The following is a 53,861-nucleotide window of genomic DNA, read 5'->3' as shown; positions in this document are numbered from 1 at the left end:
ACTCGGCCCCCGAGTCCCTCGACTCCACTGTGGAGGCGGTCCGCGAGTTCCACGGCCTCGGCGGGGACCTCCCCTCCATCTACCGCTGTCTCGCTCAGTGGCCGGCGTTCTTCGAGACGCTGTGGGCCGACGTCGAACCGACACTCGAGGGCGCCGGGTTCGACCGCGCCTGCGAGCGCACGTCGGACCTCGTCGACGAGTTCGTCGCCGGCGCGCCCTACCGCCCCCGCCTCGCACCCGAGGACCTCCGAGGAATCGGGATGGAAGACGACGCCATCGGCGACGTACAGGGCCTCTTCCACCAGTTCAACACGGGTGCGGTCGAGACGGTCCTCCCGGCGCTCCCGGTGTTCGCGGCGTCGGTCGACGCGGCCGGCGAGCGGTCGCTCGGCTGACGGCTCTAGTAAACGGCTTGCACGCGCAGCCAGCGGGCTGAGTGCCGACCATCCGCGAGTACGGTCGATGCTCATCGTCGAATTCCGACTCCACCACCCGGTCCTCGAGAGGACGCTGACGAGCGTCCCGGGGGTCCGACTGGACTGGGAGCAGTCCAACCAGACGCCGGACCGCGGCGTCAGGACGCTCCTCTGGGCCGAGGCCGACGACTTCGAGGCGCTGGAGCGGGCGCTCGACGAGGACACGACGGTCACGAACGTGGCTCCCGTGGCCGACACCGGCACCCGCCGGCTCTACCGGATGGACTGGCACGGCGATGGCCTCGAACGCAGCACGTGGCCCGTGCTCGTCGAGGAGGCGACCATCGTCCAGCGAATCACGGGTACGAAGGACGGCTGGGTGTTCCGCGTGGCGTTCCCGGACCGCGCCGCCTTCGGGCGGTATCGCGAGTTCTGCGACGACCACGACATCGACTACGAGGTGTTCCGCATCTACGAGGAGCGCTACGGCCCGGACGCCACCCCCGACTTCGGGTTGAGCGAGAAGCAACACCACATACTGTCGCTGGCGACCGAGCGCGGCTACTTCGACGTCCCCCGCAAGGTCGAACTCGCGACGCTCGCAGACGAGGTCGGCATCTCCCACCAGGCGGCCTCCGAGCGCATCCGGCGGGCGCAGGCGACGCTCAACCGGAACGCGCTCCGACCGTCGGCGGGCGACGGGTAGGCCCGAGGCCGCTCAGTCGTCCGCCGTCGCCGCCCGCTCGCTCGGCGCGCCGTCGAGTCTGAGGTGGAGCCACGCGGCACAGCAGACGGCGACGCACCCCGCAGCGGTGGCGATGCCGAAGGCGACCCGGTAGCCCGTCGCGGTGTACACCCGCGCGCCGTCGATGGTCGTGCCGGTCCAGTACGTGTCGAGGGCAACGCCCATCAGCGCCGGGAACACCGCCGCCCCGAAGTAGCCGATGCTGTTGATGGTGCCCGTGACGGTGCCCGAGGCGCTGTTCGCGTGGCGCTCCTTGGCGACGGTGTACGCCAGCAGGGTCCCGCCGTTGGTGAACAGCGCGAGGAAGAGCAGCGCGCCGAACACCGGCAACGGCGGGGTGACGACAGCGAAGACGGTGCCGTAGGCGAGCGTGAACGCCACCGTCGAGGCGAGGATGATGTCCGTCCGCCGTCCGAGGCGGTCGGAGAGGGTGCCCATCACGGGCGGGCCGACGAGCAACCCGACGTTTCCCAGCAGGACGTACGTCGAGGCGCGCGCCACCGACACGTCGTAGACGTGGGCGATGTAGGGCACCCCCCAGAGGCCGAGGACGGTGAAGTTCGTCCCGATGACGAAAAAGAGCATGACGCCGAGCAGCCACGTCTCGCGCTCCCGGAGGACGCGCCGAGTGTTGGCCGCGACGGTGGCGAGGTCGGCCCGTCGTTCCGGCGGGTCCGCCCCCTCGACGGGGTCGAACCCGCCGTCGCGGGGCCGGTCGCGGACGAGGAGGTAGATGACGCCCGCGAGCGACCCGCCGCCGACGGCCGTGGCGAGGAGCGTCCCCCGCCACCCCACCGCGACGACGGCGAGTGCGAGCGGCGTCGTCGCGAGCACCCCACCCAATCCCGCCGCGGCGACGGTCCACCCCGTCATGGTGGCGAACTCGTCGCGGCGGAACCAGTTCGCACAGAAGCGGAGCGTGGCGATGTAGAGGACGCTCCCGCCGAGTCCGACGAGCGCCCGGGCGAGGAAGCCCGCGAGCAGGGAGTCCGCCAGCGCGAACCCGACGACGCCAACGCTCATGATGGCGAGGCCGGCGGCGGCCACCCGGCGGACGCCCGCCCGGTCGACGAGCAGGCCCGCGGGCAACTGGAGGGCGGCGTAGATGTAGAAGAAGGAGGAGTGGAGCAAGCCGAGTTCGGTGCCCGTCGTGTCGAACGCGCGGGTCAGGTCGTCCGCGAGGACGGCCGAGGAGACGCGGTGGAAGTTGACCAGCAGGAACCCGCCCGCGAGTGCGGCCCACAGGACCCACCGCCAGCGCGACCGAGACCGAATCCACCGGGAGGGCGACATACGAACGTGGTTCGGCGGGCGGGGTAAATAGGTGCGTGTTGACACACACCGCGTCCGGTACTAGCCGTAGAGGAACCGCTCTGCGGTCTCTCGAAAGAGGTCGTCGTACACCGACTCGGGGAGGTCGCGCCCCAGCAGGTTCTCGCGCTCCGAGCGGTAGGAGTGGGGGATGTTCGGGTAGTCCGACCCGTACATGATGGAGTGAGAGAGGTCCTCGAAGACGCTGTCGGGCACGTCGTCGGGGTCGAAGTCCATCGACTCGCCGACCGCGCTCGACATGGTGAAGCAGGTGTCGAGGAAGGCGTTGTCGTGGTCGCGGGCGAGCGCACAGAACGCCTCGACCTCGTAGGCCCCGAGGTGGGCCGAGGCGGCCCGGACGTCGGGGTACGACTGGAGGAACTGCTCGAACTGGTCGGCCCCGACGTGGGGGCTGTCCCGGAACATCGGCGCGGTGCCGGCGTGAAAGAGAATCGGACGGTCGTACTCGGCGGCGAGTTCGAAGGCGGGGTCGAGGCGGGGGTCCGCCGGGCCACAGCGCTGGACGGGACACTGGAACTTCAGGCCGCGAGCGCCCGCCTCGAAGGCCTCCCGCACGACCTCGCCCACGTCGTCGTCGCCGTGGACGGTGGCGAACGGGACGGCCATCTCCGACGTCTCCGCCCGCTCTACGACCCACTCGTTCAACTCGCGGGCCATCCCCGGCTTGTGGGCGTACGGGAGCGCGACGTAGCGTTCGACGCCGTGCGCCCGGAGCGCACGCTCCATCTCGGCCTGCGCCGTCGGATGGGGGAACGCCCACCCGCCCTCGTCGGTTAGCGCCTCGCGGATGGCCGCCATGAGGCGGTCGGGCATCAGGTGGACGTGGCAGTCCGTCGCGGCGGCGAAGCGCGGGTCCGGTTCGGCGTCCTCGCCGGTCTCCATCCCGAGGTCCTCGCTCGGAGCGTCCTCGGCGCTCACTGGACCACCCCGTCGAGCGTGGTCTGCGCGCTCCCGTCCGTCCCCGCCACCGCCGACTCGTGGTCCAGCAGATGGCGTTTCACGCTGAGACCGCCCGGCGCGGAGTACCCCCGCAGGCTCCCGTCGCTGGCGACGACGCGGTGACACGGGACGACGACGGGGACCGGGTTTCGCCCGCATCCGCCCCCGACGGCGACGGGCGCGGTGTCCAGTTCGCGCGCGAGGTCGCCGTAGGTGCGCGTCTCGCCGTAGGGAATGGCCGCCATGGCTTCCATCACTCGCCCGGTGAACGACTCGGGGTACGCGACGTCGAGGTCGAACCTCCGGCGCTCGCCGGCCTCGTACTCGCGCAACTGGCGTTCGACCGTCGCCGGGTCGTCCCCCAGTACCGACTCGTCGAGGTCGAACGGCGACCCGAACAGGGTGACTCTCATCGCCCGCCTCCACGGTGTGAGTGCTCGTCCATGTGCGAGGCCTTACCACCCGAGGGGTTTAGCGCTACCCCCGGCTTCCCCTCGCAATCAGAACTGCTCTCGCGCCTCCGCCGCGTACGTCTCGGGAGCCACGTCAACCACGCCCTCGTCGTGCAGGACGGTGAAAAAGGGCGAGTCGCTCCAGTAGTACTCGTCGAACACCGACCGGGCGACGATATCGAGAACCGGCGGCATCGTGGGGTCGTCGGCGAGGTAGAGTGCGACGTTGAAGCTGTTCAGCCCGGCGGCGGCGTAGCTCTGCAGGACGGGCACCAGTCCCGCCCCGAGGTCCGCGGGCAGGTCCCCCTCCGGGTCGGGGAACCCGTGCTCGCCCGCCACGCCGACGAGGTGGCGGTGGTGCTTGGGCGCGAACGGGGCCAGCCACCGCACGTCGCCCGTGTCCGCGACGTGTCGCTCGCCGTCTTCTTCCCTCCCCCGGAGGTCCGCCCAGTAGGAACTGTCGTGTTCGTCGTGGTACTCGCGGCTCGCTTCGAGGAGCGTCCGCTGGTGGTTCGTCGCCCGGTCGTCCACGAGCGTCTGGAGGTGGGGGTGGACGATGCTGCTGCCCGCCGGCCGGAGGAAGTTCATGTTCACCGAGGCGAATCGCGCACGCTCGTCGTGGTCCCGGACCGCCGCGACGTACCGCAGGGCGAGGCGGATGCCGTCCTCGAATATCGCGGGCTCGAACTCGTCGATGGGCCGGAAGTGGTCCTCCGTGAGAGCGACGACGTTCGAGTACGCGCCGTAGGGGTTGAGGTTCGGGAACGAGGTGGCCTCGCCCTCCGACCCCCGGTCCTCGCCGACGAAGTCGTCGTACGTCGGCGTCACCTCCTCGACCGAGTCGGGACAGAAGAAACAGCCCTCGCTGTCGCCGACCACCTCCTCGATGTCGTAGGAGTCGGGCGCGAGGAAGCTCCCGGGGGCGATTCGCGACTGGCGGCCCGTCAGGGGGTCCTCGCGCACCTCCACCTCCGCGTCGACGTGCTCGAAGTCCTCCAGTGGGCTGTAGAACGACGCGCGCTGGACCTCGCGGGTGAACTCGATAGCCATGGTGTGGTGACACGTACCGTTCGTCGGGCGAAAAGTCTGTCTGCGACTCCCCCGACCTCCAGCACGCTTTTGCGCCGCCCGCGAGTTCACCCGCCCATGACCGACTGCGTGTTCTGTCGCATCGCCGACGGCGACCTGCCGAGTCGGACCGTGTACGAAGACGACCGAGTGCTCGCCTTCCTCGACGCGAACCCCCTCGCCGAGGGCCACACCCTCGTCGTCCCGAGAGAGCACCACGAGGTAGTCGGGGAGATGCCCGACGAGACGCGCGACGCGGTGTTCGCGACGGCGGGTCGCCTCACGTCCGTCGTGGAGTCCGCCGTCGACGCCGACGCCACCTCCCTCGGGATGAACAACGGGCGGGCGGCGGGACAGGAGGTGCCCCACGCGCACCTCCACGTCGTCCCCCGGTTCGACGGCGACGGCGTCGGCCCCCTCCACGCCCTCGAGTGGCCCCGCCCCGACCTGAGCGACGACGAACTGGACGCCATCGCCGAGCGAATCTCTGACGACGTCTGAGTTCTCACAGACCCTTTTGTCGCCCGGAGCGAACCCGGGGGCATGAGCGACCCGGCGGCCCGGCGCGCCCTCCTCGCGGCCCTCGGCGACCGGCGGCGGAACCTCGCCGCCCTCCTCCTCGTGGCGGTGGCCCTCGCCATCGCCCTCTCGGTGGAGTCGCCCCTCGTCCGCTACGGGGCGGCGCTGGCGGTGTTCACCGTCTGGATGGGGTGGTTCGTCCTCGCTGCCATCGATTGGCTCCGGTACGCCGACTTCTGAGGCGCAATCAGTGTACCCGACACCTTTTATCCGGAAACGACACGACTTTCGATATGTCCAGTTGCGCACTCGTCGGTGCGGTCGGCGGCGCGGGGACGACCCGCCTGACGCTCGAACTCGCCGCCCTCCTCGTCCGTGACGGGCGTGACGTGGCGGTGCTCGACGCCGCCTACGCCACGCAGGGCCTCGCCGACTACGTTCCCCGACGCATCGACCCCGATATCACCGCACTCGCCCTCTCCGAGGACCCGCTGGCCGACGGCCTCGTCGACCTCGACGCCGGTCCTGGCCGCCTCGCGGTCTGCCCGGCCCGCGCGCCCTTCGAGCGACTCGCCCGCGCAAAGGGCCCCGACGCCGCCCGGCGGTTCGAACGATTGGTAGCGGAAGCCGAGAAGACGTTCGACCGCGTCCTCGTGGACACGCCGCCCGTCGCCGCCAACCAGTCGGTCGCGGCGGTGACCGCCGCCGACCGCGTCGTCCTCGTCGTTCCGGACAGTCAGCGCGGGTGCGACGCCCTCCCCCGACAGCGTGACAGACTCGCGGACCTCGGCGTGTCGGACCCGCGCACACTCTTCAACTGGTCGAGCGATCCGCCAGCGGACGCGACGGCAGCCGTCCCGACGAGCGACACGACCGACCCCGCGTCGGCCCCGGTCTGTGCGACGGGCGGCGGCACGTTCCCGGCGGCAGTGGCGCTCGCGGCCGAGGAACTGCTCGACGTGACGCCGGACATCGAGTTCGAGGACGCGACCCTCCGGGAGCGCCTCGCGGGCTTCGGGTCGAGCTAGAAGAAGTCGCTGGCGTCGTCGAGCGTGTCGCCGAGCTGGTCGCGCTTAGCGACGGCCGCGTCGCCCGACGGCGAGAGCGCACCCTCCAGTGCGTCCCGCGCGCCCGGAACTGGGTCGTGTGTCTCCACGTAGGCCGCAAGCGCGAACGCCGTCTCGCTCGCGCCCGAGAGCGCGAGCGCGTCCGCCCGCGAGAGGTCAGCGGAGAGCCAGTCTCGAACGATATTGCGACCCGTCGGCCCGAGCGGGGAGACGGACTCCCCGAGGAGGTGGAGGGCCTTCGCGCCCGTCATCGGTGGGAGGCCGGCGGCGTCGGCGCTCGCACCGACGCTCGCGCCGCCCGCGTACGTCTCGACCACCGTCGCGGCCGCCTCGGGCGAACAGGGCAGGTCGGCGGCGAACGCGGCGAGACGCTCCGCGAGCGGCGTGTCGGTCGCGTCCACCGCCGCGACTCCACGCTCGCGCTGTTCGGTCGTGACCTCCAGCCCGGCCGCGATGTCTGACAGTCCCATATCCGAACATATCGAGATACCGCACATAAAATTTCGGATGGGTGGTGATAGCGTATCGGCTACCGATACGTTCGAGCGGCGCCGAGCGGCCAGAATCGGCGCTGACCGCACCTTTCTTAAAGGGGTGTCGGGACCGAGTTCGACATGTGATGAGTTCCGCACCTGCCCGCTGCTGCCCCGAATGTGACGGCCGCCTCCGAACCGACCAGTGCGAGACCGTCTGTGCCAGTTGCGGCCTCGTCGTCGGCGAGGACGCCATCGACCGCGGCCCCGAGTGGCGCTCCTTTGCGGACGACGACACGAACCCGAAGCGCACCGGCGCGCCGCTCACCCGGTCGCGCCACGACCGCGGCCTCTCGACCGAAATCGGCCGGTCGACCCGCCTGAAGGGTCGCAAGCGCCGGCAGATGGCCCGCCTCCGCCGTCAGCACAACCGCGCCCGCATCGCGAGCAAGGCCGAGCGCAACCAGGTGTACGCGTTCACCGAGATTCGCCGGCTCACCGGGCAACTGGACCTGCCCGACACCATCCGCGACCGCGCGTGTGTCCTCTTCGAGTCCGCACAGGACGCGGACCTGCTTCGCGGGCGCTCGCTGGAGGGGTTCGCGGCCGCCGCGGTGTACGCCACCTGCCGGGCCGACAGCATCGCTCGCACGGTGGGGGAGGTGGTCGCCGACGCGAAGGCGACCCAGTCCGAACTGCAGGTCGCCTACGACGCCCTCAACCGCGAACTGGGCCTGCCGACCGGCCCCGTCGACCCGCGCGAGTACCTCCCGCGGTTCGCCTCCGCCCTCGACCTTCCCCGAGACGTCGAACGGCGCGCCCGCGAACTGGCCGACGAGGCCCACGACCGGAACCTCGTCGTCGGGCGGAACCCCGGCGGCGTGGCCGCCGCCTGCCTCTACACCGCCGCGCGCGAGGCGAGCCACGGTCTCACGCAACGCGCGGCCGCCGACGCGGCGGACGTGACGCCGGTGACCCTCCGGACGACCTACGTCGAACTGCGCGAGGACGACGACTGAACCCGCGCCGCGAGCGCCCCCACCGCTTCTCGTACCTGTCCACTCCGCGTCCCCGCCGGGAGCCCCGCCGCCGTCGACCGGGGGACCGACGCCGCGGCCGGAATCGCCACCACGGGCGCGCCGAACAGCCGTTCGACCCGTTCCGTGGGCGATTCCTCTCGGACCCTGTTGAGCGCCACCGCCGCCAGCCCCGCGTCCAGTTCGCGCGCCAGCGCTCGCGTCCTGACGGCGTCGACGAGTGCCACCTCGTCGGGCGTCGTCACAACCACGCAGGCGTCGGCTGCGAGGAGGGGCAGGCCCACGTCGCTCCCCAGACCCGCCGCGCAGTCCACGACGACGCGGCCGTACTCGCGCTCGACGGCTCCGAGAGCGTCGACGAGTCGGCGCGGGTCGGCCGCACGCGCCCCCCGGAGCGACCGCCCGCAGGGGAGCAAGTCGACGGGCCCGTCCTCGCGGACCGCCTCCGGTGCCGTCGCCCGCCCCGCCAGCACGTCGTGGAGGTCCGGGCCGCGGGCGCTCGGCAGGTCGGCCATCCCGAGGTCGGCGTCCACGACCACCGCGTCGAGGTGGTGGCCGAGCGCGTACGCGACGGTGGACTTCCCGACGCCGCCCTTCCCGCCGGTGACGGCGAGGATCACGCGATGCGCTCCAGCGTCCCGACGGGGACGCTCACCGCCCGAACGCGGTCCGCGAGGGCGTCGTGTCCCGCCCGTTCGAGGCGTTCCCCGTCGACGTCGAGCGCCCGGGAGAGCGCGTGGACGCCCGCCAGTCCGCCCGCCCGTTCGACAGCCTCGGTCGCCTCGGCGAGCGACCCGGCCGCTGCCAGCGCCTCCGCCAGTTCGACCCGTCGCTCGACCGCCGCGAGGTCGATCTCCTCGGGCGCCGGGTCTCCGACCGTCCGGGTCGTCTCTCCGGTCGCGCCGTCGGGTGCGTCTCTCGCGTTCGGTACCGCGTCCCGCGGGGGGGCCGGGTCGCCCAACGCCTGGACCACGCCCGCGGGCGTCGCCGCCACGGGCGGCACGTCGGGGTGGCGCTCGAACGCCGGCGTCGGGTCCGCCGGGCCGAGCCACGTCACGTCGACGGGGCCCGCCGTCGTCCCGTCCCTCGCGGGCGTGGCGAACCCGAGCGCGCGCCGCCCGTCGACCACGCCCTCGAACGTCCCGTCGTCCCACCCCTCGACCGGCACGCCGTCGCTCCGGGGGGGCCACACCGGTCCCCCGCGGGTCGGCCGGACCCGAACTCGTCGGGGGCGCTCGCTCCGCAGGACGACAGACACGAGGGTCACGTCCCCCTCGTCGGTCGTCGTCCACTCCACGTCGGTCGGCGTCTCCATGCGCGCTCTGGTCGCGCTCTCCGGGATAAAGTTGGACTACAGGCGGACGACGGGTGCGGAGAGCCACGTCGCGGCGGCGCGCGCACTCGGGAAGCGGTCGCAGTCGAGGACCACCGGCGCGCGTGGTTCGCCGACCCGTGCGATGGCCAGCGCCCGCGTCACCGGGTCCGACTCGAAGGGGTCGGCGGGGTCGGCCTCGCCTCCCGGGACGGCGTCGACCGCCGCGCGGAACTCGTCGTCGACGCGCTCCACGAGGTGACGGCGGGCCGCCCGCGCGAGGTTCGCCGCCCGGTCGGCCAGTCGTCGGCGCTCCTCGCGGGCATCGCGGGCCGCCCGCCGTCTGGTGCGGGCGCGGTCGAGCGCCTGTCTGGCCGCCGCCCGCTCCGTCTCGCGTTCGGAGAGGCGACGGACCGCGCCGGCCAGTTCGTCCTCGTCGTCCGTCGCCCGGTCCGCCTCCCGGGTCGCCTGCACGCGCCCCTGCAGGCGGGCGACCGTCTCCCGGAGGCGGTCGGTGTCCGCGCTGGCCGCGGCGAGGCGGCGGCGGAGCGGTGCGGTCTCGACCGACTCGACCTCGATCCCGTCCCGCCGGGTCAGCACGGCCCGACGCTCGTCGTCCTGTGGGGCCGTCAGCCCCCGGGATCGCGCCGCCGCGGCGAGTGCCGTCCGCGTCGGGACGGGTTCCCCGGGCGCGACGGGGGCGACGTGGTCCCAGAGTGGCCCCGGAGCGGGACACTCCAGCCACCCCGCGTCGCCCGCGACGGCCTCGCAGACCGCCTCGCGGCCTCGATCGCCCTCCCGGAGGTCGAGGGCGTCCGTCTCGCGCCACGTCCCCTCGGCCCGGACGCGCATCTCAGAGGTCGCGCCCGGCCATCGCGTCGGCGCTCGGGTGGTCGGTCCCCGCCGCGAACTTGCTGTAGGGGGTACTCGGCGTCTCGCGGGCCTCGTACGCGCGGGCGGCCTCCCGGACGGGGTCGGGGACGCTCTCGAACTCGTTGAACGGTCGCACCCGGTCGACCTGTACCTCCCCGGGGTGTTTCTCGCGCAGGCGAAGCGCGAGGAACGCGCCCAGTTCCGTTGCCTCGAACAGCGCGACCCGCCCGAAGCGCCGGACGACGGACGCCTCGTGGGCCGCGTGGACGTTCCGGAGGGTGGCTCGCGCAGCACGCGAGTAGGCGACGACCAGTAGCACGAGCTACGTTCATGAATACGTGAACTAAAATCAATCGGAGAAGAACTACTCCACGCGGGTCACGTCGAAGTCACCCGGGTCATCCGCGAGGTCCCGGACCCGGCGTCGGGCCTCGGTCGGCGAGTCGGCGACGACGACCATCCCGTCCGCGCTCCCGCCGGTCGCGCGGTAGGCGTCGAGGTCGGCGAACTCCGTCGCGTAGGTGCGGAGGACCCCCCGGATGCGGCGCTCCATCGTCGCGAGGTCGCACTCGCCGGCCTCGAAGTCGCTCAGGGCCTCCTCGACGTTCCGGAGCGCGGAGATGCGGTCCATCCGGTCGACTCTCTGCGTGGGCCGACAAAAAACGCCCGCTCCTCGGGGTCGGGGTTCCCGGGACGGGGGCTACGGCCCTGCCTTGCTCTGGACGCGCCACCCGCCCGCGAAGTCACAGCCCTCTCGCTCCGTGTACGCGATGTCCGTCTCGCGGGTCACCTCGCCTTCCCCTTCCACCGCCTCGACGACGAACGGGATGTGGAGGGCGTCGCCACAACAGCCCACGTCGGCGAACTCCTCGAACTCGTCGCCTACCTCGAAGGTGTCGTGCGTGCGCCTGAGCCACGCCCTGAAGTGCTTCGTGTCGATCTGCATCCGGCCCCACGCGCTCAGTTCGGCGGGGTGCGAGAGGACGACGCGGGTTATCATGCCCGTGCGTAGGGGTGACGCGCACGTCAGCGTTGCGCCCGACGCCCGAACCACCCGCCGTGACCGACACCGGTTTGGCCCCCGTCGGTGAGTGACGGGTATGACCGACGCGTTCGCCCTCCGCCTCGCCACGGCGGACGACGCCGCGGCCGTCCGCCGCATCTACGCCCCCTTCGTCGCGGACACTGCCATCACCTTCGAGCAGGACGACCCCTCGAGGGACGAGATTCGCGGCCGCATCGAGGAGACGCTCCCCGCCTCCCCGTGGCTGGTGTGCGAGCGGTCGGGAGAGTCGGACGAGGCAGACGAGTCGGACGAGTTAGGCGGCGAGGTCGTGGGCTACGCTTACGCCGGGCCGGTCCGGAAGCGGGCGGCCTACCAGTGGTCCGTCGAGTCGTCGGTGTACGTCGACCCCGCCGCACAGCGCCGGGGGGTCGCACGGGCGCTCTACACGGCGCTCATCGCCCTCCTCGCCGACCAGGGTTACCGGAACATCTTCGCGGTGATGACGCTCCCGAACGAGGCGAGCGCCGCGTTTCACGAGGCACTCGGCTTCGAGTCCGTCGGCGTCCTCGCGGACGCGGGGTACAAACTCGGCGACTGGCACGACGTGGCGTGGTTGCAGAAGCGCATCGGGAGCGAGGGTGACGCCGCCGCCGACGCGCCCGCCCCCCCGCGTTCGCTGGACGACCTCCCCCCCGAAGCCCTCGCGGCGGCGCTCCGGGCCGGCGAGGCCCACCTCGGGACCGCCTGACCCCGCTCGCGGCGGCTTCTCGACGACCTCCCGTCGGCGTGCGGGTTTTGCTCCATGGGCACGTATCTCACGCAGTCATGAGCGACGGTCGCGGACGGAAGGCGGACCCGAATCGAGGGGAGAGGACGGACGTGACGACCGACACGTCTCCCGTCATCGACCTCCGGGACGACCGGGCGACCGACCGCTCGCTCGCGGGCGGGAAGGGGGCGGCGCTCGCGCGCCTCCTCGGTGCGGACCTCCCCGTCCCGGAGGGGTTCTGCGTGACGACCGCCGTGTACCGCGCGGTGGTCGACGACCCCGACGTCGAGGCGGCCGTCGACCGCCTCGCCGCCCTCGGCCCGGACGACTCCCGACTCCCCGACGCCTCGCGGGAGGTGCGGGCGCTCGTCCGGGCGCGCCCCCTCCCCGAACCGGCGCTGACGGCCATCGGGGAGGCCCTGTCCGGGGTCGACGGTCCCGTCGCGGTCCGGTCGTCCGCGACCGCAGAGGACCTCCCCGAGGCGAGTTTCGCGGGACAACACGAGACGTTCCTGAACGTCCCGCACGGGGAGGTCCCTGACCGGGTCCGCGACTGCCTCGCGGGGACGTTCACCGACCGAGCGGTCGCCTACCGCGCCCGGAACGGCCTCCCGCACACCGCCGACACGGTGGCGATGGCCGTCGTCGTCCAGCCGATGGTCGACGCCAAGAGCGCGGGGGTGCTGTTCACCGCCGACCCGTCGACCGGGAGCCGCCACGTCGCGAGCGTGGACGCCGGTTTCGGCCTCGGCGAGGCGCTCGTCGGCGGCGAGACGACGCCCGACACCGTCCGGGTGGACCGACGGACTGGCGAGGTGCTCGACTACGCGGTGGGCGAGAAGCGCGTCGTCAGCCGTCCCCGCGAGGGCGGCGGCACCGAGCGCGTCGACCTCTCCGCGGACCGCCGAGTCGCGCGTGTCCTCTCGGACGAACAGGTCCGCGAACTCGTCGCCCTCGGCGACCGCGTCGAGTCGCTGCTCGGGTCGCCACAGGACGTGGAGTGGGCGCTCGTGGGTGGGCGGTTCGTCCTCCTCCAGTCACGGCCCATCACGTCGCTGTTCCCCCTGCCCGACCCGCTCCCCGCAGACGACCGCCTGCACGTCTACCTTAGCGTCGGCCACATGCAGGCGCTCCCGGAGGCGCTGCCGCCACTCGTGCGGGACGTGTGGACGAACTACGTCGAACGGGAACCGGAGGCGTTCGGCATCGAGCGCGCCTGGACGCGGCCCGCCGTCGAGGCCGGGGGTCGCGTGTACGTCGACCTGACCCCGCTCCTCCGGGTGGGGTTCCTCCGCCGGCGCCTCCCCGACCTGCTGGCCAACGTCAACGAACCGGCCTCGCGGGGCCTCACGGACCTAATCGAGCGGCGGGAGGAGGCGTTCCGGCGCGAGCGCCGCTCGCTCGCCGCCCTCCCCGCGTTCGCCGCCACCGCCCTGACGCTCGGTCTGCTGGCCCTGCGCGTCCTCCCCCGGACGCTCCTCGGCGTCCTCGGCACGCTCGTCGGTCGCCCGCGAGACGCCGAGACGGTCGGCGTCTGGTTCGAGGTGTGGGCCCGCCGGGCCTCGAACGACGTCGCCGCCCCCGCGACGACCGACGGTCGCGTCCGCAGGGCCTTCGACTCGCTCGACATCCCGGAGATACTCGCGGAACTGTACCCTCGAATCGCCCCGCTGTTCACCGCCCTCGCCATCGGCGGCTGGCTGAAACGTCGGTTCCCGGACGCACCCGACGAGGTGAACGCCGTCGGCAGGGGGTTCGAGCGCGAACTCGTCACCCGCCTCAACCTCGGCCTCGGTGACCTCGCGGACGTCGCCCGCGAGCATCCGGCCGTCGCCGACGCCCTTCGGGAGGGTGCGTCGCTGGAGGACGTCGAGCGCGTCCCGGGGGGTCGGTCCTTCCGCCTCGCGTTCGAGCGCTACCTCGCGGAGTTCGGACACCGCGCGACGGGCGAGATAGACCTCAGTCGCCCCCGGTGGCGCGAGGACCCCGCGCCCCTCCTCGGAGCGATTCGGGCCAACCTCGCGGAGGGCGGGGAGGCGGGGACGCCGTCGCCCGGTGAACACCACAAACGGGTCCGTCGACTCGCCCGCGAGGCCGAGACGGCCGCCGCACGACTCGAAGCGCGAGCAGACCGCGGCCCCTTCGGACCGCTCCGCCGCCGTCTCGTCCGCCACCTCGTCCGCGTCTACCGGCGGTTCGTCATGCTCCGCGAGTACCCGAAACACGGCACTGCACACCTGTTCACCGCGTGGCGGACGGTGTTCCTCGAAGCGGGTGCGCGCCTCGCCGACGAGGGCGTCCTCGCCGCCCCGGGCGACGTCTGGTTCCTCCGGCGCGACGAACTGCTGGCCGCCCTCGACGGCGAACCCATCGACGTGGACGTCGAGGCCCGCCGCCGGGAGTTCGAGCGACACGTCGCCCTCGACGCCCCACCCCTCCTGACCAGCGAGGGCGAAGCACCGGTCGGGCACGTCGACCACGGGGACCTGCCGCCCGGCACCCTCGTCGGGACGGGCGTCTCGGCGGGCGTCGTCGAGGGCGTCGCGCGCGTCGTCCGCGACCCGCGCACCGCGACGGTCGAACGCGGCGAGATACTCGTCGCCCCCTCCTCGGACCCCGGGTGGACGCCCCTGTTCCTCAACGCCGCCGGGATGGTCGTCGAGGTGGGTGGCCCGGTCAGTCACGGCGCACTGGTCGCCCGCGAGTACGGCCTCCCCGCCGTCGTCTCCGTACCGGGCGCGACCCGCGCGATTCGGACCGGACAACGGGTCAGAATCGACGGGGCGCGCGGGACGGTCGAATTACTGGAGGACGTGGACGGCGGCGAGGAAGACAGGTCGGACAGCGAGGCGGGGCGGTCCGGTCAGACCGTCCGCAGGTAGTCGGTCTGCGGTTCGTACACGTCGCCCTGCCGGCGGAGCTTCTCGATCTCGTGTTCGGCCTTCGAGCGCTCGATGCCCGCCGCCTCGGCCCGGTCGAGGACCTCCTCGACGGGCGCGCCCTCGTCGTACTCCTCTTCGACCTCGCTGATGATGCCCTTCACGTTCTTGATGCGGTCGCGCTGGGTCTTCGAGGTGCCCGTCTCGACGATGTCGGCGTCGAACTCGCCCGTCTCGGGGTCCATCCCGATGTCCTCCAGACAGGACCGGACGAGGGTCGTCACCCGCTCGGCGTCCTCGGCCTCGACGGTGTCCGAGAGGCGGACCCGTGCCGACGCTTCGGCGAGGCGGACCAGCGCCTCCAGTTTCCGCGCGGTGACGGGGATGGGCGAGTCCTCGTCGGAGCCGCGGGCACGCAGGTCGACGTAGAAGTCACGGATGGTCTCTTTGGCCTCCTCGGTCATCGTCGGGTAGACGTTGCGCTTGGCGTACGCGATGTACTTGCGCAGGAGTTCGGGTTCGATGGTCGGGGCCACCTCCTCGGTGACCGTGTCGACTTCCTCCTGGCTGAACTGCGAGGTGGCGTTGTTCGTCCGGTGGGTGTGGAGTTCGCCCGCGTAGTTCGTGTTGATGATGTGTTCGGCGAGGTCGCGGTCCTTCTCGGCGTCGGGCTTGTCCGTCACCGTGAAGATGAGGTCGAACCGCGAGATGAGCGCCGGTTCGAGGTTGATCTGCTCGCCGATGGGTTCGTACTGGTCGAACCGGCCGTACTTCGGGTTCGCCGCACCCAGCAGCGAACACCGCGACTTCAGCGTGGCGTTGATGCCCGCCTTCGACACCGATATCTTCTGTTGTTCCAGCGCCTCGTGCATCGCCGAACGGTCCTCCGGGCGCATCTTGTCCAGTTCGTCCACCGCCGCGATGCCCTGGTCGGCGAGGACGAGCGCCCCCGCCTCCAGCGACCACTGCTGGCCCTCGCCGAAGTCGTCGCGTACGGCTGCCGCAGTTAAACCCGCCGAGGACGAACCTTTCCCGGACGTGTACACTGACCGCGGCGCGATATTCTGGATATACGATAGCATCTGGGAGTTGTGCGAGACGACGTTGTTCGTGAGGTAGTTGTGCGTCCCCTCGATTTCGAGGTCGTACACCCACTCCTCGTCGGGTTCGATACGCTCGATGGACTCGATGCGGTCCCACGCGACGGATTTGTCAGGCTGTTGTCTGCGGGACACGTCAGATGCGTCACTGGCAACAGCGCCGCCATCCGTAGCGACATCGGAGTCTGTGTGCGCTGTCGAGTCCCTTAATGGGGACACAGCGACGAACTCGCCCTTCGAGAGGTCCTCCGCTCTGACAGCGACGTGTCGACCCCCTTGCTGGACGAACAGTGGATGCGACGGCGTGACCTCCAGTTCGTGACCCGTCGCGGTCCGCACGCGGAGCATCGTCTCGGGGGCCTCTCGCTTCCATACCTTGGTAGCCCGCTGGCGGCCGATGGTCCCGTCGTCTCGCAGTGACGGCACCTCGAAGTCCACCTCCTGATACACGCCATCGTCGATGGGCTTCGGGTCGGTCAGGTTCGACTCCACGAGGTCACGGATGGGTACCTCGCTCCCGTCGGCGAGCGTCACCCGGGTGTCGCCGCGGACACACTTCCCCGTCCCGGGGTCCCCTATCAGCAGCATGTGGAGGTCCCCCCGGATGCGGGAGCCGTCGGGGAGGTGTTTGGTGACGCCCGAAAAGAGCTGGAAGATCATGGCCATCTTCTCCTGGTCGTAGCCGTAGATGGAGGGGGCGACGGCCCCGACCATCTTCTCGTAGATGTCGGGCGAGGAGGAGAGTTCGACGATCTCGCGTTTGTCCTCGTCGGTGATGTCCATCTCCTCGAACTGCTCGTCCTCGATCTCGACCGCGACGCCGTCCATGTAGATGTCGAACATCGCAGACTTCTGCTGGCCCGACTCCTGCTGGTCGAGGTGGAGGACGCCCGTGACGGCGACGTGGTCCCCGGCGGTCACCTCGCCCGTGATGTCGTCCTCGATGTGGATGTCGATGTTCTGGGGGGTCTCCCCGCCGCGTAGCCCCTCGGGGGACTCCTGGACCCGTATCTTCTGGGCGTCGATGAACTCCGACTGGTCGAAGTTGATTCGGAAGGGTCCCTGTCGCTCACAGCCCTGACACTCGTGGGGTTCCTGGAAGTCGCCGCCGGTCTGGGGGATGCGCGTCAGGGTGCCACAGCGCTGGCACTCGAAGGCGGCCTCCTGTATCTTCGGACGGACGTCGGTGGCCTTCCGGACGATGCCCCGGACGGCGAGCAGTTGCCCGCGGTGGCGAGCGCGGATGTCGCGGATGTCCGTCGGGTCGGGGAGTTCGTGGACGCGGACGTGTGCCTGTCCGAGCGAGACGTCGACGGGGAGGTCGTAGAGGCGGAGGGCCTCCTCGGCGTACTCCTGTAGCTGGTCGGGCTGGTTGCGGTACTGTTCCGCGAGGTCCTGGTCGAAGCGGTAGAGGTCGCCCCACGAGACGTACAGCGAGCGCTGGTCGTTGGGGTACTTCCGGGCGAGTTCACCGATCGCGTTCCGGTAGTAGTTGCGGTAGAACTCCTCGAAGGCGTCGATGATGTCGGTGTCCTCCGCGAGAGCCATTTGGCGAGGCTACCGCCCGTTCGGATAAGAACCTTCGCGTAGCGCGCGGCGAAAGTGAATCGACGGACCGCGGGGCCGTCGCCGGACTCGCCCGGGGGTCGCCAGGCGCCCGTTCGACGGGGACGCGGCCGTCGAGGGGACTGGGCAATCGCCGTGGTGGAAGGCGAGGGCGTTCGGGTGGAGTCGGCCTGAGGCCCGCCTCCGCGCTACTCCCGCGTCACGAACGCGGCGCGCTCGTCGAGAAATTCGAGGACGCACTCGTTGAACGCCGCCGGTTTCTCGAAGAACACGTCGTGGCCAGCCCCCGCCACGGTGGCAGTCTCGGCTCCCAGCGGTCCTGCCAGTTCCTCGGCCATCCCCTCGGTCATGAACCCGTCCGCCTCGCCCGAGACGAGCAACGTCGGGACGTCGGCACGGGCGATTCGCTCCCGGTCCAGCGGCAGACCGTCCAGCGTCGGACGGACGTCGGTCCACTCCGGCGGCGCGTCGCGGTTCAGGTCGGCGATGGCGTCCGCGAGGAACGCCCGCTCGTCGTCCAGCGGGTCCGGGTCGGGGACGGTCGCCCGCTCCCTGAGTTCCCGGTGGCGTTCGGGCGAGAGGAGTCCACCCGGCGTCGCCGACAGGACGAGCGCCGCGACCCGGTCGGGGTGCCGGGTCGCCAGTGACGCCACCGACCACCCGCCCATCGAGTGCCCGACGAGGGCCGCCCGCTCGATTCCGAGTGCGTCCAGCAGTGCGAGGAGATCGTCGGCGAACGCCGCGACCCCCCGACCGCCCTCGTCGGCCGACAGGCCGAAGCGTCGCTGGTCGACCGCGAGACACCGATACCGGCGGGCGATGGTCGGTATCTGCTGCCACCACGAGAGGTGGTTCGTGCTGAAGCCGTGGACGAGGACGACCGGCGGCCCCTCCCCGACGTCCTGATAGTAGAGGTCGGTACCGTCACCGACCGTGACGTGTGCGAGCATGGTCCTTCCCGTCGAAGGTGGCGTCGCGGTGCCTTCATCCTGTGCCCCGTCGCCGGGGTGCTGTGACCTGCCCGCTCACTCCACGTCGGGCCTCGTGACGACCTCGTGGCCGGCGACATCGTAGACGCGTCCCGGCGGGCGTCCGTCGTTGGGTCGGGAGGACAGCTCTCCCGCGAGAATCGCCCGGAGGCCGGCGTGGTAGTCGTCCAGCAGCGAGAGGTCCTCGCCCGACACCGGGCGGTTGTGTGCGGTGTAGAGGGTGTCGAACGCGCCCTCGTCGCGCAGGGCGCGCAGTCGGGCGAACGTGTCGGCGTACGCCCCGAGGTCACCGCCACCGAAGTGGGCGTACAGGTCCCGCCGGAGGTGGAGGACGTCGCCGCCGTAGAGGTCGCCCCGCTCCCGGTCGAGCACCCCGAGTTGTCCCGGCGAGTGGCCAGGCAGGTGGAGCAGTTCGAGTTTGCGTCCCCCGAGGTCGACCGTCTCGCCGTCCGCGGCGACCGACACGTCGGGGACGGGCCGAATCTCGTGAGAGGTGGGGTCGAACCCGTCGGGGAACTGCCCGCCGCCCTCCCGGAAGGCGTCGAGCCACTCGTCGAGGTGGACGTGGAACGTGTCGGCGACGTAGTCCCAGCGGACCGTCCCATTGGGGGGCAGTTCGGCCTCGTGGATGCGGACGTCGTCGAACTGGGTCGCCCCGCCGACGTGGTCCCAGTGGGAGTGGGTGAGCAGGAGCGTCACGGGCACGTCGACCAGTTCGTCGGCCATCGCGCGCAGGTCGCCGACGCCGACGGAGGCGTCGACGAGGAGCGCCCGGTCCTCGCCGGCGACGAGGTAGTCGTTGAAGTACGTCGCCTCCGAGACGCGCCAGGTCCGGTCGGAGAGTTCCCGGACGTCGAACCAGTCGTCGGTGTCGTTCATGCCCTCCCGAACTGTGGCAGGGAGTTAGCGGTTCCGCCGGGGAGAGCGTCCGGTGTCGGGGTCCCCCGTCCGACGGCGGCACCGGGCGGCGACGTTCGAGACCCTGAGACGCTCGACTCCCGTGCGGACTCGCCTCAGCGGGTGCCGAGAACGGGTCGCAGGAGGCGGTCGGCGACGACGACACCGCCGCAGACGACGACCCAGAGGCCGAGGACGCTCCCGAGCAGGACGGCCCAGCCGGGAACTCCGACCCCTGCCGTCCCACCGTGCGCCGCCGCCGGCGCGGCCAGCACAGAGAGCGCCGTCGCGGCCACCCCCACCGTCGTCAGGTCGCGCATCCGGCTCATTCGGTCCGGTCGTTCGCTGTCTCCGCGGTGTCTCGCGTCACGTCCTCCGCGTCCCGTCCCGAGCGGTAGAGGAGCCACCCGGCGGCGACGAACAGGAGGCTCACGGCGGCCCAGTGGGGGTTGTAGACGCCCCCCTGCATCGTCGGCTGGTGGAGGCCCAACAGGACGTGGTCCACGAGGACGTCGAACAGGTCGAACGCGCCCAGTCCGACGAGGGCGGCACCGGCGACCGGACGGAGGGCGAGGGGGGCCTCCGTCCGGCGCTCGGACTGCCAGAGCAGGCCCGCCCCGACGCCCGCGATGCCGACCATCGCGAGTGAGAACAGGCCGTCCGCACGGATGTTCGTCCGAAGGCCGGAGAGCGTATCCATCGGGTAGAGCCCCGAGACGAGGTGGTGCAACTGGAGGACGTGGTGCAACACGAGCACGTCGATGAGGCCGCTGAACCCGAAGCCAAACACTCCGGCGGCGACCAGTGCGCGGCGGGTCGTCGTTCGTGCCATCGTGTCCGGGGGTGCTCACCCGAGGCGGGTAAGCAGGTCCCCGGCAGTCGACAGGTGGACCGATGTTCGTACCGGGTCGACCCTGCCGGACGACCGCCAGCAGCGGTTGCAAGTCTCCCTGTTATTGCCTCAGAAGTATAATGATAGTCCATTATGGTAGGGCCGTCCACGGAGATATCGAGCGACACCCGACGGATGATGAAGACGCGCGCGAGCCACCGACGCCCGCAGCGCGAGGCGACTACCCCGTACAGCCGACTGCTCGGCGCGTCCGCCCTCGTCGCCGCGGGGTACGTGCTCCGGGAGCGCCTCGGGCCGCTCGGTACGGACGTCGGCCGGGCCGCGACCCGCCTCTGGGGTGAGCGGGCCCCGGGGTCGGGGGCCAACCGCATCGAGGTACGGGGCGACGGGGCCGACGAGCAACTGGCGCGACGGGTGAGCGCCCTCGAACGGCGGATGGACGCCGGCAGCGGGACGTCGGGCCGCGGCTGGCTGGTGGGCGTGCCCGCCTTCGTCGCCGGGTACGCGTTCCGGGACCGGTTCGGACCGCTGGGCGAACGCCTCGACCGCGCCCCGCGACAGGTCCGCCGGGGGACCGGCGAGATGACCCGCGGACTCGCGGGACGGACCGAGGAAGTGAGCCACCGGGTCGCGAAGCGAACCGACGAGATGGCCGGTCGCGTCGCCGCCCGCGTCCGTCGGGGCGGTCGGACGGTGGCCGAACGGACCGAGGAAGCGACGGAGGAGACGGCAGACCGCATCGAGGAGACGAGCGCGGAGGTCAGCGACCGTATCGAAGACCGTGACGAGGACACCGGCGACCGGAAGACCGGCGCGACGCGGGCGACGTGACACCGGCCGCCCTGACGCGCCCGATGCCGTCGGCTGGTAGGCCGGTCGAAAACGAGTGGGACCGTCCGGATTTGAACGCCACTCGCTCCCTTCGGTCGCTCGTTCGTTCAAACCGGTCGTTGTTCACGTCTGCTTCCTCACGTCCGTTCGTCGGACAGAAGTGGGACCGCCCGGATTTGAACCGGGGTCACGGGCACCCAAGGCCCGAAGTATACCAGGCTAACCCACGGTCCCGCATCCCGACAGACGCGAATCCCACGGGAAAGCGTTTCGTTCTGCTCACGGCATCACGGGGCCGTACAGCACGGCGATGCCGAGCGTCGTCACCACCGCGAACAGCAGTTGCAGGGGCGTCCCCACCCGCAGGTAGTCCGTGAAGCGGTAGCCGCCCGGACCGTAGACGAAGAGGTTGGTCTGGTAGCCGACGGGGGTCATGAACGCCGTCGAGGCGGCGAAGGTGACAGCCAGCACGAACGCGAACTCGCTGGCCCCGATGCGGGCGGCCGACTCGGCGGCGACGGGAATCATCAGGACGACGGCGGCGTTGTTGCTGATGACGTTCGTGAGCGTGGCCGTCACGAGATAGAGAAGGCCGAGGACCGCGAGCGGGGGGAGCGCTCCTGCCGAGTCGACGAGCAGGCGGGCGATGAGGTCTGCGCCACCGGTCTTCTGCATGGCGATGCCGAGGGGGATGACGCCAGCGAGGAGGAAGATGACGTCCCACTGGACGGCGTCGTACACCTCGGTGGGTTTGAGACACCCCGTGGCGACCATCGCCAGCGCGCCCCCGAGGGCGGCGACGACGATGGGGAGGACGTCGATGGCCGCGAGGCCGACGACGACGAGAACGATGCCGACGGCGACGGGAATCTTCGACTTGCGGAAGTCGGGGCGGTAGACCTCCTGTGCGACGATGAAATTGCGGTTGTTGTTCAGGCGCTCGATGCTCTCGCCGCTCGCCTGCACGAGGAGGGTGTCGCCGACCCGGAGTCGGGTGCGGTCCATCCGCTGGCGGATGAGTTCCGGGCCGCGTCGGAAGGCGAGGACGGTCGCGTTGTAGCGCTGGCGGAAACTGGCGGAGGCGAGCGTCTCGCCGACGAGTGTCGACCCGGGGGCGATGACCACCTCGACGAGGTTCTGGACTTCTTCCTCCGCGGCTTCGAGGTCGTCTTCCTCGATGCGGGCGGGCAGGAGGTCGAACCCCTCGGCGTCGAGGAGGTCCAGCAGGGTGTCCCGGTCGGTACGGACCGCGAAGACGTCGCCGGGCTGGATGGACTTCGGGCCGAGCGGTTCGAGGAACACCTCCTCGCCGCGGACCAACTGGACGAGGTCCACGTCGAAGTTCTGTGTCTCCAGTGCCTCGCGGACGGTCTGGCCGACGACGGGCGAGTCGTCGCGGACGATCACCTCGGTGAGGTACTCGCCCATCTCGAACTCCTCGGTGAGGTCCTCGCGCGGGCGGATGCGTTCCGGCGTGAGGTAGCGCCCGACGGTCAACAGGTAGGCCGCACCGAAGACGGTCACCACCGCGCCGAGGGCGGTGAACTCGAACATGCCGAAGGGGGCGCCGGCCACCCCGAGGTCGGCCGCGACCGACGAGGCGAGGATGTTCGTGGACGTGCCGATGAGGGTGAGCATCCCGCCGAACATCGAGGCATAGGAGAGGGGAATCAGCAGCTTCGAGGGGGAGGTGCCCCCCTCGTGGGCGAGGTCGGTCACCATCGGGAGGAGGATGGCGACGGCGGCAGTGTTGTTGATGAACCCCGAGATGGGGCCGACGACGCCGATGGTCGCGCCCAGTTGCTTGGTCTCGGAGTCGCGCGTGTAGCTGCCGATCTTCGCGCCGAGCAACTGCACCACGCCCGTGCGCTGGACGCCCTCGCTCAGGATGAACATCGCGAGGACGGTGATGGTCGCCGTCGAGGCGAACCCGGAGAGCCCCTCCGTCGGCGTCGGCGCTATCTGCGTCCACGGTTCGAGGACCATCAGCGCCACCATCACCCCGATGGCGGTGATGTCGATGGGGACCGGCTCCGTGGCGAACAGGACGAGGGCGGCGACGATGATGGCGAAGACGACGAGCATCCCCGTGTCCGGCAACGCGAGCACGACTCCGGCAACGCTTCCCCCCGAGAAAAAACCACCCTCCACGCCCGCGGTCCCCCGCTCTCCCGCGCTCAGCGGGCGAGGAACGCCCCTAGCGCCACGAGACTGGCGGCGACGCCGACGCCCGCGACGGCCTGCTCGGCGAGGACGCTCACGACGGCCACCAGCGCCGCCCCGCCGAGACAGCCCCCCACGAGCGCCCGTTCGGTCCGCCGGTCCAGCCTGCCCCCTCGCTGGTCGTGGTAGTCGGCGGCGGTCAGCGCGACCACCCCCCCGCCGCCGCCCGCCCCGAGGAGGTCGCCCGTCGCGAACCCGACGACGAGGGCGAGGACGGCGAGGCCCACCCCCGCGGCCAGCGTCCGGTCGGGGGAGAGCGGGTTCACCGAGTCGCCGTACCGGGCGTGGTAGGCGACGGGCGGGGCGGCGGCGAGTGCGCCCACCGCGAGGCCGGTCCCCGGTGTGCCCGCGATGGCCCCCGCGAGGACGAGGAGCGCGCCGAGGCCGAGACCGGCGTAGAGGACGGGGTCGGGGACGAGCACCGTCGTCGGGTCCTCCGAGCGACTGACGGCGTAGCCCGCGAAGGGGTAGAACACGAGGAGGGCGAGGGCGGCGGCCCCGACGGTCGCCCCGGCGAGCAGGGCGAAGACCCCGAGGGGGACGGCCAGCACCACCCCGACGACGAGGGCCATCTCGGGGACGTGACGGTCCATACCGGCGGGAGGGCTGCGGCGGGGCAAAGGGTTCCGGTCGGCCGGTACGGGCGTTCCCTCATCCGCCCGCTCGCGGGCCGCGAACACGTCGCTGTGGAACCAACAAGCGTTTTATCCGCCTACCCTGTAGCCCACTGCATGCCAGACTGTCCGCTCGCGGACCAGTGCCCCAGTTACTCGGAGCGAATCAACGGGATGGGGTGTCAGCACTACGGCGACCGCGGAGGGGCCGAGTGGTGTAACCACTACAACCAGCCCATCCGCGACCTGAAGTCCCAGCCAGTCAAACCGGGCGAGGAGGTCGTCGTGGACGTGACGGACATGCACGAGAGCGGTGCCGGCGTCGGGCGGACCGAGGACGGCTTCATCGTCTTCGTCGACGGTATCCTCCCGGACGCCCGCGCCCGCGTGAAGATCACGAAGGTCAGGTCGAACCACGCCCGCGCCGAAGAGATAGAGCGCCTCCCCATGGAAGACGAGGAGGCAGACGGCGAGGAGACGGACGAGGCCGACGCCGACGCGAGCGAGGACGACGAGGACGGGTCGCGCAAGCCGCGCCGCGAGCGACTGGGCAGTCGCGACAACTTCTGGGGCGGGTAGGCGCCGAGGGCGGAGGTTCAAGTACGTCGCGTGCCAACTCACGGCATGAGAATCGTCCGCGGTGCCGACTCACAGCCCTGTTTTAGCTGTGGCACCCGCGCGGACGTGGTGGTCGCCCGCGGCCACCGGACGTGGTACGCCTGCTGGGAGCACGCGCCCGAACTTCTGCAGGCGGGCGGCGTCCTCATCGGACAGGGGCTGGAGGGGCGGCGAGGCTAAGTGGCTCGCACGCGTAGTTGCTTGCGAGACCAGGGGCCCCCGACCCTCACTGCGACTGGAACTGGCAGGCGGCCGCTCCCGGTCTCTCTTTCTGTCGGACCGGAACCGTCGGCTACAAGCGCCCGCGCCGGATACTGTGTGACGACGACCCACGACCGGGGGATCGCCCCCCACGACACACCATGACCGTCCCCGAAGACGCCCCAGACCTGCTCGACCGCGTCGGCTTCGACCCCGAGACGAGCGTGCTGACCCGCCGGCAGGCGGAGGTGCTCTGCCTTCGCGAGCGGGGCATCGCGCAGGCCGACATCGCCGCGTGGCTCGGCACCTCCCGCGCCAACGTCTCCTCTATCGAGGCCAGTGCCCGCGAGAACGTCAGCAAGGCCCGCGAGACGGTGGCGTTCGCCGAGGCCCTCCGCGCGCCCGTACAGGTGCCAGTCGAGACGGGCACCGACCTCTACGACGTGCCCGAGATGGTGTACTCCGCCTGCGACGACGCCGGCGTGAAGGTGGGCTACGCCGCCCCGGAACTGATGAAACTCGTCGGCGACGCCGCCGGCGACGCCGTCCGTGGGCGCGAGGTGCGCCGGGACATCCTCGTCGGCGTGACCAGCGACGGACGCGTCCGGGTCCGGACCCCCTGAGTCCCGCCCCCACCCCCGCCCGCCCCGACGTCCCCCGCGCCTCCGTCTCGGGACGCGGAGACCGCAGCCGACCCGTGACCCTGCAGTTAGCTCCTTCTCTCGAACAGTCTCACCTGCGAACCGGTTCGTGCAGTCGAACCAGGGACTGCCACGGCTTTTACGAACGAATCGGGCAGAAACGAACGCGAATACAACACGAACCGTTAACAGCGTGCACCGAGCAGACACGGCCATCCGTGTATGTTGCCCGCTGAGCGAAAACGGACCATCGTCGAACTGGTGTCTGAGAACGGGGACCGGTCGGTGAACGGTCTCGCCGAGTCCCTCGGGTACTCCGAGGCGACCATCCGCCGCGACCTGCGCGACCTCGAGTCCGAGGGGCGCATCGAGGAGGCCGAGGCCGCCGCCACGGGTAGCGGGACCAGGAGTCCCGACCGGTCGGGGGACGGTTCGGACGACACCGTCTCGTCGGACGTGGAACTCGAGCGGGGGGGTGCGACGCCCCCGACCCCGAACGCATCGGCGGGGACCCCCGGAAGCGCCTGTTCGACCGCCTGAAGCGCCTGTTCTCCTGATTCGCCTACTCGTCCTCATCCTCGTCTTCGTCCTCTCGCAACCGCTCGACGACTTCCCGGACCCGCTGGGCCTCCCGCGTCGGGACGACCAGCACGCGCCCGTCGTAGGCCGCGACGGTGAGGTTCGAGACGCCGACGGCGCTGACGTGGCTCGTCTCGTCGGTGGCGACGAGGCAGTTCTCCGTGTCCAGCAGGAGGCCGTTCCCGCGGACGACGTTGCCGTCGCGGTCCGCCTCCTCGTCGAAGACGCGGGCGAGGGCGTCCCACGCGCCGAGGTCGTCCCACTCGAAGGTGGCAGGCACCATCGCAACCTCGTCCGAGTGTTCGAGGACCGCGTTGTCGATGCTCACCGAGGGGGCGAGCGCGAACGCCCGTTCGGCGGTGCCCGATTCGAGGCCCGTCACCAGCGAGTCGAGGTCCGTCCCCCGCGCCTCGCGGAGGAGGGCGTCGGGCGTCCACGCGAACATCCCCGCGTTCCAGTAGAAGCCGTTGTAGCGGTAGCGTTCGGCCGCGCCGGGGTCGGGTTTCTCGAAGAACCCGGCCGCCTCGTAGTAGTCGCCGCGGTCCTCGCCGGGTTTGATGTAGCCGTAGCCGACGGCGGGACGGGTCGGTTCGACACCGAGGGTCACGAGTTTGTCCGTCTCACCCGCCACCTCGCAGGCCCGGCGCGCGACGGAGGCGAAGTCGCCCTCGACGTGGTGGTCGCTCGGGAGACAGAGGAGGACGCACTCTGCCTCTCGCTCGCGGATTCGGTGGGCGGCGTACACCAGGGCGGGACCGGTGTCGCGCCCGGCGGGTTCGACCAGCACCTCCGCGTCGGGGGCGTGGTCGGGCACCGTCTCGGCGTAGTCCGGGCGGGTGAGGACGTACACCGTCTCGGCCACCTCGCTCGCCCGGTCGACGGTGCGCGTCAGGAGGGAGGGCCCGTCGCCGAACGAGAGGAACTGCTTCGGGCGGGACTCGGAACTCGCGGGGTAGAGGCGCGTGCCGACGCCGCCCGCGAGGACGACTGCGATGGTCTGCATGGCGGGGGTTCGTCGGGGGCCGACTAATCCGTGTCCCCGTCTCGGCCGTCCCTCGCGCTCACCCGCGCCGCCTCACCACGTCTCGACGCGCCCGTCGCGGATGTCCTCGACGCAGCCCTGACAGTCCACGTGGTCGGCGTCGAAACAGTCCGGCCGGAACCCCGAGTCGAGGTCGACGGCCCGCCGTTCGGCGTAGCGCCGACAGACGATTTTGGCCCGCCCCTCCTCGTCGACGGGGAGGTCCGAGGCGGCGACGTTCCGGGCCGCCTCGTAGGCGTGGCGCGCCTCGGCGTACTGGCGACCCGCGGACCGGAGCTTCGTCCGGAGGATGCGTTCGAAGCGCCGCCGGTTGCTCATGGTCGGGGTTCGGGACGCGGCGACAAAAACCCCGCCGCAACCCCCTCGTCGCTCCCCCTGTCGGGGTCGTCCCGACCGGCCGTCTTCTCGGGTGGAACTGCGTCGAATCGACCGCTCGTGACCGTCTGCGGCCCTCTCCGACCGCAACCGGGTTCACTTTCACCCCGGTTACGACACTTTAAATACCGGCAAGAACCAACCGGCGTACGTCTCCCACCGAAAACACGCGGAGACGGAAATTCGACAATGGCAGACCTGCAACAGCACGCCGAAGCGATACACGCGCAGTTCTCAGACCACCTGGACATCACCGTCGACGAGGTACGGGAGCGTCTCGACACCCTCGTCACCGAGTACAAGGTCCCCGCCGACGAGGCGCGGCGCAGTCTCGTCAACAACTACCTCGACGAGGCCGGTCTCGACCGGGACGAACTCGGCGGCGGTGGCGGCGGCAACGAACTCGTCCCCGTCGGCGAGGTCGACGCCGACGAGGAGTGGATCGACGTCCGCGCGGTGGTCGTCGAACTGTGGGAACCCCGCAGCGACTCCATCTCGCAGGTGGGCCTGCTCGGCGACGAGTCGGGCACCATCAAGTTCGTCTCGTTCAAGACCAGCGAACTCCCCAAGCTGGAGGAGGGCGCGGCCTACCGCCTCGGGAACGTCGTCACCGACGAGTACGAGGGCCGGTTCTCGGTCAAGCTCAACCGCACGACGAGCATCGAGAAACTGGACGAGGACATCGAGGTCGGCGACGATTCGACCGAGGTGGAGGGCGCGCTGGTGGACATCCAGCGCGGCTCCGGGCTCATCAAGCGCTGTCCCGAGGAGGACTGCACGCGCGTCCTCCAGAACGGGCGATGTTCGGAACACGGCGAGGTCGAAGGCGAGTTCGACCTCCGCATCAAGGGCGTGCTGGACGACGGCACGCAGGTCCACGAGGTCATCTTCGACGAGGAGATGACCGAGGAACTGACGGGCATCACCCTCGCGGAGGCGAAGGAGATGGCCATGGACGCCCTCGACACGTCGGTCGTCGCCGACGAGATGAAGGCGGGCGTCCTCGGAACGTACTACCGCGTGCGCGGCCCGACGTTCGGCCGCTACGTGCTGGCCGACGAGTTCGAGCGCCTCGGGCCGGTGGATGCAGAGGCTGCGCTCATCAAAGCGAGGTCGATGTAAATGTCCGGAGCACCTACCCGCGAGGTCGCACGCCGCGTCTTCGCCACCGAGTTCAACGATTCGACGTACACCTTCAAGGAGAGCGACGAGGAGCGCGCACCCGTCTACGCGCTGCTCCCGACCGGCGAGCGCGCCAACCGCGTGTTCGCCGTCGGCACCCTCACCGAGACCGAGGACGTCGGCTCCGACTCGGAGTACTGGCAGGGCCGCGTCGTCGACCCGACGGGCACGTTCTTCATGTACGCCGGGCAGTACCAGCCCGACGCCGCGAGCTTCCTCCGCGAGGCCGAACCGCCGACGTACGTCTCCGTCGTGGGCAAACCCCGCACGTTCGAGACGGACGACGGCGACGTGAACGTCTCGCTGCGCCCCGAGTCCATCACCGCGGTGGACGCCGACACGCGCGACCGCTGGGTCGTCGAGACGGCCACCCGGACCATCGAGCGCTGTGACGCCGTGGAGGAGGGCGGCGAGTACGCTCGCATGGCCGAGGAGCACTACCCCGAGACCGACTTCGAGCAGTACCGCCGGGCCGCGCTCAGTGCCCTGGAGGACCTGGACGAGGAGTCCGCCGAGGCGGAGTCCGAAGCCTCCGCGTAAGGTCCGACGTTCCCCGTTACTCGATTTCTTCGGCCATCGCCGCCCGGAGCGCCTGCTCCAGCGCCCCCGTCTCCACGAGGGCGTCCGCGGCGTCGATGTCGGCGTGGACGGGCCGGTCCGCCTCCAGTCGGGGGACCACCTCCCGCACCGCCTCGTAGGTCGCACCCGTCCCGACGCCGTGTTCCAACCGACCCCCCTCGCCCTCGGGGACGAACTCGGCGGCCTGTGCGCCACAGACGAGTTCGACGGCGAGGACGGTCCGCGCGTTGGCGAGCGTCCGCCGCGCCGCGAACGCCGAGGTGGCACTCATGCTGACGTGGTCCTCCTGATTGCCGCTGACGGGCGTGTTGTCCGTCGAGGGCCGCCCGGTCGACCGGCACTCGCTGACCAGCGCGGCGGCGGTGTACTGGGCTATCATGTAGCCCGACCGGACGCCGCTCTCGGGCGTGAGGAACGGCGGGAGGTACTCCTCCTGGACGTGGGGGTTCAGCAGGCGGTCGGCCCGGCGCTCGGAGATGGCCGCGAGTTCGGTCAGCGCGCTCGTGAGGTAGTCTAGACGGAGCGCGAGCGGTTCGCCGTGGAAGTTCCCGCCCGACACCACGTCGGCGGCGTCCGTCCCCGACGTGCGGCGGTCGACCGACTCCGCCGGAAAGACGAGGGGGTTGTCCGTCGCGCTGTTGAGTTCCACTTCGACGGCCTCCCGGAGGTGGGCGACGGCGTCCCGGACCGCGCCGTGGACCTGCGGGACGCACCTGAGGGAGTAGGCGTCCTGCACCCGGTCGCAGTTGCGGTGCGACTCGACGATCTCCGATCCCTCGCACAGGCGCTTGACGTTCCGGGCGGCGACGGTCTGGCCGGCGTGCGGACGCACCCGCTGGACGGCTGCCTCCATCGCCGCCGTCGTCCCCATCGTCACCTCGACGGTGAGCGCCCCCGCCGCGTCCGCCGCCCGGCAGAGGCGTTCGGCGTCCACGACGGCGAGTGCGGCCAGTCCGACGGTCAACTGGGTGCCGTTGATGAGCGCCAGTCCCTCCTTCGCCCGGAGGGTGAGCGGGTCGCAGTCGATTCGGGCGAGGGCCTCGGCCCCCGACAGTCGACCGTCGGGCGTGTCGGCCTCCCCCTCCCTGAGGAGGACGAGCGACATGTGCGCCAGCGGGGCGAGGTCACCGCTGGCTCCGAGGCTCCCTCGCGACTTCACGACGGGGTGGACCGACCCGTTCAGCAGGGCGAGCAGGTGGTCGACTACCACCTCGCGGACGCCGGAGTAGCCCTTCACGAGGGCATTGATTCGCGTGAGCATCAGCGCCCGTACCTCTTCGACTTCGAGTTCCCGACCTGCACCGGCGGCGTGGCTCCGGACGAGGTTCGTCTGGAGTTCATCGACCCTGTCCGGCGGGATGCGGGTGTCCACGAGGTCGCCGAACCCCGTGTTGATGCCGTACACCGGTTCGCCGCTCTCGACGATGCCCTCCACGCGCTCGCGGGCCTCGCGGACCCGCTCGCGCGCGTCCTCTGCCACCTCGACCCGCGTGCCCTCGCGGGCGACCCGCGCGACGTCCTCGGGGGTGAGCGACTCGCCGTCGAGTTCGACCGGCTCAGTCATCGAGGACCACCTCTCCGGCCTTCACCACGCACTCCACGCGGTTGGTGTCGAAGTCGTAGGGGACGTGGACGTGCGAGGTGGCGTCGAGGACCTGCAAGTCGGCGGGCGACCCCTCCCGCAGGGTGCCGGTCCCGTCGCCCTCGCGGTCCAGAGCGCACGCGCCGCCGTGGGTGGCCGCCGCGATGGCGTCGGCGGGGGCCATCCGCATCCCGACGCAGGCGACGGTAGTGGCGAACCCCATCGACCGCGAGAAGCAGTTCGGGTTGAAGTCCGTGGCGATGGCCGGCGTCGCGCCCGCCTCGACGAACGGCGCGGGGTCGGCGTACTCCGCGCCGAGGCCGAAGGCGGTTCCGGGGAGGAAGACGGGCGTCACGCCCGCCTCGGCCAGCGCTTCGGCGTCCTCGCGGGTCGCGTGGAGGAGGTGGTCGGCGCTGGCCGCGCCCACCTCGGCGGCGAGTTGCGCTCCACCCAGACGGGAGAGTTCCTCGGCGTGGACCTTTGGCGTCAGGCCGTACTCGACTCCCGCTTCGAGGACGCGCCGGGACTGCTCGACGGAGAAGACGCCCTCCTCGCAGAACACGTCGCAGAACTCCGCGACGCCCTGCTCTGCGACCGCCGGGAGTTGGTCGTCCACCACCTCGTCGGCGTACTCGTCGGCGTCGCGGCCCTCGGGGACGGCGTGGGCGCCCATGAACGTCGGGACGACGTCGACCGGGTGTTCCCGGTTCGCGCGGGCGAGGACGTCGAGCATCCGCAGTTCCGTCTCGCGGTCCAGTCCGTACCCGGACTTCACCTCCACCGTCGTCGTCCCGTTGGCGAGCATCACGTCGAGGTGGGAGAGCAGGTTCCCGAGGAGTTCCTCGTCGCTGGCCTCGCGGACCGACCGCACCGTCCGGAGGATGCCCCCGCCCGCCGCGAGGATGTCTCCGTAGGACTCCCCACGCAACTTGGCGGCGAACTCGTCCGAGCGGTCGCCCGCGAACAGGGCGTGCGTGTGTGAGTCGACGAACCCCGGCATGACCGTCTTCCCGCCGGCGTCGATGGCTCGCTCCGCGTTCTCGGGCGGGTGCTCGCGGACCACCTCGGCGGTCGGGCCGACGGCGACGACCCGTCCGCCCTCGACGGCGAGTGCCGCGTCTTCGAGTACCTCACCGGGAGCGACGACGACCTCGCTGGCTCCGTGGGCGACTAGCATTGTCCCTCCCCCTCGGCGTACCCACTTAGGAAGTGGGCAATCGCCCGTGCCCCCGCCCGCGCCGTCAGGTCCTCGCGGTCCCGCGGCGGGGCGCACTCGACCACCTCGAAGCCCGCGATTCGGTGGGCACGGGCGAGACGGGAGAGCAGGCGGAACAGTTCGCGGGTCGTCAGGCCGCCCGGCGTCGGCGCGCTCACCCCCGGCGCGTGGGCCGCGTCGAGGACGTCGAGGTCGACGCTGACGTACACGTGTTCGACGTCGGCCATCGCCTCGCGCACCCGTTCGACGGCCCCGTCGAGGTCAGCGCCGACGCTCCCGGCGGTGAGGACCGTCCCGCCCCGGTCCTCGACGAACTCGTGGTATCTCGTGGACGTCTCGAAGTGGCGCGCGCCGAGACAGGCGTAGGCGTCGAGGCCCACCTCGAACAACTGACGGTAGGGCGTCCCGCTGGTGGCGTCCCCGCGCACCTCGCGGACGTCGAGGTGGGCGTCGAGGTTCACGACGCCGAGGCTTCCCCGGTCGAGGAGGGGGGCGGCGTTCGGGTAGGTGAGGGAGTTGTCGCCCCCGAGGAAGACCGGGAGGGCGTCGAGGGCGTGGACCCGTTCGGCCGCCTCGCGGACGGCACGCTGTGTCTCACGGACCGTCTCGTGAGAGTCGTCGAGTGCCGCCACGTCCCCGAGGTCGCCGATTCCCCTCGCGGGACCCGCCCAGAAGTGGTGGGTCTTGCTCCCCGCGAGTGCCGCGCGCAGGGCGTGCGGTCCCTCGCTCGCCCCTCGGCGCCCGATGACCGCGCCGTCGTAGGGTTCGCCGACGAGGAGTGCGTCGTACCCGGCCGCGTCTCTGGGGGTGGTGTGCTCCACGACGTCGCCGAACTGTTCGTCGTTCGGGTCCGTCGACGTGCCGACCCAGTCGAAGTCGGCGGTGGTGAACGCGCCCGCCATCACTCGTAGCCGCGGTCGCGCATCGGGACGGGGACGGCAGAGCGGTCGGCCTCCGCGAGTGCCTCCTCGTAGCCAGCGTCGGCGTGACGGACCACGCCCATGCCGGGGTCGGTGGTGAACACCCGGCGGGCCTTCTCGGCGGCGAGGTCCGACCCGTCGAGGACGACGTGGTTGTTCGAGTGGAGGGCGTTGCCGATGCCGACCCCCCCGCCGTCGTGGACGCTCACGATGTCCGCGCCCGCCGCGCAGTTGAGCAGTGCGTTGAGGATGGGCCAGTCGGCAATCGCGTCGGAACCGTCGCGCATCGCCTCCGTCTCGCGGTGCGGGGAGGCGACGCTCCCCGCGTCGAGGTGGTCACGGGTGACGACGACCGGTGCCGAGATCTCCCCGTCCCGGACCAGTTCGTTGATGCGGAGGGCGAAGCGGGCGCGCTCCGTGACACCGCCGTCGTCGGTCGAGTACCCCAGCCAGCACACCCGCGAGGGGAGCCCCTGGAACTCGACCTCCTCGTGTGCGAGGTCTATCCAGCGGTGGAGGTGCGCCTTCTCGGGGAACAGTTCCTTTACCGCTTCGTCGGTCAGGTGGATGTCCGCGGGGTCCCCCGAGAGCGCCGCCCACCGGAAGGGACCCTTGCCCTCGCAGAACAGCGGACGGATGTAGGCGGGGACGAACCCGGGGAAGTCGAACGCAGTAGTCATGTCGCGGTGCTCCTCGACCTGCCCGCGGATGTTGTTGCCGTACTCGAAGGCGACCGCACCCGCCGCCTGCAGGTCGAGGACGGCCCGGACGTGACGGGCCATGGTGTCGAGGCTCTCCTCGACGTAGCGGTCGGGGTCCTCCTCGCGCAGGCGGTCGGCCTCCGCCACCGAGTACCCCGACGGGTAGTAGCCCGCCAGTTCGTCGTGGGCGCTCGTCTGGTCGGTGACCACGTCCGGCGTGAACCCCCGTTCTATCATCCCCTCAAGCATGTCGGCGGCGTTCATCGGGACGCCGACGGAGTACGGTTCGCCCGCGGCGGCGGCCTCGCGGGCGCGGTCGATGGCCTCGTCCAGCGAGTCCGCCTTCTCCATGCAGTAGCGCGTCTCGATGCGCCGGTCGATGCGTCGCTCGTCCACCTCGGCGGCGATGCAGACGCCGTGGTTCATCGTCACCGCCAGCGGTTGCGCGCCGCCCATCCCGCCCAGTCCGGCGGTGACGACCACCTTCCCGCGCAGGGCGTCGTTCCCGGGGTAGTGCTGGCGGGCGAGTTCCGCCAGCGTCTCGTAGGTCCCCTGGAGGATGCCCTGCGTCCCGATGTACGCCCACGACCCGGCGGTCATCTGCCCGTACATGATGAGCCCCTTCGCCTCCAGTTCGTGGAAGTGCTTCCAGTCGTCCCACTTCCCCACGAGGTTGGAGTTGGCGATGAGCACCCGGGGGGCCATCTCGTGGGTGGTGAAGCGACCCACAGGCTTGCCGGACTGAATCAGGAGGGTCTCGTCGTCCTCCAGTTCGCGCAGTTCGGCGAGGATGGCGTCGTAGGCGTCCCACGACCGGGCGGCGCGACCGGTCCCGCCGTAGACGACGAGGTCCTCGGGGCGTTCTGCCACCTCCGGGTCGAGGTTGTTGTTGAGCATGCGGAGGGCCGCCTCCTGCCGCCAGCCCTTGCACTCGACGTCGGTGCCAGTTGGCGACCCCTGATACCGGCGCCACTGCTCGCTCGGTTCGCCGACGCCACCGATAGTTCGGCCGGTCCCGTCGCTCTGGTCGGTCATCGTATAACACCTAGCTACCGCGTCACAAAGGACTTCGACCCTCCCCACGGAGGGGTATTTATGTACGAAGCGACGTTCCGAATCCGGGAATCGGGAACGTACGCGGCGGCGACCCGGGGGACCGACGCGCGCATCGAACTGTGGTGTAACGACCACTGTGACCTCCTGCACGTCGTCGGCGGGGCGGCCGAGGCGACACTCGAACGGGTCCGAGCACTCGTCGGCGTCCAGGACCTGCTCCGGGACACCGACGAACTGGTCGTTGTGACCGGGGCGTGTCTCCGGGAACGGGAGTCGAGGACCATCGAGCGATACCTCGAACGACACGACTGCCTGCTGTTGCCGCCGCTCCGGTACGCCGACGGAGCGAAGTTCTGTCGCCTCCTCGCGCTCCGCCACGAGGCGCTGACGGCCTGCTACCGTGACCTCGTCGCGGACGGCCACGACGTGTCCGTCGAGTCGAAGCGGGAGGTATCGGCCGTCTCGCAGGACGCGCCCCTGCTGACGCTCGACGACGCGCTCCCACCGCTGACGGAACGCCAGCGGGAGGTGTTCACGACTGCCTACGACCGGGGATACTACGAGATTCCACGCGAAACGTCGACGGCCGCCGTCGCCGAGGCAGTCGGCGTCGAGCGACGGACCGCCGAGGAGCACCTCCGCCGGGCCGAGAACAAACTCGCCACCGCGCTGGTGCCGTTCCTCCGGCGGTGAGTCGAGGTGGGGGGAGTGGTCCGGCGCGTGCGAGCGTCTGACGAACGGTTAAGTGGCCGCGGTTGCAATTCCACGGTAGCATGGGCAACAAGAACAAGACCATCTCCTTCCGTGTCAACGAGGACGTCTTCGAGACGTTGCGGGACATCGCCGAACAGCGCGACATCTCGCTGTCGGCCGTCTTCCGCGACTACGTCGACACGCTCGTTGCCCACGACGGCCAGGTGCGTGTTGTCCCCGAACACGAGTACGACGAGGGCGACGAGGACGCAGAGAGCTTCCCGCCGAAGGTGGAGGTGCCGAAGAGCTTCATCCGGGAACACGAGCGCCTCGAACTGGAGGCCGACCACCTCCGCGAGCAGCTAGACGAGTACAAACGCTACGTGACGTCGCTCTCACAGCAGTTAGAGGAGTACGACGAGGAGGAGGTCATCAACCTCGAGGACCTCGACTCGACCGAGGGCGACGACACGTTCCGACTGGGCTGATTCTCAGGAGAGCCGCCGCTTTCGCTCGCCCGCCTCGTTCGCCGCCTCGCGGTTCCCCTCGACGTTCGCGAGGTCCTCGATGGCTTCGAGCGTGCGCACCGAGTCGTCGAGGAAGGAGAGCACGTCGCCGGGGTAGGCGTACAGCATGTAGTCGTCGCTCATCACGTCGACGATGGCGTCCGGGCCGAGGCCCTGTTCGCGCAGTTCCAGCAGGTAGCGCATAAACTTGCGTTCGGGGTGGCCGCAGTGCGGGTTGGCCTCGCAGTCGCAGTCGAGGAAGTCCGTCGCGAAGTCGAGCACCCGTTCGCGGGTGGCCTCGTCGAGCTTCTCCAATCCCTCGCCCTGGAAGAGCAAGTCGAGCGTCGCGCCCTTGAACGCCCCCTTCGGGATGTTCACCTCGAGCTGGGAGGCGAGCTGTCGGTGGTTCTTCAGGTATATCTTGTCCGTGATGGCCACGCGTGGCCGGACGTACTCGGTGACGGGCTAAAAACGGCGTGGATGGGCCGCCGGAACCGGCACGGTCGGCCGGAAAACGTGGTATGTTGCATCTTACCGTGAAATCTATCATAATCATTTATTTATAACGAAAGTTGGGACGCAATTGTTGGTTCTACACTGTCTTTTATGTATGGCGTGGTAGTACGACCCACGTCGCCATATGTGTCGCCGAGTACGTGTCCGGTCGTCGTCGTGTCGCCAAGTGAACGACTCGCCTTCGTGGAGGCAAGATGGCTAGCGCCGTCGACATCCTCGTCGCGCTGTCACCGCTCATCACCATCGCGGTGCTCATGGTCGGCCTCTACTGGCCGGCGACGCGGGCGATGCCCGTCGCGTGGCTCGTCGCCATCGGCGCGGGCGTCTACTGGGGGATGTCCCCGACGTGGATCGCCGCGTCCTCGATACTCGGGTTCATCACCGCCACGAACATCCTCTGGATCGTCTTCGGGGCCATCCTGCTCCTCTACACGCTGAAGGAGACGGGCGCCTTCGAGGCCATCAACCAGGGGTTCGTCTCCATCAGCGAGGACAGGCGCGTGCAGGTCGTCCTGCTCGTCTTCCTCCTCGGGTCGTTCATCGAGGGGGCCGCCGGGTTCGGGACGCCCGCCGCCATCGTCGGCCCCCTGCTGGTCGGTCTCGGCTTCCCGCCGCTGGCGGCCGTCACGGTCGCCCTGACGGGCAACCTGATGGCCATCACCTTCGGCGCGGTCGGGACGCCGCTCATCATCGGGATGCGCGACGTGTTCTCGGACGTTTCGCGCATCCAACAGGAGGTCACCACGCAGGGTGACTTCGCCAGCGTCGCCGCGTGGGTCGCCGAAATCGCCGCGTGGGCCGCCACCTACCACGTCATCGTCGGCGTCCTCCTGCCGTTCATCGGCGTCGCCATGATGACGCGCTTCTTCGGCGAGGAACGCTCGATCCGGCCCGCCCTGGAAGTGCTGCCCCTCACGCTGTTCGCGTGGGCGGCCTTCTCGGTGCCCTACTGGCTCACCGCCACCTACCTCGGGCCCGCCTTCCCCGGCCTCATCGGGTCGATGGTCGGCATGGTCATCACCGTCGGTGCGCTGAAAGCCGGCTACTTCCACCCCGACGAGGAGTGGGACTTCGGCCCGCAGGCGCAGTGGCCCGACCACTGGGTCGGCGACATCGCCCCCGGCGAGTCCAGTTCCCGCGGGACGACGGTCGCCGCAGACGGGGGGCAAGTCGTCGACCGGTCGCCCCCGATGTCGCTCGGTCTCGCGTGGTTTCCCTACCTCCTGCTCGCGGTCTTGCTCGTCCTCACGCGAGTCTGGACGCCACTGACGAACTTTCTGCAGACCCACGGCGTCCTCGTCTGGAGCGACATCCTCGGGACGGGCCTCGAAGACTCCATCGCCGTGCTCTACCTGCCCGGCGCGGTGTTCGCCTTCGTCCACCTCCTGACCATCGGTCTCCACCGGATGGACGGCCGCGAGGTCAAGAACGCGTGGACGGAGACGATAGAGAAGATCGCGCCCGCCGTCGTGGCACTCCTGTTCGCCGTCGCGACGGTTCAGATCATGCTCCAGTCCGCCGACGCGACGAGCGGCGAGGGCATGTTGCTCCTGCTCTCGGGGGTCACCGCCAACCTCGCGGGCGGGGTCTACCCGTTCTTCGCGGCGTTCGTCGGCGCCCTCGGCGCGTTCCTCGCGGGGTCGAACACGGTCAGCGACATCCTGTTCGGGACGTTCCAGTACAGCGTCGCCAGTGAACTCGGCGTCTCGCACACCCTCCTGCTCGGCGCGCAGGCGGTGGGCGGGGCCATCGGGAACCTCATCGCCGTCCACAACGTCGTCGCGGCACTCGCCGTCGTCGGCCTCGTCGGCGAGGAGGGCCGCGTGATTCGCCTCGAACTCATCCCGCTGCTGTACTACGGCGTCCTGACCGGCATCCTCGCGATGCTGTTCAGCTACGTGCTGGCCCCCGGCGTCTTCTGACGCTCGGGCGCCCTCCTCGCCGTCTCCCTTTCGTCTACGACCCGCCAGCGGCGCCGCCAGTCGTGTGCATAGGCGGCGGTAGCACGGGCGGTCGTTTCGACCTCAATCGGTCGTGTGAGGGAACCGCACGGGTTCGCGACGCACGGCCGGTCCCCCCGAGTCGCAACGTTTTTGAGTCGAACTGTGGTAGGATGAGGTGTGTCCGGGTTGGGGTAGTGGACCATCCTTCAGCCTTGTGGAGGCTGAGACGCGGGTTCGATTCTCGCACCTGGACCTTCTCGAAACTCCACCCTCTCGCGAGCGTGTGCTCCGTCAGGAGCACCGCGAGCGGACACACCGAAGTTTCGTGTAGCTCCGACCGAGAATCGAAGCAGGGAGCGAACGCAGCGAGCGAGTGGGGTTCGATTCTCGCACTCGACCGTCTCGAAACGCCACTCACGGGCGGGGTGACCGGCCCGTCCGCTTCACTCGTCGTTCGGTTGCGTGAGCAGCGCCTCCCCCACGAGTACGTCCGTCCCGCGCCGGATGCGTTCGGAGAGCGCCTGATGGGAGACGCCGAGGTCGTCGGCGAGGTCGTCGAGGCTCGCCCCGCGTGGCACCTGGAAGTATCCCGCCTCGCGGGCCGTCACGAGCGCCTCGTACTGCGGGTCGGTGAGGCCGTAACGACCACTGGGAGTCACGTCCATCTCGCTGACCGACTGGACGTCGAAGGTGAGACCGTGCGCCTCACAGAAGTCGTACGTCGAGGAGAGGGACTCGCGATTCGGGTAGAGCACGCGCAGTTCCCACTGGTTGCCGACGGTGCTGGCACGGAGGACCGTCGCCTTCGACTGCGTGATCATGTGGACGAGCAGTTCGACGTGGCCGGTCCAGTGCATCCGGTAGAGCCACTCGTCGTCGAAGTCACCGAGGAGCGTCACGCCGTCGGTGGTCGGGTCCTCGCGCAGTGCCTCGGTGAGTTCCGACCCGTCGAGCGTGCCGTCGTCGACGTGGGCCCAGAGCAGCGGCATCACGGTGTCGCCGCCGGCTTCGATGACCCGCTCCGCACGGAAGGCCACGTCGGGAACTGCCCGAAGCGTTGCTGAGAGGGCGAACTCGTCGGCCGGGAGTCGTCCGACGACCGTGGTTGCCATATCGGGGAGCCACGGGCTGGACGTAAAGACGTGACGCCCGGCGTCCGCCGGCCGTGACTGTCCTCCGAACCGGTCAGGACCCCGTCGAGGGGCTCGCCATCCGGGTGTAGACGGCCCACTCGCGCTCGCGGGCCGTGTCGACGGCGGTGTCGATGGCGTCCCGGCGGGACTCGACGCGCTCCTCGATCTGTTCGATGACCTCGTAGGGAGAGGTGTTGTGGGTGAGCAACACGTCGTAGGTGTCCGCGTAGCCATCGAGGGGGACGTCGTCGCCGGACGGGGGGTTCGGGTCGGGGTCGATCGAGATGCGGACGGAGATGTCGTGGTCGTCCGGGCTGATCTGCAGGTCGTCCGGGAGTTCGGCGCGGAACTCCCGGGCCTCGTCGCGGTGCGGTGGCCAGCGACCCTCGCGGCGACGTTGCTCGCGGGTGTCGTCGTCCGGGACGAGTCGCGGGACGACGTCGCGAAGCGGGAGACGCTCCTGTTCGGCGAGGTCGACGGCCACCTCGCAGGCGCGTCGACAGCCCTCGTACGGTCCGAGAACTCGCTCCCGGTCACCGTCGCTCCAGACGGCGACCTCGTGGACGCGTCCGGCGGGAACGGTCCGGAGTTCGTGGTTCTCGTTCACTGCGTCTACGTCGATTCGGTGGACCTGACCCGGGTAGTGTCGGACGTCGACGTACCGGTCCGCGTCGGTCGGGTCGTCGACGGTCCGGTCGGAGTCGAGGTGGTCGGTGACCCGCCCACTGGTCCCAGCGCGGGCGAACGTCATACTTCTAGTGACGGCAGGTCGCTGCATACCCTTTCGGTGTGCGCACGAAGGCCCGACGCGAGGGTTCGAGGTCGCCGTCCGCTGCCGACCGACGCCGATTCGGGCGATACCTGCCGCCACTGGGACCGACGGGTGAGATTGGAACTGCAAGCCCTCTCCCGACTCGCGCGGTCCAGGACTGCACGTCCGGCCACCGCCTGCGGGGTCGAGTGAACGGGTGTAGCCGCCGCGCCGGGTGGGGACTCAATACCTAGCAACCACGGTCACGTTCGGCCCCGACCGGTGTCGACCATGGTGACACTCTCGGAACCGATTACCGTCGTCGCGCTCACGTGGCTGTGTATCCTCGGGTACGCCGGGTTGATGTACTACTGGACGGCGGTGCCACAGTACGAACGGCACGTCCGCACGCGGACGTGAACTGACGGGCCCCGCTCCGGCCGATGCCGCCCTCTCGCCGTCGCTTGCTGGTGCAGGGGTACCGACTACCTCTCCCGTCCGCGTCCGGTCGGACATGCCACTCATCGTCGGCGCCGTCCGGTCGCTGCTCAGGAGCGTCATCGACCTCGTCATCTTCGTCGTGACCCTGCCGCTTCGAATCCTGCGACGCCTGCTCTGACGGGCGGTCGGCCCGGGTCGACCGGACCGTCCGGAGGGAAACGGCTAACCGGCGAACGCGTGAGGACAGTGCATGAACGCGGCCCTGCTCACCGTCGGCGACGAGTTGCTCGCCGGCGACATCGAGAACACGAACGCGACGTGGCTCGCCCGTCAACTGACCGACCGGGGGGTGTCGGTCGAGCGCATCACCGTCGTCCCCGACGAGGTCGACACCATCGCGGAGTACGTCCGCACGTTCGCCGGGCAGTTCGACGCCGTCGTCGTCACCGGCGGCCTCGGCGGGACGCCCGACGACGTGACGATGGACGGCGTCGCCGCCGCCTTCGACCGCCCGCTCGCGGTCGACGAGGAGGCGCGCGCGGACATCGAACGGAGCGTCGCCGCCTATCAGGAGGCCAACCCGGACCGCGACGTCCGGGTGAACGTCGAGCGTCACGCGTCCCTCCCCGAGGGGGCACGCGCGCTCATCAACGGTGACGGCCTCTCGCCGGGGTGTGTCGTGGAGAACGTCTACGTCGTCCCCGGCATCCCCCGCGAGATGAAGGCGATGTTCGCGGACGTGGCCGACGAGTTCACCGGGGAGGTCCGCTCCCGGACCCTCCACACGCCGCTCCCGGAGAGTGACGTGACGCCGTTCATGGAGACGGCCCGCGAGGACCTCCCGGACGCCGTCCTCGGGTCGTACCCCAGTCGCGAGGGGACTCCGAACCGCATCAAGATCACCGCCGAGAGCGACGAGGCCATCGACGAGGCCGAGGCGTGGCTCTGCGAGCGAATCGACGTCCAGCGCCCGCCCGAAGACGGCGGGGACGAGACGGGCGAGGAGTGAGGGGGAGGGCGGTCAGCGCAGTTCGTCCGGCGTGCGGGCCGTCCCGTCGTCCGCCCCGGGGAGGGGGCCGTCGGCGTCCCGCCGGTCGGTCCCGCGAGGGTCGAGCGACCCGCTGGACCGGATGATGTCGAGGGCCGTCATCAGGTCGGTGCGGGTGATGAGGCCGACGAACTCCCCGTCGGGCGGCGCGTCCGCGTCCGCGAAGTCGTCGAGTCCCTCCGGGTCGTCGAACTCCTCGGCGTCACTCGCGGCCGACCCCCACCCGAACCCGCCCGTCGCGTCCGCCGCGACGTCCGGCCGTTCCATCACCAGCAGGCGACCGACGCCGTGTTGGCCCATGCGCGAGAGGGCGTCCATCGCGTCCTCGTCGGGATCGACGGTGATGAGGTCGGTAGTCATCACCTCCTCGACGCGGTAGGCGTCGCGTTCGACCTCCTTGACGCGTTTCGCGTCCTCCAGCGTGACCAGACCGACGACGCGCCCGTCACGCGTCACGGGATAGCCGGTGTGTCGCTCGCGGAACATCGTCTCCACGAGGTCCGAGACGCTCGCCGTCGCGGGCACCGTCGTCACCCGGTCGGCGGGCGTCATGACGTCCCTGACCTGTACGCCCTCGAAGGCGGCCTTCGTGATGGTCTGCTGGGCCTCCGAGGACGCCCCGATGTAGATGAAGAAGGCGACGCCGATGAGGAAGATGTTGAACCCGACGAACAGGCCGACGAGACCGAGCAGGAGCGCGAACGCCTTGCCCACCTCCGCGGCTATCTGGGTCGCCTGCGCGTACGGTCGGGTGCGCGCGAGGAGCGCCCGGAGGACCCGCCCGCCGTCCATCGGGAAGCCGGGCAGGAGGTTGAACCCCGCGAGCGCGAGGTTCGTGATGGCGAGGTAGCCGACGACGAACAGGAGGGCGCTCCCGGCGACCGTCCCGCCCGGGAGGACGAGAAAGAGGGCGGCGAGGCCGACGCCGAGGCCGACGCTCACGACTGGACCGGCGATGGCGATGTAGAGCTCCTGCTTCCAGTCCTCGGGCATCTCGGTCAGCTGGGCGATGCCGCCGAACAGCCACAGCGTGATGGAGGCGATGGGGAACCCGTAGCGCATCGCCACGACGGAGTGGCCCAGTTCGTGCAGGAGGACGCTCGCGAACAGGCCGAGCGCGGCCGCCGTCCCGAGGACGAACGACGTGCCACCGTTCGCGAGGCCGCCGAGAGCGATGTCCGTGCCGAAGACGGAGTTGAGCGTATCGACCCACAGCCCCGTCTGCGTGCCGATGATGTACGCGAACAGCGGCAGGACCAGCAGGAACGTCAGGTCCAGCTGGATGGGAATGCCGAACACGCTCCCGATACGGAAGCTTCGCATGGTAGTACTCGGGGCCGGACGGGCTTAAGGGCCCGTGCCGGGGCGACGACTTCCGACACCCCCGTTCTCCTGCCCGCGGGTCGGAGACACCGTTTTGGGCTCGCCCGGTGTACCTCCGGGTATGAGCGACAGCGAGCGCGAACGCGACCCGTCCACAGAGCCGCTGGTCCGCCGCGCCGAGGAGGTCGAGTACGAGTCCGTGGGGGCCGCAGAGGGCATGGCGAAGGGCGTCCTCGTCAGTCCGGCGGACGGCGCACCGAACCTCGCCATTCGCCGGTTCACGCTCGACCCCGGCGCGTCGGTACCGAAACACACCAACGAGGTCGAACACGAGCAGTACGTCCTCTCCGGCGAGTACGTCGTCGGCCTCGGCGACGAAGAGCACACAGTGGAAGCGGGCGACTCGCTGTTCATCCCCGCCGGAACCGTCCACTGGTACCGCAACGAGGGCGACGAACCGGGCGCGTTCCTCTGTGCGGTTCCCAACGGCGACGACGAGATTCGCCTGCTGGACGAGTAGTCCACTGTCCGCGGTGAGGACGCGCCGCGAGCGCGTCTCGTCGCGCGAGTACCGGGGAGGCGAGGGGACCGCCCGAGCCGAGCACACGAGGGCTTTCTGGGCGTTCTGAACGGTCCCAGTACTGCTGTCTGTCTCCACATCGCCGACCACCTCCACGAACTCCCTAGGGTATGCTAGCCGGTGTTCCGGGCGAGTCAAGTAGCACGACCGAATACTACCGACAACGTGTCACAGCAGGTCGCCAGCGTCGATACGCTCTTCATCCACGAGCGGCGCGACGACTTCACGGTCGCCGTCGAGCGCGACGGCCAGCGGGTGCTCCACGGCGTCCTCGAACTGAAGGACACCGACGCCGGCCCCCGGCCCGCGCGCCTCCGGGTGAAGAAGGGGTCCGACGAGGACCTGCGCAGCCCCGACCAGTTCGTCGAACTCGCCCGGCGGGCCTCGCGCATCCGCATCTCCGAGCAGACCTCTCCCGCGATGCGCGACCGGGTCCGCGAGATGCTCGACGGCTACCAGCTAGAGGCGAAGGTCGTCCGCACCTGCCGGTACTGCGCCGGGGCAGGGCGGTACTCGCCGCTGACGAGCGAGACGGCCATCAAGGCCGACGACGAGCACATCTGCCCGGACTGCGCCAAGCGGGAACTCGAACGCGAACTGGACTACCGGAACATGCGCTCGGGGGCGCGAAAGCGACTGGAGGACCTCCTGCTCGAGGTGCAGGACTTAGAGCGCATCGTCAACCTCCTGAAGGGCCGCCTCGACCCTGACCTGACGAAGTTCGACGAGATTTCGGCCACCACGGACGACATCGAACTGGTGTCGACGGAGACGCTCGACCTCCACCCGAAGCTCAAGTCGCAGGTGACGGAGAGCTTCGACACCCTGCTCCCTGTCCAGAGCCTCTCGGTGGAGAACGGCCTCCTCGACGGGCGCGACCAGCTCGTCGTGAGCGCCACCGCGACGGGCAAGACCCTCGTGGGCGAACTCGCGGGCATCGACCGCGTGCTGAAGGGGAAGGGGAAGATGCTCTTTCTCGTCCCGCTGGTCGCCCTCGCCAACCAGAAACACGAGCAGTTCGAGGAGAAGTACGGCCACCTCGCGGACGTGACCATCCGGGTGGGGGCCTCGCGCATCCGCGACGACGGCGCGCGCTTCGACGCGGGAGCGGACGTCATCGTCGGCACCTACGAGGGTATCGACCACGCCCTCCGAACCGGGCGGAATCTGGGCGACATCGGCACCGTCGTCATCGACGAGGTGCACACCCTCGGCGAACAGGAACGCGGGCACCGGCTGGACGGTCTCATCTCGCGGCTGAAAGACTACACGGAGCGCGGGACGACGGAGGCGTCCCGGGACGCGCGAACGGGCGACGCCCGTGAGCGTCGGAAGAACGACACCCAGTGGGTGTACCTCTCGGCGACGGTGGGCAACCCCGCACAACTCGCGCGCGGGCTGGAGGCGACGCTCGTCGAGTTCGAGGAGCGACCCGTCCCCATCGAACGCCACGTTACGTTCGCCGACGGACAGGAGAAACTCGACATCGAGGACAAACTGGTCAAGCGGGCGTTCGACGCGAAGTCCTCGAAGGGCTACCGGGGCCAGACCATCATCTTCACCAACTCCCGCCGGCGCTGTCACGAGATATCGCGGAAACTCCAGTACGACTCCGCGCCGTACCACGCGGGACTGGACTACGGCCGCCGCAAGCAGGTCGAACGGATGTTCGCGGACCAGGATCTGGCGGCCGTCGTCACGACCGCTGCGCTGGCCGCCGGGGTGGACTTCCCCGCCTCGCAGGTCCTCTTCGACACGCTGGCGATGGGCATCGAGTGGCTCACCGTTCAGGAGTTCGAGCAGATGCTCGGGCGCGCCGGGCGGCCCGACTACCACGACAAGGGGACGGTGTACGTCCTCGTCGAACCGGACGCCGTCTACCACAACTCGATGGAGATGACCGAGGACGAGGTGGCGTTCAAACTGTTGAAAGGCGAGATGGAGTCGGTGATGACGCCCTACGACGAGGGGGCCGCAGTGGAAGAGACCCTCGCCAACATCGTCGTCGCCGGGAGCGGGGCGAAGCGACTCAACGACCGCATGATCGGCTCCATCCCCACGAAACACGCCCTCGGGAAACTCCTCGACTACGGCTTCATTGAGGGGGCGTCGCCGACTCCCCTCGGCAGGGCCGTCGCCAAGCACTTCCTCTCGCCGAAACGGGCGTTCGTCATGCTCGAAGGGATCCGCTCGGGCGACGACCCCTACGACATCGTGGGAGACTTAGAGATGCTGGAGAACGAGGAGGGCTGACTACCCGAGGCGGGAGGCCGCCTCGTCGAGGAGGCTCTGGACCGTACTCTCCAGTTCCTCGACGTCGCGTTCGACGGCGTACACCCGGTCGCGCGGGATGCGCCGGACGGTGCCGCCGTCGCCCTCCTCGCTCTCCTCCCAGACGACCCAGTGGTCGTCCACGAAGGCGATGCGTTCGTTGTCGACCCGTTCTTCCGTGTGACCCTCGGGGGTCTCGTAGCGAATCGTCGCCGTACCGATGTCTGTGTCCATTGGTGTGCTCGAAAAATCGGGTGCTGGTCGACGTCGGTCGGTTCTACCGGGAGGTGCGCCCGCCCGAGAAGTCGCGCAGGCGGACCTCGTCGTCCGTGATGGACTCGACGGAGGCCTCCTGCAGGGGGTAGGTGTCCTCGTCGGCGTCGCCCCACCCGAGTTTCGACATGACGGTGTCGGTGATACCGGGGTCCGGGTCCACGTGTGCGGTCCCGTGTTCGACGGCGGTGATGCGGCCGATCTCCTCGCCGTCGGGACCGACCACTTTCTTCCCCTCGTCGTCCTCGGTGATGTCCGTTCGTGTCGACATTACACTCGGTAGTGGGTGCGAAACCCGCTTCATCGGTGGCCCTGCACGTGACTGACCTTGAAGTGACCCCGGATAGGCCACGCGACTACAGGTCGTGGACCCACACGCCGTCGTCGGTCACCTCCGCCACCTGCTGGGACTGAAGCGGGAACGTCTCGCCCGAGTCGTTCGCCCAGCCGAGTTGCGTGAGGACGGGGTCGTCCGCCGCCGGGTCCGTCTCGACGGTGGCCGTCCCGTCCTCGACGCGGGCGATACGCCCGAGCAACTGGCCGTCGGGGCTCAGCACGTCCTTCCCCTCGTCGTCGCCGGTGAGTTCGATGCGGTCCATACGGTGAGGAAGGGAGGCGGACGTATCGGTGGTGGCCCTGCGTCGGACGGGAGTCGACACGACACCCACCCCGAGCCGACCGCCTCGTCGTCGCGTTCGATTCGCGGTTCAGGCCAGCGGCGTCCGCTCGACGACGGTGCCGTCGTAGGTGGGATACTGCTCGACGATTTCGCCTTTCTCGGCGTCACCGGTCTCCACCATCTCCTCCAGAATCCACCACGCCAGTTCGACGTGGTCGGACTTGACGACGTAGAACTCCTCGGGGACGCCGAGTGCCTGCAGTTGGTCCTCGGTGAGCCACGTCTTCCCGTAGACGAGGGTGCCGTCGTCGGTCACCTCGTCGAACTCCCGGCGGATGTTCTTCGCCATCCGTTTCAGGCGGTTGCGGTGCTGGGCGGCGTCCTTGAACACGGACGTACAGAAGTACACCTTCGGGTGGTCGCCCATCTCCTCTAAGACGCCGTGGGAGCCCTCGACGGCGCTCATGTGCCCCTCGCGGAGTTCGAAGCCCTCCTCCTGCATTCTCCGATAATTTCCGTCGGACATCTCGAACTCGTTGACGTTACAGAAATCGGCGGCCCCCTCGTCGAGGAAGTCGAGGAACTCCGTCTCGCCGCGGATGCCCGGAATCTCGAAGGCCGGGGTGAGACCCTCCTCGCGGGCGACGTAGAGGATGTCCTCCCACTCGGTGCCGTGGAGGTCGCCCCACTGCTCGTAGGGGGGATGGAAGCGAATCTCGTCGAGGCCGGCCTCGCTCAGGCGGCGCATATTCTCGCGCCCGCCCGTGATGCCGGTGTAGAGGTGGGTGTGGTGGTCCTCGCCGAACTCGTCTTTGAGGAGGCGGAGGTACCGACAGGTCTTCTCCATGGCCTCCTGCGGTTCGCCGCCCGTGATGGAGGTGCCGAGAGCGTCCATCCGTTTGGCCTCCTCGATGACGTCCTCGTCGGACTCGACCAGTCGCTCGTTGGCGTACACGTCGGTGACGTTCTTGCGGTTCTCACCGAGCGGGCAGTAGAAACAGTCGCGCTGGTCGCAGTAGCCGTAGACGAACAGGACCATCTTCCCCCCCTCGGCGCACTGTTCACAGCCCTTCGATAGCATTCTGTCCCACCTTACCCGTCCAGCGGGAAAAAGCGTGCGAACCACGCGGGGCGGTGCGAGGGCGTCACAGTGGGGTCTCCGGCCCCCGCGCACACCGCCTCAGCGCTCGAAGAACGTTCCGACGGACGCCCGCCCGACGACGCTCCCCTCCAGTGCCTCCCGGAAGGCGTCGGGCGAGGCCCCGGGTTCGAGGTCCAGTGTCGTGTCGAGGGCGGAGACGGTGAACAGATAGGTGTGCCGTTCGCCCTCTGGGGGGCAGGGGCCGTAGTAGCCCACCTCGTCGCGGTAGTTCCGGCCCTGGAACACTGTCGCGTCGAAGTTCTCGTTGGGGGTCACCTCCGAGAGGCGCACCTCCGGGTCACGGGGGAGCGACTCGGGCAGGCGCGGCAGGTCGGTGCCGATGCCCCACACCGACCAGTGGAGGGCGTCGTCCGCGTCCGCGTCGTGGAGCGAGACCGCCACCGACTCGGCCTCGTTGCCGATTTCGACGAGTGCCACCTCCGGGGAGACGTTCTCGCCCGTGCAGGCGTACTGCTCCGGGACGGGGCGGTTCGACCCGAGCGGCGGCACCTCGAAGGAGACGGTCACCGTACTCGTCGGGTTCGTGCGCGTCGTCGTGGTGTTGTTCCCCGTCTCCTCGCCGTCCACACACCCGGCCAGCGAGGCGGTCGCCGCCCCGGCGGCGGCGAGGAAGGCCCGTCGTTCCATGGGCGGCGTACGCCCGGCCCGCTCTTCAACCCCGACGGTGCGAGCGTGTGTCTCTCTCCCACGATAGCCACGAGGTATTTGCCGGCGCGTCCCCGACCGAGGGCGTATGACAGGCCGGGCGGGAAGTGACGAGCGACGGGTGAATCGAGAGGACGGGCGCGGCGCGTGCGACGAACGCGGCGGGTCGACGGGCACGACGCGCAGACGCGTGCTGGGGGGCGCGGGTGCGGGCGTCGTCGCCTCGCTCGCCGGGTGTCTCGACGTCATCACGGGGAGCGACTCCCTGCAGTTCTCGGCGTCCGCTGCGACGGTGGCCGAGGCGTCGCTCTCGGAGACGGGCTACAGCCACCACCGAACCGAGGAGATACCGGTCGAACGGACCTTCGAGACGGCGGGCCAGTCGCGCACCGTGGAGGTGACGAACGTCTCGGCGGAGTACGACCGCACCGTCGAGATCCCCACGGTGGGGCGGTTCCAGGCGGCGGTGTTCGCGGCGCTCAGCACCCCGAAGGTGGAGGTGCTCGGGAAGTCGTTCAACCCGGTCGCCGACATGTCCACAGACGACATCGCACGGATGGTCCAGGAGCGCTACGAGAACGTCCGCGATCTGCGCCGACGGGGGTCCTCGACGGTCGCCGTCCTCGGGACGGACACGGAGGTCGCCGAGTACGTCGGGGCGGCGACGCTCGTCGATGGGAACGCGCAGGTGGACGTGACGATGCTGGTGAGCGAACCGGTCGCCGCGGGCGCGGACTTCGTCGTCTGCGTGGGTGCGTACCCCCGCCTCTTCGACGAACGGGCGTCCATTACGACGCTCATGCGCGGCGTCGAACACGCCGACTGAGCGGTCGTGTCACACCGGCGCAAGCCCGAAGAGAGTTAACGGGTGCTAGCATAGGAAGCCACGATGCTGCTGGTGTTGTGCGTCGACCTGGACGACGACCTCGGTCGGAAGACCGACACGAAGACGCCCGTCGTCGGACGCGACGCCGTCCAGAAGGCCGCCGTCGACCTCGCCACCGCGGACCCCGAGGACAGCGACGTGAACGTCCTCTTCGAGGGCGTCCACCTCTACGACTCGCTGGACGACGTGGAGTGCGAGGTGGCGGCCGTCACGGGCACCAACGGGAGCGACGTGGCCGCCAACCGCGAGGTGGGCGAGGAGGTCGACACCGTCCTCGCGCGTCTCACGACCGGCGAGGACGTCCGCGCCCTCGTCGTCACCGACGGGGCACAGGACGAGTCGGTTATCCCCGTCATCCGCTCGCGGGTCCCCATCGACGGCGTCCGTCGGGTCGTCGTCCGGCAGGCACAGGACCTCGAGTCGATGTACTACACCATCAAGCAGGTGCTCGACGACCCGGAGACGCGCGGGACCATCCTCATCCCGATGGGCATCCTCCTGCTCATCTACCCACTGCTCGTCGTCGCCAACTACCTCGAACTCCCCGGCGCGACGTTCGGCGTCGTCTCGGGGCTGATGGGGCTCTACCTGCTCTTTCGTGGCCTCGGCCTCGAACGAACCATCGACGACACCGTCGACCGGGTCCGCCGGGGCCTCTACACCGGCCGGGTGACGCTCGTCACCTACGTCGTCGCGATGGCGCTGATGGTCATCGGCGGGGCCAGCGGCGTCGAGCAACTCGCGGCGCTCCGGGCGGAGACCGCAGACCCCGTCGGTCTGCTGACGGCGGGCGTCGCACTCGTCTACGGCGCGGTCCAGTGGTTCGCGGTGGCGGGCGTCGTCGCCAGCCTCGGGCGCATCACCGACGAGTACCTCCACGACAGTTTCGAGTGGCGCTACTGCAACGCTCCGTTCTACGTCCTCGCCATCGCCTCCGTGTTGCAGGGGGTGAGCGCGTACTTCCTCAGCATCGAGGGGTCGTCGTACCTCGCGGCGACGCTCACCGCCGGGACGCTCCTCGGGGTGGTGAGCACCCTCGCGTTCGCCATCGCCGAGGACCGCTTCCCCCGCAAGCCCGAACCCACCGCCTGAGGCGCGAGCCGAACCCCCTCGTGCCGGGTGGAGACCGCACGACTGTGGCGGCGTCAACGTCGAATCGGACCACTTTCACTCCGGGTGCCAAGGACTATGCGACCGCGCCGAGTGGGGTGGCCCACGCGACCAGACACCACGGCACGACACAGCCACGTGCCCCGCGGAGGGGCCGTCTGACGATGCCCCTCGCCCGCGACACGGAGGCGTGGCGAACCGCCGCCGAGGCGTCCACCTACCGCGACGAGGTCGAACGCTACCTGCGCGAACACCCGGACGGCGCCTTCCACGACCGGGAACTCGCCGATGCCCTGATGGGGACGGGGTGGGCCGACGGGAACGCCACGGACCGCGACTACGCCGACACGATGTACCTCCACGACCAGCTAGACGAACTCGTCCGGTCGGGGGTCGTCGAGGCACGGAACGTTCCGACGACGCGCGTCGACGACCCGTCGATACCGGACGGGACGGACTACGTCACCTACTTCGCGCACGCCGGGGACTGAGCGAGGTCAGTCCCCGTCCTCGTCCCTCTCCTCGGTCCCGACCTCGACGTTCCCGTCGGCCCGGTCCCGTTCGACGGCCGCGGGGTCGCGGTCGGCGGGGTCGCCGTACCCGCCGCCGCCGGGCGTTCGCACGACCACCGTCGTCCCCGCATCGACCTCCACGGTCGTCTTCGCCGGTACCACCTCCTCGTCCACGAGGTTCTCGCCCGTCGCGCCGTCCCCGCCCCCCGCCCGCCCGCGCGGGGCGATTCGGCGGCGTTCGGTGAGGAGGGAGACGGTCGCCGGCACCGCGAGGGTGACGGCGCGTTCGAGGCCGAGACCGCCCCGGAACTCGCCCTCTCCGCCGCTGTCGGGGCGGAAGGCGTATCGGTCGACGCGGAGCGGGTAGGCCAGTTCCAGCGACTCGACGGGCGTGTTCAGCGTGTTCGTCATCCCGACCTGCACGCCGTCCATCCCGTCGGCAGAGGCGCGCCCGCCGAACCCCCCGCCGATGGTCTCGTAGTAGGAGAACGAGCCGTCGCCCGCGCCGACGGTGAGGTTGTTCATCGTCCCCTGTCCCTGCGCGGGGACGCGGTCGGGAACCGCCTCCGCGAGTGCCTCGAACACCACGTCGGTGACTCGCTGGCTGGTCTCGACGTTCCCGCCGACGACGGCCGCGGGCGGTTTCGGGTCGAGGAGCGACCCCTGGGGGACGCGGACCTCGATGGGGTCGTAACAGCCCTGGTTCGGGGGGATGTCCGGGTCGGTGACACACCGGAGCGCGAAGTAGACGGCGCTGTTCGCCACCGCTCGCGGCGCGTTGACGTTCCCGTCGACCTGTGCTGCCGTCCCCGCGAAGTCAACGGTACAGCGCTCGCCCGCGACGGAGACCGTCGCCTCGATTGGCACCTCGTCGTCCGTGATGCCGTCGCCCTCCAGGACGTCCCGGGCGCGGTACTCACCGTCCGGGAACGCGCCGAGTTCGGCCCGCGTCCGGTCGCGCGAGTAGTCGAGGACGGCGTCGAACCCGTCTTCGACCGCCTCGCGGCCCCGCTCTGCGACGAGTTCCCGGAGGCGTGTCCCCCCGCGGTCGTTGGCCGCCAGTTGCGCCCGCACGTCGGCCCGTCGCTCGTCCGGGTCGCGGACGTTGGCGAGCAGGAGGTCGAACACGTCGCGGTTCAGGTCCCCGTCGCGCTTCAGGCGGACGGGCGGGAGGCGCAGGCCCTCCTCGTACACCGAGCGCGCCCCGGCCGGCATGCTCCCCGGCGTCCCCCCGCCCACGTCGGCGTGGTGTGCCCGCGAGACGGCGTAGCCGAGCACCTCCCTTCCCTCGCTCTCCACGACGAGGGGCGACACCATCGTCACGTCGGGGAGGTGGGTGCCGCCGGCGAACGGGTCGTTGAGGACCCACACCTCGCCCGGTTCCGGGTCGCGGGCGAGGACGGCGTCGACCGCCGCCGGCATCGCGCCGAGGTGGACCGGGATGTGTTCGGCCTGCGCGACCAGTCGCCCGTCGGCGTCGAACAGCGCCGTCGAGCAGTCCCGGCGCTCCTTGATGTTCGGGGAGTAGGCGCTCGCCACGAGGACCTGCCCCATCTCGTCGGCGATGCCCTCCAGCTGGTTCCGGAATATCTCGAGCGTGACGGCGTCCATCCCGGTCATCGGGTCTCACTCCCCGTCAGGACGAGTGCGCCGTCGTCACCGACCTCGGCGGTCCACCCCGGCGGGACGACGACGGTGCTCTCCGCCTGCTCGCAGACGGCCGGGCCGTCGACGCGCCCGCCGACGGGGAGCCGTTCGCGGTCGTAGACGGGCGTCTCGCGGAACCTCGAACCCTCCCCGCTCCCGAAGTACGCCTCGCGGGTCCCCCGGCGGGCGTCGGCCACGCGCTCCCCGCCCTCGTAGGCGACGGCGACCGGCCGTCGCTCGACGGTCGCCCGCGCCCGCAGGTTGACCAGTTCGACCGGGTCGTCCATCCGGTAGCCGTAGGCCGTCTCGTGGGCGGCGTGGAACCGTTCGCCCGCCCCCTCCGGGTCGAACGGCCGCTCGACCGACACCGACAGTTCGAAGCTCTGGCCGGCGTAGCGCAGGTCCGCCGCGAACGAGACGCGCGCGGCCTCGGGGTCCGAGACGTCCTCGCGGACGGACTCGGCGAGGGAAGCGAGGGTGCCGTCGACCCCTTCGGCGTCCGCGAGGGGTCGTTTCGCGGTCCGGACAGCGTCGTGTCGCTCGTCGGCCACGAGGAGGCCGTACGCCGAGAGGACCCCGCAGGGTCGCGGGACGACTACCCGTTCGACGCCGAGGCGGGCCGCGAGGGCGGCGGCGTGCATCGGCCCCGCGCCGCCGAACCCGACGAGCGAGAACCCGCGCGGGTCGTGGCCCCGCTCGACCGTCACCGACCGGACCGCGCGGGTCATATTCGCGTTGACGACGCGGTAGACGCCCCGTGCGGCCGCGAGCGGACCGTCGAGGTCAGCCTCCCCCGCGAGGTTCGAGAGGACGGCCTCGGCGGCGTCGGCGTCGAGGTCCAGTTCGCCGCCGAGGGCTGTCCCCTCGCCGACGTAGCCGAGGACGACGTTCGCGTCGGTCACCGTCGGGTCCGTCCCGCCCTGCCCGTAGCAGGCGGGCCCGGGCGTCGCCCCCGCCGACCGCGGCCCGACGCGCAGTGCGCCTCCCGCGTCCACCCACGCGACGGATCCGCCGCCGGCGCCGACGGTCGTGACGTCGACCATCGGCACGCGGACGGGGTGGTCGCCGACCCGGCCCTCGGTCGTGTACTCCACCTCGCCGTCGCGGACGAGGCCGACGTCGCTCGACGTGCCCCCCATGTCGAAGGTGA

At 70.3% G+C, this 53,861-nt stretch carries 59 protein-coding genes and 2 tRNA genes (2 of these 61 cut by a window edge); 25 read left to right on the top strand and 36 right to left on the bottom strand.

What is annotated here, in order from left to right; all coding sequences use genetic code 11:
* Both NKG96_RS00625 and NKG96_RS00620 read left to right on the top strand, forming a co-directional pair.
* Positions 1-395, top strand: the final stretch of a protein-coding gene (locus NKG96_RS00625; RefSeq protein WP_254536514.1) for a halocarboxylic acid dehydrogenase DehI family protein. 475 nt of this gene lie to the left of the window's left edge; 395 of the gene's 870 nt are visible here — the last part of the coding sequence; the start codon falls outside the window, past its left edge; it ends in the stop codon at positions 393-395.
* A 67-nt stretch (positions 396-462) separates the two neighbouring features.
* Positions 463-1,122 (top strand): helix-turn-helix domain-containing protein, encoded by a 660-nt coding sequence (locus tag NKG96_RS00620; protein WP_254536513.1) that lies wholly within the window; start codon positions 463-465, stop codon positions 1,120-1,122.
* A gap of 12 nt (positions 1,123-1,134) precedes the next feature.
* On the opposite strand, the gene NKG96_RS00615 is transcribed toward NKG96_RS00620, so the two are convergent.
* The 4 genes from NKG96_RS00615 to NKG96_RS00600 form a co-directional block, all read right to left on the bottom strand.
* A complete protein-coding gene (locus NKG96_RS00615) occupies positions 1,135-2,454 on the bottom strand; it encodes an MFS transporter (RefSeq protein WP_254536512.1) in 1,320 nt (439 codons plus the stop codon).
* A 60-nt stretch (positions 2,455-2,514) separates the two neighbouring features.
* On the bottom strand, positions 2,515-3,375 hold the full coding sequence (locus NKG96_RS00610) for an amidohydrolase family protein (protein WP_438267424.1): 861 nt from the start codon (positions 3,373-3,375) through the stop codon (positions 2,515-2,517).
* Positions 3,376-3,407: 32 nt separating this feature from the next.
* Positions 3,408-3,845: a methylated-DNA--[protein]-cysteine S-methyltransferase gene (locus tag NKG96_RS00605; protein ID WP_254536510.1), complete on the bottom strand. Its 438-nt coding sequence runs from the start codon at positions 3,843-3,845 to the stop codon at positions 3,408-3,410.
* Between the two features lie 87 nt (positions 3,846-3,932).
* Positions 3,933-4,934, bottom strand: coding sequence for a hypothetical protein (locus tag NKG96_RS00600; protein WP_254536509.1), 1,002 nt, complete (start codon positions 4,932-4,934; stop codon positions 3,933-3,935).
* Between the two features lie 96 nt (positions 4,935-5,030).
* Here NKG96_RS00600 and NKG96_RS00595 point away from each other — a divergent pair, with 96 nt between their 5' ends.
* From NKG96_RS00595 to NKG96_RS00585, 3 genes are read left to right on the top strand one after another with little or no spacing between them, the layout of a single operon-like run.
* The gene (locus tag NKG96_RS00595; RefSeq protein WP_254536508.1) at positions 5,031-5,453 is read left to right on the top strand and encodes an HIT family protein; all 423 of its coding nucleotides are present in this window, start codon (positions 5,031-5,033) and stop codon (positions 5,451-5,453) included.
* 42 nt (positions 5,454-5,495) lie between these two features.
* Complete coding sequence (locus tag NKG96_RS00590) at positions 5,496-5,711, top strand: hypothetical protein (RefSeq protein ID WP_254536507.1); 216 nt, start codon at positions 5,496-5,498, stop codon at positions 5,709-5,711.
* A gap of 53 nt (positions 5,712-5,764) precedes the next feature.
* On the top strand, positions 5,765-6,499 hold the full coding sequence (locus tag NKG96_RS00585; RefSeq protein WP_254536505.1) for a ParA family protein: 735 nt from the start codon (positions 5,765-5,767) through the stop codon (positions 6,497-6,499).
* Here the strand turns inward: NKG96_RS00585 and NKG96_RS00580 are convergent.
* Complete coding sequence (locus NKG96_RS00580; RefSeq protein ID WP_254536504.1) at positions 6,496-7,008, bottom strand: DUF7858 family protein; 513 nt, start codon at positions 7,006-7,008, stop codon at positions 6,496-6,498. The two genes, NKG96_RS00585 and NKG96_RS00580, sit on opposite strands and share 4 nt — an antisense overlap.
* 149 nt (positions 7,009-7,157) lie before the next feature.
* On the opposite strand from NKG96_RS00580, the gene NKG96_RS00575 reads away from it, so the two are divergent.
* Positions 7,158-8,030: a transcription initiation factor IIB gene (locus tag NKG96_RS00575; RefSeq protein ID WP_254536503.1), complete on the top strand. Its 873-nt coding sequence runs from the start codon at positions 7,158-7,160 to the stop codon at positions 8,028-8,030.
* Here NKG96_RS00575 and NKG96_RS00570 read toward each other — a convergent pair.
* The 6 genes from NKG96_RS00570 to NKG96_RS00545 form a co-directional block, all read right to left on the bottom strand.
* Complete coding sequence (locus NKG96_RS00570) at positions 8,000-8,668, bottom strand: MinD/ParA family ATP-binding protein (protein WP_254536502.1); 669 nt, start codon at positions 8,666-8,668, stop codon at positions 8,000-8,002. The two genes, NKG96_RS00575 and NKG96_RS00570, sit on opposite strands and share 31 nt — an antisense overlap.
* Complete coding sequence (locus NKG96_RS00565; RefSeq protein ID WP_254536500.1) at positions 8,665-9,363, bottom strand: DUF7857 domain-containing protein; 699 nt, start codon at positions 9,361-9,363, stop codon at positions 8,665-8,667. The genes NKG96_RS00570 and NKG96_RS00565 overlap by 4 nt, the downstream gene beginning before the upstream one ends.
* Positions 9,364-9,399: 36 nt before the next feature.
* Positions 9,400-10,212 (bottom strand): DUF7856 family protein, encoded by an 813-nt coding sequence (locus NKG96_RS00560; RefSeq protein ID WP_254536499.1) that lies wholly within the window; start codon positions 10,210-10,212, stop codon positions 9,400-9,402.
* A 1-nt stretch (position 10,213) separates the two neighbouring features.
* The gene (locus NKG96_RS00555; protein WP_254536498.1) at positions 10,214-10,552 is read right to left on the bottom strand and encodes a DUF7855 family protein; all 339 of its coding nucleotides are present in this window, start codon (positions 10,550-10,552) and stop codon (positions 10,214-10,216) included.
* Positions 10,553-10,597: 45 nt separating this feature from the next.
* Positions 10,598-10,864 carry a DUF7854 family protein gene (locus NKG96_RS00550; RefSeq protein ID WP_254536497.1) on the bottom strand — a complete coding sequence of 89 codons (267 nt, stop codon included), beginning with the start codon at positions 10,862-10,864 and terminating at the stop codon, positions 10,598-10,600.
* 69 nt (positions 10,865-10,933) lie between these two features.
* Positions 10,934-11,233 (bottom strand): DUF7968 family protein, encoded by a 300-nt coding sequence (locus tag NKG96_RS00545; protein WP_254536496.1) that lies wholly within the window; start codon positions 11,231-11,233, stop codon positions 10,934-10,936.
* A 100-nt stretch (positions 11,234-11,333) separates the two neighbouring features.
* Between NKG96_RS00545 and NKG96_RS00540 the strand changes: the two genes are divergently transcribed.
* Both NKG96_RS00540 and NKG96_RS00535 read left to right on the top strand, forming a co-directional pair.
* Positions 11,334-11,987, top strand: coding sequence for a GNAT family N-acetyltransferase (locus tag NKG96_RS00540; RefSeq protein ID WP_254536495.1), 654 nt, complete (start codon positions 11,334-11,336; stop codon positions 11,985-11,987).
* A 77-nt stretch (positions 11,988-12,064) separates the two neighbouring features.
* Positions 12,065-14,890 (top strand): PEP/pyruvate-binding domain-containing protein, encoded by a 2,826-nt coding sequence (locus tag NKG96_RS00535; RefSeq protein WP_254536493.1) that lies wholly within the window; start codon positions 12,065-12,067, stop codon positions 14,888-14,890.
* Here NKG96_RS00535 and NKG96_RS00530 read toward each other — a convergent pair.
* The 5 genes from NKG96_RS00530 to NKG96_RS00510 form a co-directional block, all read right to left on the bottom strand.
* A complete protein-coding gene (locus tag NKG96_RS00530) occupies positions 14,872-17,535 on the bottom strand; it encodes an ATP-binding protein (protein WP_254536492.1) in 2,664 nt (887 codons plus the stop codon). The two genes, NKG96_RS00535 and NKG96_RS00530, sit on opposite strands and share 19 nt — an antisense overlap.
* Positions 17,536-17,741: 206 nt before the next feature.
* On the bottom strand, positions 17,742-18,503 hold the full coding sequence (locus tag NKG96_RS00525) for an alpha/beta fold hydrolase (protein ID WP_254536491.1): 762 nt from the start codon (positions 18,501-18,503) through the stop codon (positions 17,742-17,744).
* Positions 18,504-18,578: 75 nt separating this feature from the next.
* Positions 18,579-19,421 carry an MBL fold metallo-hydrolase gene (locus NKG96_RS00520; RefSeq protein ID WP_254536489.1) on the bottom strand — a complete coding sequence of 281 codons (843 nt, stop codon included), beginning with the start codon at positions 19,419-19,421 and terminating at the stop codon, positions 18,579-18,581.
* A gap of 134 nt (positions 19,422-19,555) precedes the next feature.
* Positions 19,556-19,768: a hypothetical protein gene (locus NKG96_RS00515; RefSeq protein WP_254536488.1), complete on the bottom strand. Its 213-nt coding sequence runs from the start codon at positions 19,766-19,768 to the stop codon at positions 19,556-19,558.
* Positions 19,765-20,271 carry a DUF2243 domain-containing protein gene (locus NKG96_RS00510; RefSeq protein ID WP_254536487.1) on the bottom strand — a complete coding sequence of 169 codons (507 nt, stop codon included), beginning with the start codon at positions 20,269-20,271 and terminating at the stop codon, positions 19,765-19,767. The genes NKG96_RS00515 and NKG96_RS00510 overlap by 4 nt, the downstream gene beginning before the upstream one ends.
* A gap of 153 nt (positions 20,272-20,424) precedes the next feature.
* Between NKG96_RS00510 and NKG96_RS00505 the strand changes: the two genes are divergently transcribed.
* A complete protein-coding gene (locus NKG96_RS00505) occupies positions 20,425-21,123 on the top strand; it encodes a hypothetical protein (RefSeq protein WP_254536486.1) in 699 nt (232 codons plus the stop codon).
* 161 nt (positions 21,124-21,284) lie between these two features.
* On the opposite strand, the gene NKG96_RS00500 is transcribed toward NKG96_RS00505, so the two are convergent.
* The 3 genes from NKG96_RS00500 to NKG96_RS00490 all read right to left on the bottom strand — a co-directional run bounded on the left by NKG96_RS00500 (position 21,285) and on the right by NKG96_RS00490 (position 23,939).
* Positions 21,285-21,357: transfer RNA gene (locus NKG96_RS00500), tRNA-Pro, on the bottom strand.
* A gap of 45 nt (positions 21,358-21,402) precedes the next feature.
* Entirely contained in the window at positions 21,403-23,208 is a 1,806-nt protein-coding gene (locus NKG96_RS00495; RefSeq protein ID WP_254538165.1) for an SLC13 family permease, read from the bottom strand.
* 92 nt (positions 23,209-23,300) lie between these two features.
* Entirely contained in the window at positions 23,301-23,939 is a 639-nt protein-coding gene (locus tag NKG96_RS00490) for a hypothetical protein (protein ID WP_254536485.1), read from the bottom strand.
* Between the two features lie 138 nt (positions 23,940-24,077).
* Here NKG96_RS00490 and NKG96_RS00485 point away from each other — a divergent pair, with 138 nt between their 5' ends.
* The 3 genes from NKG96_RS00485 to NKG96_RS21140 all read left to right on the top strand — a co-directional run bounded on the left by NKG96_RS00485 (position 24,078) and on the right by NKG96_RS21140 (position 25,960).
* Complete coding sequence (locus tag NKG96_RS00485; protein ID WP_254536483.1) at positions 24,078-24,539, top strand: TRAM domain-containing protein; 462 nt, start codon at positions 24,078-24,080, stop codon at positions 24,537-24,539.
* 401 nt (positions 24,540-24,940) lie between these two features.
* On the top strand, positions 24,941-25,402 hold the full coding sequence (locus NKG96_RS00480) for a Tfx family DNA-binding protein (RefSeq protein WP_254536482.1): 462 nt from the start codon (positions 24,941-24,943) through the stop codon (positions 25,400-25,402).
* A gap of 240 nt (positions 25,403-25,642) precedes the next feature.
* Positions 25,643-25,960, top strand: coding sequence for a DeoR family transcriptional regulator (locus tag NKG96_RS21140; RefSeq protein WP_303651783.1), 318 nt, complete (start codon positions 25,643-25,645; stop codon positions 25,958-25,960).
* A gap of 22 nt (positions 25,961-25,982) precedes the next feature.
* Here the strand turns inward: NKG96_RS21140 and NKG96_RS00470 are convergent, their stop codons facing one another.
* Positions 25,983-27,002, bottom strand: a complete 1,020-nt coding sequence (locus tag NKG96_RS00470) for a mannose-1-phosphate guanylyltransferase (protein WP_254536481.1) — start codon at positions 27,000-27,002, stop codon at positions 25,983-25,985.
* A 72-nt stretch (positions 27,003-27,074) separates the two neighbouring features.
* A complete protein-coding gene (locus tag NKG96_RS00465) occupies positions 27,075-27,359 on the bottom strand; it encodes a DUF7091 family protein (protein ID WP_254536480.1) in 285 nt (94 codons plus the stop codon).
* Between the two features lie 246 nt (positions 27,360-27,605).
* Between NKG96_RS00465 and NKG96_RS00460 the strand changes: the two genes are divergently transcribed.
* A complete protein-coding gene (locus NKG96_RS00460) occupies positions 27,606-28,538 on the top strand; it encodes a replication factor A (protein ID WP_254536479.1) in 933 nt (310 codons plus the stop codon).
* A complete protein-coding gene (locus NKG96_RS00455; protein WP_254536478.1) occupies positions 28,539-29,138 on the top strand; it encodes an RPA family protein in 600 nt (199 codons plus the stop codon). It abuts the gene before it with no gap.
* Between the two features lie 16 nt (positions 29,139-29,154).
* Here NKG96_RS00455 and hutH read toward each other — a convergent pair whose 3' ends face one another.
* From hutH to hutU, 4 genes are read right to left on the bottom strand one after another with little or no spacing between them, the layout of a single operon-like run.
* Positions 29,155-30,741: a histidine ammonia-lyase gene (gene hutH / locus NKG96_RS00450; RefSeq protein ID WP_254536477.1), complete on the bottom strand. Its 1,587-nt coding sequence runs from the start codon at positions 30,739-30,741 to the stop codon at positions 29,155-29,157.
* Positions 30,734-31,936, bottom strand: a complete 1,203-nt coding sequence (gene hutI, locus NKG96_RS00445) for an imidazolonepropionase (protein ID WP_254536476.1) — start codon at positions 31,934-31,936, stop codon at positions 30,734-30,736. The genes hutH and hutI overlap by 8 nt, the downstream gene beginning before the upstream one ends.
* Positions 31,930-32,877 (bottom strand): formimidoylglutamase, encoded by a 948-nt coding sequence (hutG, locus tag NKG96_RS00440; RefSeq protein WP_254536475.1) that lies wholly within the window; start codon positions 32,875-32,877, stop codon positions 31,930-31,932. The genes hutI and hutG overlap by 7 nt, the downstream gene beginning before the upstream one ends.
* Positions 32,877-34,631, bottom strand: coding sequence for a urocanate hydratase (hutU, locus tag NKG96_RS00435; RefSeq protein ID WP_254536474.1), 1,755 nt, complete (start codon positions 34,629-34,631; stop codon positions 32,877-32,879). The genes hutG and hutU overlap by 1 nt, the downstream gene beginning before the upstream one ends.
* Positions 34,632-34,691: 60 nt before the next feature.
* On the opposite strand from hutU, the gene NKG96_RS00430 reads away from it, so the two are divergent.
* Positions 34,692-35,345 (top strand): helix-turn-helix domain-containing protein, encoded by a 654-nt coding sequence (locus NKG96_RS00430; protein ID WP_254536473.1) that lies wholly within the window; start codon positions 34,692-34,694, stop codon positions 35,343-35,345.
* Between the two features lie 80 nt (positions 35,346-35,425).
* Positions 35,426-35,833: a DUF8146 domain-containing protein gene (locus NKG96_RS00425; RefSeq protein ID WP_254536472.1), complete on the top strand. Its 408-nt coding sequence runs from the start codon at positions 35,426-35,428 to the stop codon at positions 35,831-35,833.
* 3 nt (positions 35,834-35,836) lie between these two features.
* On the opposite strand, the gene NKG96_RS00420 is transcribed toward NKG96_RS00425, so the two are convergent.
* Positions 35,837-36,289 carry a DUF5814 domain-containing protein gene (locus NKG96_RS00420; RefSeq protein WP_254536471.1) on the bottom strand — a complete coding sequence of 151 codons (453 nt, stop codon included), beginning with the start codon at positions 36,287-36,289 and terminating at the stop codon, positions 35,837-35,839.
* Between the two features lie 272 nt (positions 36,290-36,561).
* Between NKG96_RS00420 and NKG96_RS00415 the strand changes: the two genes are divergently transcribed.
* Both NKG96_RS00415 and NKG96_RS00410 read left to right on the top strand, forming a co-directional pair.
* Positions 36,562-38,289, top strand: coding sequence for an L-lactate permease (locus NKG96_RS00415; RefSeq protein WP_254536470.1), 1,728 nt, complete (start codon positions 36,562-36,564; stop codon positions 38,287-38,289).
* Between the two features lie 201 nt (positions 38,290-38,490).
* Positions 38,491-38,563 (top strand) — tRNA-His (locus tag NKG96_RS00410).
* Between the two features lie 190 nt (positions 38,564-38,753).
* Here the strand turns inward: NKG96_RS00410 and NKG96_RS00405 are convergent.
* Both NKG96_RS00405 and NKG96_RS00400 read right to left on the bottom strand, forming a co-directional pair.
* Positions 38,754-39,422, bottom strand: a complete 669-nt coding sequence (locus NKG96_RS00405; RefSeq protein WP_254536469.1) for a helix-turn-helix domain-containing protein — start codon at positions 39,420-39,422, stop codon at positions 38,754-38,756.
* Between the two features lie 73 nt (positions 39,423-39,495).
* Positions 39,496-40,194: a hypothetical protein gene (locus NKG96_RS00400; RefSeq protein WP_254536468.1), complete on the bottom strand. Its 699-nt coding sequence runs from the start codon at positions 40,192-40,194 to the stop codon at positions 39,496-39,498.
* A gap of 291 nt (positions 40,195-40,485) precedes the next feature.
* Between NKG96_RS00400 and NKG96_RS20830 the strand changes: the two genes are divergently transcribed.
* Together NKG96_RS20830 and NKG96_RS00395 are read left to right on the top strand one after the other, a co-directional pair.
* A complete protein-coding gene (locus NKG96_RS20830) occupies positions 40,486-40,614 on the top strand; it encodes a hypothetical protein (RefSeq protein ID WP_256558098.1) in 129 nt (42 codons plus the stop codon).
* Between the two features lie 271 nt (positions 40,615-40,885).
* Positions 40,886-41,644 (top strand): competence/damage-inducible protein A, encoded by a 759-nt coding sequence (locus NKG96_RS00395; protein ID WP_254536467.1) that lies wholly within the window; start codon positions 40,886-40,888, stop codon positions 41,642-41,644.
* 12 nt (positions 41,645-41,656) lie between these two features.
* Here NKG96_RS00395 and NKG96_RS00390 read toward each other — a convergent pair whose 3' ends face one another.
* A complete protein-coding gene (locus NKG96_RS00390) occupies positions 41,657-43,006 on the bottom strand; it encodes a site-2 protease family protein (protein ID WP_254536466.1) in 1,350 nt (449 codons plus the stop codon).
* A gap of 121 nt (positions 43,007-43,127) precedes the next feature.
* On the opposite strand from NKG96_RS00390, the gene NKG96_RS00385 reads away from it, so the two are divergent.
* Together NKG96_RS00385 and NKG96_RS00380 are read left to right on the top strand one after the other, a co-directional pair.
* Positions 43,128-43,526 (top strand): cupin domain-containing protein, encoded by a 399-nt coding sequence (locus NKG96_RS00385; RefSeq protein ID WP_254536465.1) that lies wholly within the window; start codon positions 43,128-43,130, stop codon positions 43,524-43,526.
* Positions 43,527-43,751: 225 nt separating this feature from the next.
* The gene (locus NKG96_RS00380; RefSeq protein ID WP_254536464.1) at positions 43,752-45,839 is read left to right on the top strand and encodes a DEAD/DEAH box helicase; all 2,088 of its coding nucleotides are present in this window, start codon (positions 43,752-43,754) and stop codon (positions 45,837-45,839) included.
* Here NKG96_RS00380 and NKG96_RS00375 read toward each other — a convergent pair whose 3' ends face one another.
* From NKG96_RS00375 to NKG96_RS00355, 5 genes are all read right to left on the bottom strand, one after another.
* Positions 45,840-46,091 (bottom strand): hypothetical protein, encoded by a 252-nt coding sequence (locus NKG96_RS00375; protein WP_254536463.1) that lies wholly within the window; start codon positions 46,089-46,091, stop codon positions 45,840-45,842.
* A 43-nt stretch (positions 46,092-46,134) separates the two neighbouring features.
* Positions 46,135-46,401 carry a DUF8593 domain-containing protein gene (locus NKG96_RS00370; protein WP_254536462.1) on the bottom strand — a complete coding sequence of 89 codons (267 nt, stop codon included), beginning with the start codon at positions 46,399-46,401 and terminating at the stop codon, positions 46,135-46,137.
* Between the two features lie 85 nt (positions 46,402-46,486).
* Complete coding sequence (locus NKG96_RS00365; RefSeq protein WP_254536461.1) at positions 46,487-46,729, bottom strand: DUF8593 domain-containing protein; 243 nt, start codon at positions 46,727-46,729, stop codon at positions 46,487-46,489.
* 108 nt (positions 46,730-46,837) lie between these two features.
* The gene (locus NKG96_RS00360) at positions 46,838-47,830 is read right to left on the bottom strand and encodes a radical SAM protein (RefSeq protein ID WP_254536460.1); all 993 of its coding nucleotides are present in this window, start codon (positions 47,828-47,830) and stop codon (positions 46,838-46,840) included.
* A gap of 99 nt (positions 47,831-47,929) precedes the next feature.
* Complete coding sequence (locus NKG96_RS00355) at positions 47,930-48,538, bottom strand: YbhB/YbcL family Raf kinase inhibitor-like protein (RefSeq protein ID WP_254536459.1); 609 nt, start codon at positions 48,536-48,538, stop codon at positions 47,930-47,932.
* Between the two features lie 106 nt (positions 48,539-48,644).
* Here NKG96_RS00355 and NKG96_RS00350 point away from each other — a divergent pair, with 106 nt between their 5' ends.
* The 3 genes from NKG96_RS00350 to NKG96_RS00340 all read left to right on the top strand — a co-directional run bounded on the left by NKG96_RS00350 (position 48,645) and on the right by NKG96_RS00340 (position 51,043).
* Positions 48,645-49,382: a DUF6517 family protein gene (locus tag NKG96_RS00350; protein ID WP_254536458.1), complete on the top strand. Its 738-nt coding sequence runs from the start codon at positions 48,645-48,647 to the stop codon at positions 49,380-49,382.
* A gap of 63 nt (positions 49,383-49,445) precedes the next feature.
* A complete protein-coding gene (locus tag NKG96_RS00345; protein WP_254536457.1) occupies positions 49,446-50,534 on the top strand; it encodes a DUF373 family protein in 1,089 nt (362 codons plus the stop codon).
* 182 nt (positions 50,535-50,716) lie between these two features.
* Complete coding sequence (locus tag NKG96_RS00340; RefSeq protein ID WP_254536456.1) at positions 50,717-51,043, top strand: hypothetical protein; 327 nt, start codon at positions 50,717-50,719, stop codon at positions 51,041-51,043.
* 6 nt (positions 51,044-51,049) lie between these two features.
* Here NKG96_RS00340 and NKG96_RS00335 read toward each other — a convergent pair whose 3' ends face one another.
* A complete protein-coding gene (locus tag NKG96_RS00335; RefSeq protein ID WP_368409264.1) occupies positions 51,050-52,684 on the bottom strand; it encodes a hydantoinase B/oxoprolinase family protein in 1,635 nt (544 codons plus the stop codon).
* On the bottom strand, positions 52,681-53,861 hold the 3' portion of the coding sequence (locus NKG96_RS00330) for a hydantoinase/oxoprolinase family protein (RefSeq protein WP_254536455.1). The gene runs 856 nt beyond the window's last position; 1,181 of the gene's 2,037 nt are visible here — the last part of the coding sequence; its start codon lies off the right edge, out of view — the gene reads right to left on this strand; it ends in the stop codon at positions 52,681-52,683. Before NKG96_RS00330 ends, NKG96_RS00335 begins: the two co-directional genes overlap by 4 nt.

This window comes from Halomarina litorea, assembly GCF_024227715.1.
Taxonomy (GTDB): Archaea; Halobacteriota; Halobacteria; order Halobacteriales; family Haloarculaceae; genus Halomarina; species Halomarina litorea.
Note: the sequence above shows the minus strand (reverse complement) of the source record. Positions and strands in the feature narration are given on the sequence as shown.

Coding starts and splice junctions, on each gene's coding strand:
- NKG96_RS00620 (WP_254536513.1), top strand. CDS start 463: ATGCTCATCGTCGAATTCCGACTCCACCACCCGGTCCTCGAGAGGACG.
- NKG96_RS00615 (WP_254536512.1), bottom strand. CDS start 2,454: ATGTCGCCCTCCCGGTGGATTCGGTCTCGGTCGCGCTGGCGGTGGGTC.
- NKG96_RS00610 (WP_438267424.1), bottom strand. CDS start 3,375: ATGGAGACCGGCGAGGACGCCGAACCGGACCCGCGCTTCGCCGCCGCG.
- NKG96_RS00605 (WP_254536510.1), bottom strand. CDS start 3,845: ATGAGAGTCACCCTGTTCGGGTCGCCGTTCGACCTCGACGAGTCGGTA.
- NKG96_RS00600 (WP_254536509.1), bottom strand. CDS start 4,934: ATGGCTATCGAGTTCACCCGCGAGGTCCAGCGCGCGTCGTTCTACAGC.
- NKG96_RS00595 (WP_254536508.1), top strand. CDS start 5,031: ATGACCGACTGCGTGTTCTGTCGCATCGCCGACGGCGACCTGCCGAGT.
- NKG96_RS00590 (WP_254536507.1), top strand. CDS start 5,496: ATGAGCGACCCGGCGGCCCGGCGCGCCCTCCTCGCGGCCCTCGGCGAC.
- NKG96_RS00585 (WP_254536505.1), top strand. CDS start 5,765: ATGTCCAGTTGCGCACTCGTCGGTGCGGTCGGCGGCGCGGGGACGACC.
- NKG96_RS00580 (WP_254536504.1), bottom strand. CDS start 7,008: ATGGGACTGTCAGACATCGCGGCCGGGCTGGAGGTCACGACCGAACAG.
- NKG96_RS00575 (WP_254536503.1), top strand. CDS start 7,158: ATGAGTTCCGCACCTGCCCGCTGCTGCCCCGAATGTGACGGCCGCCTC.
- NKG96_RS00565 (WP_254536500.1), bottom strand. CDS start 9,363: ATGGAGACGCCGACCGACGTGGAGTGGACGACGACCGACGAGGGGGAC.
- NKG96_RS00560 (WP_254536499.1), bottom strand. CDS start 10,212: ATGCGCGTCCGGGCCGAGGGGACGTGGCGCGAGACGGACGCCCTCGAC.
- NKG96_RS00550 (WP_254536497.1), bottom strand. CDS start 10,864: ATGGACCGCATCTCCGCGCTCCGGAACGTCGAGGAGGCCCTGAGCGAC.
- NKG96_RS00545 (WP_254536496.1), bottom strand. CDS start 11,233: ATGATAACCCGCGTCGTCCTCTCGCACCCCGCCGAACTGAGCGCGTGG.
- NKG96_RS00540 (WP_254536495.1), top strand. CDS start 11,334: ATGACCGACGCGTTCGCCCTCCGCCTCGCCACGGCGGACGACGCCGCG.
- NKG96_RS00535 (WP_254536493.1), top strand. CDS start 12,065: ATGAGCGACGGTCGCGGACGGAAGGCGGACCCGAATCGAGGGGAGAGG.
- NKG96_RS00530 (WP_254536492.1), bottom strand. CDS start 17,535: ATGGCTCTCGCGGAGGACACCGACATCATCGACGCCTTCGAGGAGTTC.
- NKG96_RS00525 (WP_254536491.1), bottom strand. CDS start 18,503: ATGCTCGCACACGTCACGGTCGGTGACGGTACCGACCTCTACTATCAG.
- NKG96_RS00520 (WP_254536489.1), bottom strand. CDS start 19,421: ATGAACGACACCGACGACTGGTTCGACGTCCGGGAACTCTCCGACCGG.
- NKG96_RS00515 (WP_254536488.1), bottom strand. CDS start 19,768: ATGAGCCGGATGCGCGACCTGACGACGGTGGGGGTGGCCGCGACGGCG.
- NKG96_RS00510 (WP_254536487.1), bottom strand. CDS start 20,271: ATGGCACGAACGACGACCCGCCGCGCACTGGTCGCCGCCGGAGTGTTT.
- NKG96_RS00505 (WP_254536486.1), top strand. CDS start 20,425: ATGGTAGGGCCGTCCACGGAGATATCGAGCGACACCCGACGGATGATG.
- NKG96_RS00495 (WP_254538165.1), bottom strand. CDS start 23,208: ATGCTCGTCGTCTTCGCCATCATCGTCGCCGCCCTCGTCCTGTTCGCC.
- NKG96_RS00490 (WP_254536485.1), bottom strand. CDS start 23,939: ATGGACCGTCACGTCCCCGAGATGGCCCTCGTCGTCGGGGTGGTGCTG.
- NKG96_RS00485 (WP_254536483.1), top strand. CDS start 24,078: ATGCCAGACTGTCCGCTCGCGGACCAGTGCCCCAGTTACTCGGAGCGA.
- NKG96_RS00480 (WP_254536482.1), top strand. CDS start 24,941: ATGACCGTCCCCGAAGACGCCCCAGACCTGCTCGACCGCGTCGGCTTC.
- NKG96_RS21140 (WP_303651783.1), top strand. CDS start 25,643: ATGTTGCCCGCTGAGCGAAAACGGACCATCGTCGAACTGGTGTCTGAG.
- NKG96_RS00470 (WP_254536481.1), bottom strand. CDS start 27,002: ATGCAGACCATCGCAGTCGTCCTCGCGGGCGGCGTCGGCACGCGCCTC.
- NKG96_RS00465 (WP_254536480.1), bottom strand. CDS start 27,359: ATGAGCAACCGGCGGCGCTTCGAACGCATCCTCCGGACGAAGCTCCGG.
- NKG96_RS00460 (WP_254536479.1), top strand. CDS start 27,606: ATGGCAGACCTGCAACAGCACGCCGAAGCGATACACGCGCAGTTCTCA.
- NKG96_RS00455 (WP_254536478.1), top strand. CDS start 28,539: ATGTCCGGAGCACCTACCCGCGAGGTCGCACGCCGCGTCTTCGCCACC.
- hutH (WP_254536477.1), bottom strand. CDS start 30,741: ATGACTGAGCCGGTCGAACTCGACGGCGAGTCGCTCACCCCCGAGGAC.
- hutI (WP_254536476.1), bottom strand. CDS start 31,936: ATGCTAGTCGCCCACGGAGCCAGCGAGGTCGTCGTCGCTCCCGGTGAG.
- hutG (WP_254536475.1), bottom strand. CDS start 32,877: ATGGCGGGCGCGTTCACCACCGCCGACTTCGACTGGGTCGGCACGTCG.
- hutU (WP_254536474.1), bottom strand. CDS start 34,631: ATGACCGACCAGAGCGACGGGACCGGCCGAACTATCGGTGGCGTCGGC.
- NKG96_RS00430 (WP_254536473.1), top strand. CDS start 34,692: ATGTACGAAGCGACGTTCCGAATCCGGGAATCGGGAACGTACGCGGCG.
- NKG96_RS00425 (WP_254536472.1), top strand. CDS start 35,426: ATGGGCAACAAGAACAAGACCATCTCCTTCCGTGTCAACGAGGACGTC.
- NKG96_RS00415 (WP_254536470.1), top strand. CDS start 36,562: ATGGCTAGCGCCGTCGACATCCTCGTCGCGCTGTCACCGCTCATCACC.
- NKG96_RS00405 (WP_254536469.1), bottom strand. CDS start 39,422: ATGGCAACCACGGTCGTCGGACGACTCCCGGCCGACGAGTTCGCCCTC.
- NKG96_RS00400 (WP_254536468.1), bottom strand. CDS start 40,194: ATGACGTTCGCCCGCGCTGGGACCAGTGGGCGGGTCACCGACCACCTC.
- NKG96_RS20830 (WP_256558098.1), top strand. CDS start 40,486: ATGGTGACACTCTCGGAACCGATTACCGTCGTCGCGCTCACGTGGCTG.
- NKG96_RS00395 (WP_254536467.1), top strand. CDS start 40,886: ATGAACGCGGCCCTGCTCACCGTCGGCGACGAGTTGCTCGCCGGCGAC.
- NKG96_RS00390 (WP_254536466.1), bottom strand. CDS start 43,006: ATGCGAAGCTTCCGTATCGGGAGCGTGTTCGGCATTCCCATCCAGCTG.
- NKG96_RS00385 (WP_254536465.1), top strand. CDS start 43,128: ATGAGCGACAGCGAGCGCGAACGCGACCCGTCCACAGAGCCGCTGGTC.
- NKG96_RS00375 (WP_254536463.1), bottom strand. CDS start 46,091: ATGGACACAGACATCGGTACGGCGACGATTCGCTACGAGACCCCCGAG.
- NKG96_RS00370 (WP_254536462.1), bottom strand. CDS start 46,401: ATGTCGACACGAACGGACATCACCGAGGACGACGAGGGGAAGAAAGTG.
- NKG96_RS00365 (WP_254536461.1), bottom strand. CDS start 46,729: ATGGACCGCATCGAACTCACCGGCGACGACGAGGGGAAGGACGTGCTG.
- NKG96_RS00360 (WP_254536460.1), bottom strand. CDS start 47,830: ATGCTATCGAAGGGCTGTGAACAGTGCGCCGAGGGGGGGAAGATGGTC.
- NKG96_RS00355 (WP_254536459.1), bottom strand. CDS start 48,538: ATGGAACGACGGGCCTTCCTCGCCGCCGCCGGGGCGGCGACCGCCTCG.
- NKG96_RS00350 (WP_254536458.1), top strand. CDS start 48,645: ATGACAGGCCGGGCGGGAAGTGACGAGCGACGGGTGAATCGAGAGGAC.
- NKG96_RS00345 (WP_254536457.1), top strand. CDS start 49,446: ATGCTGCTGGTGTTGTGCGTCGACCTGGACGACGACCTCGGTCGGAAG.
- NKG96_RS00340 (WP_254536456.1), top strand. CDS start 50,717: ATGCCCCTCGCCCGCGACACGGAGGCGTGGCGAACCGCCGCCGAGGCG.
- NKG96_RS00335 (WP_368409264.1), bottom strand. CDS start 52,684: ATGACCGGGATGGACGCCGTCACGCTCGAGATATTCCGGAACCAGCTG.